At 47.8% G+C, this 57671-nt stretch carries 56 protein-coding genes, 2 rRNA genes and 1 other RNA gene (2 of these 59 only partly in view); 25 read left to right on the top strand and 34 right to left on the bottom strand.

What is annotated here, in order from left to right:
- Nucleotides 1-605, top strand: the 3' portion of a protein-coding gene (gene glnL / locus CEQ32_RS17775) for a nitrogen regulation protein NR(II) (RefSeq protein WP_037423098.1). The gene continues 442 nt to the left of window position 1, outside the view; 605 of the gene's 1047 nt are visible here — the last part of the coding sequence; its start codon lies beyond the left edge, outside the window; the stop codon is at nt 603-605.
- A gap of 37 nt (nt 606-642) precedes the next feature.
- Nucleotides 643-2058, top strand: coding sequence for a nitrogen regulation protein NR(I) (glnG, locus tag CEQ32_RS17770; protein WP_037423096.1), 1416 nt, complete (start codon nt 643-645; stop codon nt 2056-2058).
- A 68-nt stretch (nt 2059-2126) separates the two neighbouring features.
- On the opposite strand, the gene CEQ32_RS17765 is transcribed toward glnG, so the two are convergent.
- From CEQ32_RS17765 to CEQ32_RS17750, 4 genes are all read right to left on the bottom strand, one after another.
- Entirely contained in the window at nt 2127-2684 is a 558-nt protein-coding gene (locus CEQ32_RS17765) for a porin family protein (protein ID WP_037425095.1), read from the bottom strand.
- Nucleotides 2685-2838: 154 nt separating this feature from the next.
- Nucleotides 2839-3249, bottom strand: a complete 411-nt coding sequence (locus tag CEQ32_RS17760; protein ID WP_081990927.1) for a hypothetical protein — start codon at nt 3247-3249, stop codon at nt 2839-2841.
- 47 nt (nt 3250-3296) lie between these two features.
- Nucleotides 3297-4187, bottom strand: a complete 891-nt coding sequence (locus CEQ32_RS17755; RefSeq protein WP_047538636.1) for a cation diffusion facilitator family transporter — start codon at nt 4185-4187, stop codon at nt 3297-3299.
- A gap of 50 nt (nt 4188-4237) precedes the next feature.
- Complete coding sequence (locus CEQ32_RS17750) at nt 4238-4726, bottom strand: Spy/CpxP family protein refolding chaperone (protein WP_050991289.1); 489 nt, start codon at nt 4724-4726, stop codon at nt 4238-4240.
- A gap of 359 nt (nt 4727-5085) precedes the next feature.
- Here CEQ32_RS17750 and CEQ32_RS17745 point away from each other — a divergent pair, with 359 nt between their 5' ends.
- Together CEQ32_RS17745 and CEQ32_RS17740 are read left to right on the top strand one after the other, a co-directional pair.
- Nucleotides 5086-5772 carry a response regulator gene (locus CEQ32_RS17745; RefSeq protein ID WP_037423088.1) on the top strand — a complete coding sequence of 229 codons (687 nt, stop codon included), beginning with the start codon at nt 5086-5088 and terminating at the stop codon, nt 5770-5772.
- Nucleotides 5773-5786: 14 nt separating this feature from the next.
- Nucleotides 5787-7142 (top strand): ATP-binding protein, encoded by a 1356-nt coding sequence (locus CEQ32_RS17740; RefSeq protein ID WP_088586519.1) that lies wholly within the window; start codon nt 5787-5789, stop codon nt 7140-7142.
- Here CEQ32_RS17740 and CEQ32_RS17735 read toward each other — a convergent pair.
- Together CEQ32_RS17735 and CEQ32_RS17730 are read right to left on the bottom strand one after the other, a co-directional pair.
- A complete protein-coding gene (locus CEQ32_RS17735; protein ID WP_001206290.1) occupies nt 7121-8329 on the bottom strand; it encodes an IS4-like element IS10A family transposase in 1209 nt (402 codons plus the stop codon). The genes CEQ32_RS17740 and CEQ32_RS17735 overlap by 22 nt on opposite strands.
- A 202-nt stretch (nt 8330-8531) precedes the next feature.
- The gene (locus CEQ32_RS17730) at nt 8532-10391 is read right to left on the bottom strand and encodes a sigma-54-dependent Fis family transcriptional regulator (protein WP_088587008.1); all 1860 of its coding nucleotides are present in this window, start codon (nt 10389-10391) and stop codon (nt 8532-8534) included.
- A 368-nt stretch (nt 10392-10759) separates the two neighbouring features.
- Here CEQ32_RS17730 and CEQ32_RS17725 point away from each other — a divergent pair, with 368 nt between their 5' ends.
- Entirely contained in the window at nt 10760-12280 is a 1521-nt protein-coding gene (locus CEQ32_RS17725) for an aldehyde dehydrogenase family protein (protein ID WP_037423082.1), read from the top strand.
- A 69-nt stretch (nt 12281-12349) separates the two neighbouring features.
- Here CEQ32_RS17725 and CEQ32_RS17720 read toward each other — a convergent pair whose 3' ends face one another.
- Nucleotides 12350-13111, bottom strand: coding sequence for an SDR family NAD(P)-dependent oxidoreductase (locus CEQ32_RS17720; RefSeq protein WP_088586518.1), 762 nt, complete (start codon nt 13109-13111; stop codon nt 12350-12352).
- 116 nt (nt 13112-13227) lie between these two features.
- Here CEQ32_RS17720 and CEQ32_RS17715 point away from each other — a divergent pair, with 116 nt between their 5' ends.
- Nucleotides 13228-14145 (top strand): LysR family transcriptional regulator, encoded by a 918-nt coding sequence (locus tag CEQ32_RS17715; RefSeq protein WP_088586517.1) that lies wholly within the window; start codon nt 13228-13230, stop codon nt 14143-14145.
- Here the strand turns inward: CEQ32_RS17715 and CEQ32_RS17710 are convergent.
- Both CEQ32_RS17710 and CEQ32_RS17705 read right to left on the bottom strand, forming a co-directional pair.
- Entirely contained in the window at nt 14142-14630 is a 489-nt protein-coding gene (locus CEQ32_RS17710) for a hypothetical protein (protein ID WP_088586516.1), read from the bottom strand. The two genes, CEQ32_RS17715 and CEQ32_RS17710, sit on opposite strands and share 4 nt — an antisense overlap.
- A 28-nt stretch (nt 14631-14658) precedes the next feature.
- Nucleotides 14659-15081: a DUF2809 domain-containing protein gene (locus tag CEQ32_RS17705; protein WP_088586515.1), complete on the bottom strand. Its 423-nt coding sequence runs from the start codon at nt 15079-15081 to the stop codon at nt 14659-14661.
- Nucleotides 15082-15287: 206 nt separating this feature from the next.
- On the opposite strand from CEQ32_RS17705, the gene CEQ32_RS17700 reads away from it, so the two are divergent.
- From CEQ32_RS17700 to CEQ32_RS17675, 6 genes are read left to right on the top strand one after another with little or no spacing between them, the layout of a single operon-like run.
- Nucleotides 15288-15884 (top strand): cytochrome b/b6 domain-containing protein, encoded by a 597-nt coding sequence (locus CEQ32_RS17700; RefSeq protein ID WP_037425122.1) that lies wholly within the window; start codon nt 15288-15290, stop codon nt 15882-15884.
- Between the two features lie 33 nt (nt 15885-15917).
- On the top strand, nt 15918-16349 hold the full coding sequence (locus CEQ32_RS17695; RefSeq protein ID WP_047538656.1) for a DUF1924 domain-containing protein: 432 nt from the start codon (nt 15918-15920) through the stop codon (nt 16347-16349).
- A 47-nt stretch (nt 16350-16396) separates the two neighbouring features.
- Complete coding sequence (locus CEQ32_RS17690; RefSeq protein ID WP_088586514.1) at nt 16397-16960, top strand: diheme cytochrome c; 564 nt, start codon at nt 16397-16399, stop codon at nt 16958-16960.
- Entirely contained in the window at nt 16953-17219 is a 267-nt protein-coding gene (locus CEQ32_RS17685; RefSeq protein WP_037423059.1) for a PepSY domain-containing protein, read from the top strand. Before CEQ32_RS17690 ends, CEQ32_RS17685 begins: the two co-directional genes overlap by 8 nt.
- Nucleotides 17219-17881 carry a response regulator transcription factor gene (locus CEQ32_RS17680; protein ID WP_037423056.1) on the top strand — a complete coding sequence of 221 codons (663 nt, stop codon included), beginning with the start codon at nt 17219-17221 and terminating at the stop codon, nt 17879-17881. Before CEQ32_RS17685 ends, CEQ32_RS17680 begins: the two co-directional genes overlap by 1 nt.
- 2 nt (nt 17882-17883) lie before the next feature.
- Nucleotides 17884-19200 carry a sensor histidine kinase gene (locus tag CEQ32_RS17675; protein WP_088586513.1) on the top strand — a complete coding sequence of 439 codons (1317 nt, stop codon included), beginning with the start codon at nt 17884-17886 and terminating at the stop codon, nt 19198-19200.
- Nucleotides 19201-19237: 37 nt separating this feature from the next.
- On the opposite strand, the gene CEQ32_RS17670 is transcribed toward CEQ32_RS17675, so the two are convergent.
- Nucleotides 19238-19750: a DUF1993 family protein gene (locus CEQ32_RS17670; RefSeq protein ID WP_037423051.1), complete on the bottom strand. Its 513-nt coding sequence runs from the start codon at nt 19748-19750 to the stop codon at nt 19238-19240.
- A gap of 96 nt (nt 19751-19846) precedes the next feature.
- On the opposite strand from CEQ32_RS17670, the gene tnpA reads away from it, so the two are divergent.
- The 3 genes from tnpA to tnpC all read left to right on the top strand — a co-directional run bounded on the left by tnpA (nt 19847) and on the right by tnpC (nt 22142).
- Nucleotides 19847-20131 (top strand): IS66 family insertion sequence element accessory protein TnpA, encoded by a 285-nt coding sequence (tnpA, locus tag CEQ32_RS17665; protein ID WP_088585668.1) that lies wholly within the window; start codon nt 19847-19849, stop codon nt 20129-20131.
- Nucleotides 20132-20133: 2 nt separating this feature from the next.
- Nucleotides 20134-20490 (top strand): IS66 family insertion sequence element accessory protein TnpB, encoded by a 357-nt coding sequence (gene tnpB, locus CEQ32_RS17660; protein WP_057786146.1) that lies wholly within the window; start codon nt 20134-20136, stop codon nt 20488-20490.
- A 92-nt stretch (nt 20491-20582) separates the two neighbouring features.
- The gene (tnpC, locus tag CEQ32_RS17655) at nt 20583-22142 is read left to right on the top strand and encodes an IS66 family transposase (RefSeq protein WP_088585667.1); all 1560 of its coding nucleotides are present in this window, start codon (nt 20583-20585) and stop codon (nt 22140-22142) included.
- 380 nt (nt 22143-22522) lie between these two features.
- Here the strand turns inward: tnpC and rnpB are convergent.
- Together rnpB and rsmI are read right to left on the bottom strand one after the other, a co-directional pair.
- Nucleotides 22523-22876: RNase P RNA component class A (gene rnpB / locus CEQ32_RS17650), an RNA gene on the bottom strand.
- Between the two features lie 75 nt (nt 22877-22951).
- On the bottom strand, nt 22952-23797 hold the full coding sequence (gene rsmI / locus CEQ32_RS17645) for a 16S rRNA (cytidine(1402)-2'-O)-methyltransferase (protein ID WP_037425136.1): 846 nt from the start codon (nt 23795-23797) through the stop codon (nt 22952-22954).
- Between the two features lie 88 nt (nt 23798-23885).
- Here rsmI and CEQ32_RS17640 point away from each other — a divergent pair, with 88 nt between their 5' ends.
- From CEQ32_RS17640 to dolP, 4 genes are all read left to right on the top strand, one after another.
- Nucleotides 23886-25766, top strand: a complete 1881-nt coding sequence (locus tag CEQ32_RS17640; RefSeq protein ID WP_055647093.1) for a penicillin-binding protein activator — start codon at nt 23886-23888, stop codon at nt 25764-25766.
- The gene (locus CEQ32_RS17635) at nt 25763-26089 is read left to right on the top strand and encodes a YraN family protein (RefSeq protein ID WP_047536234.1); all 327 of its coding nucleotides are present in this window, start codon (nt 25763-25765) and stop codon (nt 26087-26089) included. Before CEQ32_RS17640 ends, CEQ32_RS17635 begins: the two co-directional genes overlap by 4 nt.
- Before the next feature lie 106 nt (nt 26090-26195).
- Complete coding sequence (locus CEQ32_RS17630; RefSeq protein ID WP_011070670.1) at nt 26196-26789, top strand: phosphoheptose isomerase; 594 nt, start codon at nt 26196-26198, stop codon at nt 26787-26789.
- Complete coding sequence (gene dolP / locus CEQ32_RS17625; protein WP_037424203.1) at nt 26786-27352, top strand: division/outer membrane stress-associated lipid-binding lipoprotein; 567 nt, start codon at nt 26786-26788, stop codon at nt 27350-27352. Before CEQ32_RS17630 ends, dolP begins: the two co-directional genes overlap by 4 nt.
- An 18-nt stretch (nt 27353-27370) precedes the next feature.
- On the opposite strand, the gene CEQ32_RS17620 is transcribed toward dolP, so the two are convergent.
- Nucleotides 27371-28294, bottom strand: coding sequence for a DMT family transporter (locus CEQ32_RS17620; RefSeq protein ID WP_037424200.1), 924 nt, complete (start codon nt 28292-28294; stop codon nt 27371-27373).
- Nucleotides 28295-28413: 119 nt separating this feature from the next.
- Here CEQ32_RS17620 and CEQ32_RS17615 point away from each other — a divergent pair, with 119 nt between their 5' ends.
- Entirely contained in the window at nt 28414-29286 is an 873-nt protein-coding gene (locus CEQ32_RS17615) for a LysR substrate-binding domain-containing protein (protein ID WP_055647092.1), read from the top strand.
- A 98-nt stretch (nt 29287-29384) separates the two neighbouring features.
- On the opposite strand, the gene trpS is transcribed toward CEQ32_RS17615, so the two are convergent.
- The 3 genes from trpS to rpe are packed head-to-tail and all read right to left on the bottom strand — an operon-like array spanning nt 29385 to nt 31780.
- A complete protein-coding gene (gene trpS, locus CEQ32_RS17610; protein ID WP_011718615.1) occupies nt 29385-30383 on the bottom strand; it encodes a tryptophan--tRNA ligase in 999 nt (332 codons plus the stop codon).
- A gap of 36 nt (nt 30384-30419) precedes the next feature.
- Nucleotides 30420-31103 (bottom strand): phosphoglycolate phosphatase, encoded by a 684-nt coding sequence (locus CEQ32_RS17605; RefSeq protein WP_055647111.1) that lies wholly within the window; start codon nt 31101-31103, stop codon nt 30420-30422.
- On the bottom strand, nt 31103-31780 hold the full coding sequence (rpe, locus tag CEQ32_RS17600) for a ribulose-phosphate 3-epimerase (protein ID WP_037424193.1): 678 nt from the start codon (nt 31778-31780) through the stop codon (nt 31103-31105). Before rpe ends, CEQ32_RS17605 begins: the two co-directional genes overlap by 1 nt.
- Nucleotides 31781-32042: 262 nt before the next feature.
- On the opposite strand from rpe, the gene CEQ32_RS17595 reads away from it, so the two are divergent.
- Both CEQ32_RS17595 and CEQ32_RS17590 read left to right on the top strand, forming a co-directional pair.
- Nucleotides 32043-32408 (top strand): hypothetical protein, encoded by a 366-nt coding sequence (locus CEQ32_RS17595; RefSeq protein WP_037424190.1) that lies wholly within the window; start codon nt 32043-32045, stop codon nt 32406-32408.
- The gene (locus CEQ32_RS17590) at nt 32408-32593 is read left to right on the top strand and encodes a DUF2970 domain-containing protein (RefSeq protein WP_037424187.1); all 186 of its coding nucleotides are present in this window, start codon (nt 32408-32410) and stop codon (nt 32591-32593) included. The genes CEQ32_RS17595 and CEQ32_RS17590 overlap by 1 nt, the downstream gene beginning before the upstream one ends.
- 54 nt (nt 32594-32647) lie before the next feature.
- On the opposite strand, the gene CEQ32_RS17585 is transcribed toward CEQ32_RS17590, so the two are convergent.
- The 9 genes from CEQ32_RS17585 to CEQ32_RS17545 all read right to left on the bottom strand — a co-directional run bounded on the left by CEQ32_RS17585 (nt 32648) and on the right by CEQ32_RS17545 (nt 41643).
- On the bottom strand, nt 32648-33487 hold the full coding sequence (locus tag CEQ32_RS17585; protein ID WP_037425151.1) for a Dam family site-specific DNA-(adenine-N6)-methyltransferase: 840 nt from the start codon (nt 33485-33487) through the stop codon (nt 32648-32650).
- A gap of 48 nt (nt 33488-33535) precedes the next feature.
- Nucleotides 33536-34939 carry an AAA family ATPase gene (locus CEQ32_RS17580; RefSeq protein WP_055647089.1) on the bottom strand — a complete coding sequence of 468 codons (1404 nt, stop codon included), beginning with the start codon at nt 34937-34939 and terminating at the stop codon, nt 33536-33538.
- Nucleotides 34940-34957: 18 nt separating this feature from the next.
- Nucleotides 34958-36037: a 3-dehydroquinate synthase gene (gene aroB / locus CEQ32_RS17575; RefSeq protein WP_088586512.1), complete on the bottom strand. Its 1080-nt coding sequence runs from the start codon at nt 36035-36037 to the stop codon at nt 34958-34960.
- A 5-nt stretch (nt 36038-36042) separates the two neighbouring features.
- Nucleotides 36043-36558, bottom strand: a complete 516-nt coding sequence (aroK, locus tag CEQ32_RS17570) for a shikimate kinase AroK (protein ID WP_037424170.1) — start codon at nt 36556-36558, stop codon at nt 36043-36045.
- A 219-nt stretch (nt 36559-36777) separates the two neighbouring features.
- Nucleotides 36778-38835, bottom strand: a complete 2058-nt coding sequence (locus CEQ32_RS17565) for a type IV pilus secretin PilQ (protein WP_055647088.1) — start codon at nt 38833-38835, stop codon at nt 36778-36780.
- A gap of 21 nt (nt 38836-38856) precedes the next feature.
- The gene (locus tag CEQ32_RS17560) at nt 38857-39372 is read right to left on the bottom strand and encodes a pilus assembly protein PilP (protein WP_037424163.1); all 516 of its coding nucleotides are present in this window, start codon (nt 39370-39372) and stop codon (nt 38857-38859) included.
- Entirely contained in the window at nt 39372-39995 is a 624-nt protein-coding gene (locus CEQ32_RS17555) for a type 4a pilus biogenesis protein PilO (protein ID WP_037424160.1), read from the bottom strand. The genes CEQ32_RS17560 and CEQ32_RS17555 overlap by 1 nt, the downstream gene beginning before the upstream one ends.
- Nucleotides 39992-40576 (bottom strand): PilN domain-containing protein, encoded by a 585-nt coding sequence (locus CEQ32_RS17550; RefSeq protein WP_037425164.1) that lies wholly within the window; start codon nt 40574-40576, stop codon nt 39992-39994. The genes CEQ32_RS17555 and CEQ32_RS17550 overlap by 4 nt, the downstream gene beginning before the upstream one ends.
- On the bottom strand, nt 40564-41643 hold the full coding sequence (locus tag CEQ32_RS17545) for a pilus assembly protein PilM (protein ID WP_037424154.1): 1080 nt from the start codon (nt 41641-41643) through the stop codon (nt 40564-40566). Before CEQ32_RS17545 ends, CEQ32_RS17550 begins: the two co-directional genes overlap by 13 nt.
- Before the next feature lie 189 nt (nt 41644-41832).
- On the opposite strand from CEQ32_RS17545, the gene CEQ32_RS17540 reads away from it, so the two are divergent.
- Nucleotides 41833-44352, top strand: coding sequence for a penicillin-binding protein 1A (locus CEQ32_RS17540; protein WP_037424150.1), 2520 nt, complete (start codon nt 41833-41835; stop codon nt 44350-44352).
- Between the two features lie 75 nt (nt 44353-44427).
- Here CEQ32_RS17540 and argH read toward each other — a convergent pair whose 3' ends face one another.
- The 5 genes from argH to argC form a co-directional block, all read right to left on the bottom strand.
- Nucleotides 44428-45795: an argininosuccinate lyase gene (gene argH, locus CEQ32_RS17535; protein ID WP_055647087.1), complete on the bottom strand. Its 1368-nt coding sequence runs from the start codon at nt 45793-45795 to the stop codon at nt 44428-44430.
- A 92-nt stretch (nt 45796-45887) separates the two neighbouring features.
- Nucleotides 45888-47111 (bottom strand): argininosuccinate synthase, encoded by a 1224-nt coding sequence (locus tag CEQ32_RS17530; RefSeq protein WP_088586511.1) that lies wholly within the window; start codon nt 47109-47111, stop codon nt 45888-45890.
- Nucleotides 47112-47171: 60 nt separating this feature from the next.
- Nucleotides 47172-48077 carry an ornithine carbamoyltransferase gene (locus CEQ32_RS17525; protein ID WP_088586510.1) on the bottom strand — a complete coding sequence of 302 codons (906 nt, stop codon included), beginning with the start codon at nt 48075-48077 and terminating at the stop codon, nt 47172-47174.
- 12 nt (nt 48078-48089) lie between these two features.
- Nucleotides 48090-48872, bottom strand: coding sequence for an acetylglutamate kinase (gene argB, locus CEQ32_RS17520; RefSeq protein WP_055647085.1), 783 nt, complete (start codon nt 48870-48872; stop codon nt 48090-48092).
- A 31-nt stretch (nt 48873-48903) separates the two neighbouring features.
- Nucleotides 48904-49884 (bottom strand): N-acetyl-gamma-glutamyl-phosphate reductase, encoded by a 981-nt coding sequence (gene argC / locus CEQ32_RS17515; RefSeq protein WP_047536213.1) that lies wholly within the window; start codon nt 49882-49884, stop codon nt 48904-48906.
- 618 nt (nt 49885-50502) lie between these two features.
- Between argC and ppc the strand changes: the two genes are divergently transcribed.
- Nucleotides 50503-53172 (top strand): phosphoenolpyruvate carboxylase, encoded by a 2670-nt coding sequence (gene ppc, locus CEQ32_RS17510; protein ID WP_088586509.1) that lies wholly within the window; start codon nt 50503-50505, stop codon nt 53170-53172.
- Nucleotides 53172-53717: a DUF1439 domain-containing protein gene (locus CEQ32_RS17505; protein ID WP_088586508.1), complete on the top strand. Its 546-nt coding sequence runs from the start codon at nt 53172-53174 to the stop codon at nt 53715-53717. Before ppc ends, CEQ32_RS17505 begins: the two co-directional genes overlap by 1 nt.
- A 98-nt stretch (nt 53718-53815) precedes the next feature.
- Here the strand turns inward: CEQ32_RS17505 and CEQ32_RS17500 are convergent, their stop codons facing one another.
- From CEQ32_RS17500 to CEQ32_RS17485, 4 genes are all read right to left on the bottom strand, one after another.
- Complete coding sequence (locus tag CEQ32_RS17500) at nt 53816-55090, bottom strand: CinA family nicotinamide mononucleotide deamidase-related protein (protein ID WP_088586507.1); 1275 nt, start codon at nt 55088-55090, stop codon at nt 53816-53818.
- Between the two features lie 44 nt (nt 55091-55134).
- Nucleotides 55135-56161 (bottom strand): IS630-like element ISSpu8 family transposase gene (locus CEQ32_RS17495; RefSeq protein WP_088585529.1). Its coding sequence is split into 2 segments (ribosomal slippage): nt 55135-55710 and nt 55712-56161, totalling 1026 coding nucleotides; the frame shifts between segments, so codons are not numbered across the junction.
- A 292-nt stretch (nt 56162-56453) separates the two neighbouring features.
- Nucleotides 56454-56569: ribosomal RNA gene (gene rrf / locus CEQ32_RS17490) — 5S ribosomal RNA — on the bottom strand.
- 124 nt (nt 56570-56693) lie between these two features.
- Nucleotides 56694-57671, bottom strand: a 23S ribosomal RNA gene (locus CEQ32_RS17485); it runs 1914 nt beyond the window's last position.

Below are 57671 nucleotides of genomic sequence, written 5' to 3'. Positions count from 1 at the left end.
CAGCGCAATTGCTCTCGCGGGAACTCGACGATCCCGCGCAAAAGGAATTTACCAATCTCATCATCGAACAAGCTGATCGGCTGCGTAGCTTAGTCGACCGACTGCTTGGCCCGCAGCGCCCCACTCAACATAGTCTGCATAACATTCATCAAGTGGTGCAAAAAGTGTACAAGTTGGTGGAAATCGCACTGCCAGCCAATATCCAGTTGAAGCGGGATTATGATCCCTCGATTCCCGATATCGAGATGGACCCAGATCAAATGCAGCAAGCCGTGCTGAATATTTTGCAGAATGCGGTGCAAGCCCTTGAGCATACAGGTGGCGAAATCCTAATCCGCACCCGCACGCAACATCAGGTCACTATCGGTTCGCAGCGCCACAAGCTCGTACTGACCCTGTCCATTATCGACAATGGCCCAGGCATTCCGCCTGAGCTCATGGACACACTTTTTTATCCCATGGTCACCAGCCGTGAGCAAGGTTCTGGGCTGGGTCTATCGATTGCCCACAACATTGCCAGATTACACTCGGGCAGAATTGATTGCGTCTCCAGCCCAGGACACACAGAATTTATTATCTCTCTACCGATTTTAAGCGCAAAATAATTAAGCAAAACAAACGCATACCGTATGAGGAAGCAAAATGCGAATCAGTGAACAAGTGTGGATCCTCGACGATGATAGCTCAATACGTTGGGTGCTCGAAAAAGCGCTCCAAGGCGCTAAACTCAGCACCGCCAGCTTTGCTGCGGCCGAATCACTTTGGCAAGCATTAGAGATTGCCCAACCACGGGTCATCGTCTCGGATATTCGTATGCCGGGCACCGATGGCTTAACTCTGCTTGAAAGACTGCAAATCCACTATCCGCATATTCCCGTTATCATCATGACGGCGCATTCGGACTTAGACAGTGCCGTGAGTGCCTATCAAGCTGGGGCGTTTGAGTATTTGCCAAAACCCTTTGATATTGATGAAGCAATTTCCCTCGTTGAGCGTGCGCTGACCCATGCAACAGAGCAAAGTCCAACGCCAGCGGCGCAGGAAACTCAAGTCAAAACCCCCGAAATTATCGGTGAAGCCCCCGCGATGCAGGAAGTGTTTCGTGCCATTGGTAGGTTGTCGCGCTCTTCAATCAGCGTACTGATCAATGGCCAATCAGGCACAGGTAAAGAGCTAGTCGCAGGCGCACTGCATAAGCACAGTCCGCGTAAAGATAAACCTTTTATCGCCTTGAATATGGCGGCGATTCCCAAGGATTTAATCGAATCAGAACTGTTTGGCCACGAAAAAGGCGCCTTTACTGGTGCGGCTAACGTGCGTCAAGGGCGCTTTGAGCAAGCTAACGGCGGCACCCTGTTTTTAGATGAAATCGGCGATATGCCGCTAGACGTGCAAACCCGTTTGCTACGGGTTCTCGCCGATGGACAGTTTTATCGAGTCGGCGGCCACAGTGCTGTACAAGTGGATGTGCGCATCATTGCTGCCACCCACCAAGATCTTGAGCAATTAGTCCTAAAAGGCGGATTTAGGGAAGACTTATTCCACCGCCTCAATGTGATTCGTATCCATTTGCCACCGCTGTCACAACGCCGTGAGGATATTCCTCAGCTTGCTAGCCACTTTTTAGCCTCCGCCGCCAAGGAGATTGGTGTCGAAGCCAAAATCCTCACCAAGGAGACCGCCGCTAAGCTATCGCAATTGCCATGGCCGGGCAACGTTAGACAACTCGAGAACACTTGTCGCTGGCTCACCGTCATGGCCTCAGGACAAGAAATCCTGCCCCAAGACTTGCCGCCCGAGTTACTTAAGGAACCTACCAGTATTAATCCAATGGCGAAAGGCAGCCAAGATTGGCAATCGGCACTCACCGAGTGGATCGACCAAAAACTGTCTGAGGGAAATAGCGATTTATTAACCGAAGTACAGCCTGCCTTTGAGCGCATATTACTCGAAACCGCATTGAGACATACACAAGGGCATAAACAAGAAGCGGCAAAACGTTTAGGCTGGGGCAGAAATACTTTAACGCGAAAACTGAAAGAATTGTCTATGGATTAACCATCCATTTAAAAGCAAAAAAGGGATAGTGATATCCCTTTTTTATTATTTAGATTAAATCTAAATAATTAGAACTGGTAATGCACACCAATCGCCAGTTGTTTAATATCGGTATCGATATCTTTCACATTTAAATAATTGTGGTCAGCGTCTAAATCACCGCTAGTAACATCGTAACTCAAGCGAACATTTAAATGCTCTGTCACAGCAGCGTTAATACCAACACCGTAGGTCCAGCCATAGCCTGTGAAATCTTCATCAAAACCAAAACCGTCAATATTCATAGCCATAGATGCAACACCGACCTTTGCATAAGCTGAGAACATATCATTGATTTGCATAGTAAACTTAGGGGTAAAAGTAAGTGCACCCGCAGAAATATCGACATCGTTATCGCCTAAATCGCCAGTTGCAAATAAATTCGCCTCTAAACCAAACCATTCGTTAAAGTTGTAACCACCGTATACACCGAAACCTGTCCCTGTTTCTCCATCATCAAGCACATCAACAGTCACGCGATTTAGTGCACCACCCACATAAAAACCTGTGGTGTCAGCTGCCGCTACAGCTTGGCCTGTCACTAATACTGCTAGTAAAGAACCCGCAACTAAAGATAGTTTTTTCATTACATTTCCCTAATGAGTTAACTTAAGTAGTAAACGCCGCGAATAATATAACAAACACAAAATAAGAGTAATAGTTTGTAAAGGTTAAATACACTTTATACAGAAAGCATTCAGCTTTAAATAAAACGAGCATGTATGAGAAGAGACTTAAGCATTAACTAACGACTCGCAATACATTCATAATCGCGAAATAACACCAACGAATAAGGGAACGACGTTTTCGCTCATCGAGGCATTCACTAATCATGACTTTTCCCGATAGTGCACAAATTACCCGGCTGCGCCACATTAATAATGGCCAAACATGTAGTCGATACTCCCGCTGCGCAATATTGAACGGAATAATTCTCGGCCAATAATATAAGGATTGACGCAGGATAAGCTCGCTCCAAACGCCCATAGGAAGATTCACTAGATTATGATCAGAGAGGTTTGAGTCAAGTCCCCCGCTCGCGCTGGGGACATGCTCGGCAATCAACTCAAAGCGAGTCGACAATCGATGATAACGGCAGATGAGCCGCGTATTAGCATCAAACAGGTGAGACTGCCGCTGCATCCATGGCATAACCACTCCTTTGGTATGTCAATAATCGCTTTAGTGTTTTACCGCGGTTATTGAGTCATTGGCTCCACTTGTACGGGATCTTGGTGAATAATCACCTCGGCATCTTCAAAGGCGGCCTTTACCCTAAGCCCTGTGGTATCGGCAATACTGTGGGCCTCGTTTAGGCTTAAATGGCCGTCTAACTCCAAATGGAATTGAATAAAAATGGTTTTACCTGCTTGGCGCGTCCGTAAATCATGAAGCCCTAATACTCTTGGATCTTCCTTAGCAATTTGTTTTATCCGCTGGCGGGTTTCTTCATCTAACTCACGATCTAACAATGCTTGAATCGAGCGGTAACCTAAATCAAAAGCCTGCCGGCCTATGTAACAGGCAATCAGTACTGCAAATAGACCATCCGCCCACCACCAGCCATATTGAGACAATATGAGTGCTAAAAGCACCGCGGCATTGAGAAATAAATCTGACTTATAGTGCAACGAATCGGCTTCCACCACTGTGCTATTCGTTGCCGCTAGCGCCCGTTTTTGCAGCAAAACTAAGGCGAGTGTCAGCACAATTGCGACCACAGAAACCACTACGCCTAAGGTGGCATTTTCAACGGGTGAAGGATTTAGCAAACGTTCGCCGCCATAAAATAGCAATAGAAATGCCGATCCCATAATAAAAGCCGATTGCGCTAGCGAGGCTAATGGCTCAGCTTTACCGTGGCCATATCTGTGGTCATGATCTGCGGGAACGAGAGCATAGCGAATGGCAATAAAATTGATAATCGAGGCGAGTGCATCGGCGAATGAATCCGTCAAGGATGCCAACATACTGGCAGAACCGGAATACAACCAAGCTAACAGTTTGATTGTGATAAGGGTCAAAGCAGTAGCCACGGAAGCGCGGCTAGCTAATTTGACCCAAAAATCGTATTGGGAAGTTTCAGTCATAGGGGTCTATATCGGGAAGCTATGACTCTATTGTATATCAGCTTACAAGCTTAACTGCGAGGTTCTTTAGCAGCTTGTGCTTCAAATCGCGCTTTAAACTTAGCTTGTTGCTCGGGCGTCAGCAGATTGTAAATTTGATTCTGCATCTTCATCCTTTCAATCGCTTGCGTTAGACGTTTTTCCTGCTGAGCACTCAGCAGTGCCTTAGCTTGCGCCTCATCGAAGGTGGCCGAGGTGATCAACCCATGCATTTCAGTTCGGTGCGCTAAACGCTCTTCCTTCGAAGGTCTATCATCACTACGTGCTGCACGTTGCTCAGCAAACAGTTTTTTAATGTCCGCTTTTTGTGCATCAGTTAAGTCTAATCCTTCGAACATTCTATGCATGCCATCATGCTCCATGCGATCGCCACGTTTATGAAACTCACCACGAGAATGATCACAGCCTTGGCTAGGCTCAGCACTCACTGCTGTCGCCAATACTGCGGAGCTTGCTAAGATGGCAAATAGACCTGCTTTTAAAGGAGATAATGTTTTCATCATATTAACCTCAATAATTCAACTTCATGTTGTAAAGATAAGAAATAGTGACGACCCTTTTAAAAGCCGAATCACTTTCGACGATAACAGTCTAAAGCCTCATATGTAAGTGAGGGCGTGACCTGAGTAAATCAGTGTAAAGTTGCGCCAATAACCATACCCGAATCACCTTAAGGAGCAGAAACTCGACTCTGGAACTCGCTTAGGTAAAACAGATTCTCTATTCTTTACTTTGGCTTACATTGCTACACAGCAATTGACATCAAAAGGGGTATACTCAGGCAAAGTACTAAAAGTGCCTGCGATTTACTGAGCCTATGCCGGTCTGCAGCACCCGTTCACCCAGATTAAGGAACACTATGAGTCGGATATTATTAATCGATGATGATCTCGGTTTGTCAGAACTCCTTGGACAATTACTCGAACTTGAAGGGTTTAAACTCACGTTAGCCTACGATGGTAAGCAAGGCTTAGAACTTGCCTTAGCTGCAGATTACGATTTGATCTTACTCGATGTCATGTTGCCTAAATTAAATGGCTTTGAAGTGCTGCGCGCCCTGCGCCAACACAAGCAAACACCGGTGCTGATGCTCACGGCTAGAGGTGATGAGATTGACCGCGTGGTGGGGCTTGAAATCGGTGCCGATGACTATTTGCCTAAACCCTTTAACGACAGGGAGCTTATCGCCCGTATTCGCGCCATCATTCGCCGCTCACACTTAACCGCCCAAGAAATTCATGCAACCCCCGCGCAAGAGTTTGGTGATTTGCGTTTAGATCCCACTCGCCAAGAGGCCTATTGCAATGAGCAACTGATCATCCTCACGGGCACAGAATTTACCCTACTGCACACCTTAGCGCTCCATGCTGGCGAGTTGATGAATAAAGAAGAGCTCAATGAAATTGTGCTGGGTAAAAAATTGATGCCATTCGATCGCAGCCTAGACATGCACCTCTCGAATCTACGTAAAAAACTTCCCGAGCGCAGCGATGGCAGACCCAGGGTGAAAACTATTCGTGGCAAAGGTTATATCTGGTTACCATAACGGCGGGAACAACTGTGCCTAATCGCTTATTTATCAAATTACTGCTCGGATTTTGGCTCTGTAGTTCGTTGATTATTGCCTTAGTCGGGCTGTTGCCTTTGTTGCAACAAAATGACGACCGCGCCCCAATACCGCCCCACCTGCAAAAAGTACTGGCGACCGTAGCGCAGCGCATTCAAGAAAATCCAACTCTGCTTAAGTCCGATTTTCTGCGCCGCTGGGAGAGGCATCGAGATATGGAAGGCAAACCGCTGCGGCTGTATCTCACCAATAGCCAAGGCCAAGTGATTAACACCAATAGAATCAGCCGTGGTGTACGCAGTTTTATGCTGATGGCCGATGAAGAAAAACAGCCAATTAGCCACCAATTTAAAGATGAATTAGTATTTGGCCCACACCAATTTACTCTGGAGGGAGAAACCTATTTTCTCTATGGTCGACTGCCAGATATTCATCCTCGGCCCTGGTTCTTCTTCTTTATCGAAAACAAACTACTCACCCTCAGTTTGGCCATACTGCTGTCGGGATTACTCTGCGCCCTACTCGCTTGGCATTTGGGTAAGCCACTCAGTTCACTCAAGAAAAGTGCAGATGCCCTCGCAGAAGGTGATCTCAGCAATCGGGTGGATAAAGCAACCACCCAACGTAACGATGAAATCGGCCAACTCGCCACTGCATTTAACAGCATGGCGGACTCGATTGAGGCCATGGTCAAAAATCAACAGCGATTAATGGGTGATATTTCCCACGAACTGCGCACCCCACTGACCCGCCTGCAATTGTCACTGGCACTGGCCCGTAAGAAAGGCCAACAAACTACAGAAACCGACCGCATTGCCTACGAGGCCGAGCAATTAGAACAACTGATTGCCGAGCTGCTGGAGCTATCGCGGGTCAAACTTAGCACCAATGAGACTAAGGTACGCCTTGGCTTAGCCGAGTCGCTAAGCCAAGTATTGGACGATGCCGAATTTGAAGCCGATCAGCAGGGCAAAAAGATCACTATCGATATCGATGAAGCCATCGAACTCAGCCATTATCCGAAATCCCTGTCCCGGGCGATAGAAAACCTGCTGCGCAACGCGATTCGTTATGCCCAGAACGATATTCACCTGCGCGCGAGCCAAGCCAGCGGCCAAGTACAGATCACCATTAAAGACGATGGTCCAGGGATAGATCCTGCTGAACTTGAGTCAATTTTTAAACCCTTCTATCGCCCCGATTCGGCAAGGCAGCGGGAAAGCGGTGGCTGGGGCCTAGGACTCGCCATTACCGAAGCGGCCATTAGCGCCCATAAAGGTAAAATCAGAGCCGAGAATCGTCAGCCACACGGCCCTGAAGGATCCCCTCATAAATCAGCCATAGCATAGCCATATTTGAGCAACTGATTGGCGAATAATACCCAGGCCGCCAGCAATTCTTTCTCCGTGATTTGATAATCAGGCCGCCTGAGCACCTCCAATCCCAAGCGAATCGTTGAGAGTACCGTTCGATGCCCAATGGTATTGGCCTGAAAATGCTTATCCCAGCCCTGTTGCTGTGCGTGTAAACCAACTAGCCACAACAGGCATTGAACCATCAACGCTATCAGTAGGATGATGTCGAATCGCTCTGGACTGTTGGTACGACTTTGGCGTAAGCCAAAGCCGTATGCCGGGCTTTTGAGGTCACGAAAGGTTTCCTCTATTTGCATACGTTTGGCGTACAGGTTTACCAGCTGCTTTGGGCTCCGAGATTCTGGTGGTAAATTGCTGGCTAACACCCAAGGCTCTTTCGCCGATGTTGAGTACGTTTTTGCCGATGGATGGTGGCAATTAGTCCTCGTTGAACGCTGATTTGTACGCCCCTTAGGTTTGCTACGATAAAGCGTGAGATGGCAATTGATAGGGTTAGTTTTGGTCAAGGTCTTACAACCCAGGCTCTTCGCTTGACCGTTGGCCAAGTCATGTGTACTGCGAACTGCACGCCAATTTTCAGCGCCAATATCTGCAAATTGAACTGTACCGCGAATACGGCTTAGCCAAAACCAACCATGCGCCTCAACCTCTTTGTACCAAGGCACTTTGAACCCCGCGTCAGTCACGATGAGAGGGGTAACATGCAAAGGTAAAATCTTGGCTAAGTCCGCTAAAAAACCGTTGTGGGAGGCCTTAGAGCATTGTTCTGATAGGGGATAGGACTTCTCATACAGGGTAATAGAGCGGCCATTGAAGGCTATTGAGGCGCGCAGAGCCATGATGCGTTTATGCTCTCGGATGTCTGACCAATCGACGAGCACAATCGGCATAGGGTTACCAGAACAGATGAGGCTGGCATGCCATTGGTAGACAGCTAACCGTTCTTGATGCAGATGCGTGTTGCCGAGCAAACGATCAATGCGCTTGATGTTGTGCTTGGTTCGGGCCGTGGTTGGTAAATTTCGACCTAACTCAGTCAAGGTCAGTGTCTTACATTCAATCAGTGCCTTAGAGGCCAGCATCAAGCTGTTTAATCGTTTTAGGTGAAGTTCTGGGCAGTATTGGTGTAAAGAATGTTGTAGGATATTGGCTTCGCGCATCTTGTTGTCCAAGTGTAGTTTTTAGCGAAACCATTTGATCATGCAACAAGATGCGCTTCCACTCTAATTTGATGATTTATTTGTAAATCATCAGGGGATTCTTCAGCACACGGCCTTGAAGTCAATATCAGTTTACCGACCTAAAAACATAAGCCCCGCTAACACTGTTAGCGGGGCTTATATTATCAACAACCAACTGCCGTTAATTCTTAATCCCTAGCTGTTTTAATTTGCGATACAAGGCATTACGACTAATCCCCAAACGCTTAGCACATTGGCTCACATTGCCCTCGCAGGCGCGGTAAGCCTGCAACACGTTCAGATTTATGGTTCCATGGAGCGAGTCGATGGTGGCGGAGCTAGACTCGGCCAGTTCGTGCGGATGCGCCGTGGTTTCCGTGTCGACAAATTCAGTTAAGGTGTGCGGCTCAAACGCCAGATCCATTAGCTTTTGAGCCAGGTAATCGGGGAGATGATTTATCTCGAGTACAACCTCACCTTCGGCCATTAAACATGCCACCTGCATTAGGTTATCCAGCTCCCGTAGATTGCCGGGCCAATCGTAACGCATTAGCTGCGCTAATAATTCAGCACACAAGGTTTGTGGGCCGCTGCGGTGACGGCGGTGTAATTTATGGATGATGCGCTCAATATCCTGCCGCTCACGCAGCGCAGGCAAGCGCACCTGCAATCCATTCAGGCGATAAAACAAGTCCTGACGGAACAGCCCTTGCGACACCAGCGACTCTAAATCCATATGGGTCGCGGCGATGATCTGAATATCGACCTTAACACTTTGATTACTGCCGACGGGAACGACCTCGCGCTCCTGCAACACCCGGAGTAACCGGCTCTGCGCCGCCAGCGGCATCTCACCAATTTCATCGAGGAACAAAAAGCCACCGTGGGCTTGGCGGATCTTACCGATAAAACCAGTTCGATTAGCGCCAGTAAAAGCCCCCGCCTGATAACCAAATAACTCAGACTCAACTAACTCCGCAGGCAAGGCGGCGCAGTTCACCGCCACCAAGGGCTGCGCGCGGCGGGCACTCTGGGCGTGGAGCTTTTTCACAAATTGCTCCTTGCCGACACCCGTTTCGCCAAGCACCAGTAGGGGGATCTGCTTAGTAATCACCTTATTCGCTTGCTGCCAGGCCCGCTCCAATAGCGGATCGCGAAACCTTACCCCCAATTGACTCTGCGGCTTATCTTGAATCGTCTTCGCACTTTTGGTCTGCGTAACACCCAACGCCTGAGTCTGTAAGTGCAGGGCCAAATCCCGATTAAAGCCCCCCGCACGCGTCCAGCTATCCCCAAAATGCAGCTCGAGGCTATCGCCCAGCTTGGCTTGACTCAGCAATTGTTTTGCCATGGGATTACAACCCACAATTCGCCCATCACTGTCAGCGATCACTATGCCTTGCCAGCCAGAACTTAATAAACTCGGTTCAGCGGCTAAATCAATCCGATAGTGACTATCGGGCAGATGGCACAACAACGCAGTCTCAACCTGCTGCGCCAGACTCGACACTAACATTAAGGTCTGCTGTGAATGCCGCTGTTGCTCACTGGTGATATCGAGCACTCCGAGCATCTCGCCTTGGGGTGAAAAAATAGGGCAAGCAGTGCAACTCATAAAACGATTTTGGCGGATAAAATGCTGCTCACCGACCACTGACACCGCCTGTTTGGCCATGAGCGCCGTACCTATGGCATTGGTGCCTTTATACTGTTCAAGCCAGTTAACCCCAATATCAAGCGCTACATCCGCTAACTTACTGGAATAACGACTCACGCCCCAATGTTTCAGCACATAACCGTCAGCATCGGAGAGCAATAATCGACTATTGGAGTGTGCCATCAGTTGATTAAACAGCGGTAAGGCATGGGATTGTACTAATTCGATGAGCTGCTGATATTGCTCATGTTTATGTTTGAGCTCTGCGCGCGTGAGCCTGAGATCCTCACCAGCATGAAACTCTGATAAGCCAGCACCTAAGCTGCGCTGCCATGAATCGGCTAACCATGCCTGTGTGGTTGGAAAATGCGGTTTTACTGTCATAGCCATGCTCCCCGAGCGCTGCTCCATTTCGGCACACCCATGGTGTGTCGTTGGATGACAAAATGACCACAGGGCAACTTTCCATCCTTGAATGCCCTATTGATTTGGATCTGCAAAATTAGCTTTTCATCATACTGTTAGCTCAACAAGTGTACAACTCCTGCCAGTTTGGCACTGTCCTTGCGATATCCGTTTATACGCAGTACTCAAGTGTTGCGTAAGAGAACACCAACTTAATCAACAACTTTGTCAATCAATCCGATTGGCAAAGGATAAAAATAACAACAGTGCTCAAACCTATTTCAACAAGACCCATGCTGAGACGCTACACATTTAGCGTTTTCGGCAGCCACAGAAGGAATAACACTATGATTTATGCTCAACCCGGAACTCCTGGTGCCATCGTTAACTTTAAAGAAAAATACGCCAACTTTATCGGTGGCAAATGGGTCGCCCCAGTCAACGGCGAATACTTCGATAATCGCTCCCCCGTCAATGGTCAAAACTTCTGTAAAATTCCCCGCTCCGACTACCGCGATATCGAACTGGCGCTCGATGCGGCCCATGCCGCTAAGGATGCCTGGGGCAAAACCTCAGTCACCGAGCGTGCGAATTTACTGCTGCGTATCGCCGATCGCGTTGAGCAAAATCTCGAATACTTAGCCGTTGCCGAAACCTGGGAAAACGGCAAAGCGGTGCGTGAAACTCTCAACGCCGACTTGCCTCTGTTTGTAGACCATTTCCGTTACTTCGCTGGCTGCATTCGAGCACAGGAAGGCAGCGCCGCCGATATTGATGGCAACACCGTCAGCTATCACTTCCCTGAACCTTTAGGTGTCGTCGGGCAAATCATTCCGTGGAACTTCCCGCTGTTGATGGCGGCATGGAAAATCGCCCCCGCACTCGCCGCAGGCAACTGCGTGGTACTCAAACCCGCCGAGCAAACGCCGGTATCTATTCTTGTGCTACTCGAACTGATTGAAGATCTGCTGCCGCCCGGCATCCTTAACGTTGTCAACGGTTTTGGCGCCGAAGCGGGCCAAGCCCTCGCCACCAGCAAACGTATCGCTAAACTGGCCTTTACTGGCTCCACCGAAGTGGGTTACCACATCTTAAAATGTGCCGCCGAATCACTGATCCCATCGACAGTAGAACTCGGCGGTAAATCGCCTAACCTGTATTTCGCCGATGTGATGGACCACGAAGACGAGTATTTAGATAAGGCCGTCGAAGGCATGTTGCTGGCCTTCTTCAACCAAGGTGAAGTCTGTACTTGCCCATCAAGAGTGTTAATCCAAGAGTCGATTTACGATCGCTTTATCGAAAAAGTGCTCGCCCGTGCGCAAACCATCAAGCAGGGCAACCCGCTGGATACCGCCACCCAAGTGGGCGCACAGGCCTCCCAAGAACAGTTCGATAAAATCTTAAGTTACCTTGCCATTGGTAAAGATGAAGGCGCGCAGGTGCTCTTAGGTGGCTCGCTCTGCCAGCTTGAGGGCGAGCAAAGCAAAGGCTATTACATCAGCCCAACGATTATGAAAGGCCATAATAAGATGCGGATTTTCCAAGAGGAAATCTTCGGTCCGGTTATTTCGGTCACCACCTTCAAGGATGAAGCCGAAGCCTTAGCAATTGCCAACGATACCGAATATGGCCTAGGCGCAGGCGTGTGGACTCGGGATATGAACCGTGCCCAACGTATGGGCAGAGGCATTCAAGCGGGTCGCGTTTGGATTAACTGCTACCACGCCTATCCTGCCCACGCGGCCTTTGGCGGTTATAAGAAGTCAGGCATCGGCCGTGAAACCCACAAGATGATGCTCAATCACTATCAAAACACCAAAAACCTCTTGGTGAGTTACGATATCAATCCGCTCGGGTTCTTCTAACCGAGCAGAAACCTTGCCTTGATAACAAGAAAGGGCCATTGGCCCTTTCTTTATTTTTATCGGGTAGAACTATAAGAACATACCGCCAGATGCCTCGATACGTTGTGCGTTTATCCACGCCGCAGCGGGTGACAACAAGACACTGATTGCACCGCCAATATCCTCGGGTAACCCCACCCGCCCCAACGCCGTTTGCTGCGCTAAAAACTCATTCATCTGTGGATTATCCCGCGCCGCACCGCCGCCAAAGTCCGTTTCGATTGCACCGGGAGCCAGCACATTAACGCGAATGCCCCGTGGACCAAGCTCCTTCGCCCAGTATTTGGTCATGGTTTCGACCGCGCCTTTCATGGTGGCGTAAGCACCAAATCCCGGAACAGCAAAGCGCGTTAACCCCGTAGAGACATTGATAATACTGCCGTTATCGGCAAGCAGAGGCAGCAGCACCTGAGTTAAGAAGAAAGGCCCTTTAACATGAATATTCATCAAGGTATCGAACTGCTCCACACTGGTTTCAGCCATGGGAACATGGATACCAATCCCAGCATTATTAACTAGATAGTTAAAACTATCCCGCTGCCAAGTCTGTTCGAGTGCGGTTTTAACGCGTTGAGAAAAATCACTAAAGGACTGGCTATTACCCACATCTAACGGTAACGCGACAGCCTTGCGTCCGTGCCATTCAATTTCCGCTACCACCTCGGCGGCCGCAGCGGCATTACTTTGGTAAGTTAGAATAATATCAACACCTTGTGCGGCTATGGTCAGGGCCGCATTTTTACCTAAGCCACGGCTTGCACCAGTGATCAGCGCGATGGGAGTTGTGTTCATTGTGTATCCTCTTCATTCATCTATGTTAATGCCGCCGCACACAGCTTATTACTTGCACAAAGAGGGATAAACACACTATAAATGGCAAGACTGTTAGCTATTAGAGAACAATTGCGATGCAAGATAGACTACAAGCCATGCAAATTTTTATGCGGGTGGCTGAATTAGAGAGTTTTACGCAAGCCAGTATCAGCCTAGGTCTGTCGAAAACCCATGTGTCGAATGTGGTAGCTCAGTTCGAAGCCGCGCTAGGTGCACGCTTACTACAACGAACCACCCGAACGGTGCGCCTCACTCAAGATGGCATAAGTTGTTATGAGCGCTGTAAAAACTTGCTCACCGACTATCAAGAACTAGAAAGCCTTTTCCAGTTGCAAGCGGCGCAAGTTTCGGGTCGCTTAAGAGTCGACATGTCCACAGGGATTGCACGTAACTTAGTGCTTCCCCATCTTCCTGACTTTATTGAACAATATCCCCAAATTGAGTTGGAGCTAAGCAGTACCGACCGTAAAGTCGATATCGTTGCCGAGGGTTTTGACTGCGTGATCCGCGTTGGCAGCGTGCAGCAAGAAGGTGTTATCGCTAAAAAGATTGGCCACTTTAAGATGCTTAACTGCGCAAGCCCAAGCTATATCGCAAAATACGGCAAACCATCGAATATAGAAGAGCTTAGCCAAGGGCATAAGCTCATCCATTACGTTGGCCAGTTAGGCGGTAGCGATTCAGGATTTGAGTATCTAAGCCAAGATAATCACGAACTATGCGCCCTGGCCTTACCTAAGCTAATCACAGTCAATAATGCCGATGCCTACAGCGCGGCCTGTCTGGCGGGTTTAGGGATTATTCAAGCGCCGAATATTGGGGTGGCAAAATATCTCCAAACTGGCGAACTGATAGAGATCTTGCCAGATTACCCTGCACCCTCAATGCCAGTGAGCTTGCTCTATCCCCATAGACGCCATCTTTCTAAACGCCTTCAGGTATTTATGGCTTGGTTAACCGAGTTGCTGACGCCTTTTTTAGTATCGCGTTAACGGTCAGTCTCGATATTCGCTAACCACTGCGACAGTTCTGCCATCGAGCTTGCCGTGCGGGGATCACTCTCGGGCTCGGTTACTGGATTAAATTCGAGACGCGGACCGCCGAACCGACCGAAACGGCTCGACAGAATATGCAAATCCCAAACTAACTGATCGTAGTAATGTAGCCGCAGGCCATTATCCGCAACAGGCCAATGGGCATAGAGTAAAAACGAATGATAGCTCTGCGAGAGGGAGCGACTCGCCACTAATTTAAAGGACGCATCGAGCAGGCTGCACTCGGTCGATTCTTCAAAGGGGCAATCGTAGGAGGTCAGCAGTAGATAGCCTTGGGTGCCATTGGGTAAAGTGCAGCGGTACTGGGCCTCAAGCTGCCTTCCCGCAATATTGACCCCAGTAGCTTGCTGATTGAAATACAAAGGCTGAGTGATCGCCTCGGTATCAGATGCTCGCAGTGTGAAGGCTGTTATCGGCTGCATGCGGTATCCTTCCTTTGCCGTGAAATGGCTAATTTCGCTTCCAATACAGGCCCATCAATATCAGGTATCCCACAAAGTAAGCCAGCAAATCGAGTGGATCGAAATGGCTACCAATCACGATTCGCGCCAAGCGATTACCGCCAAGACCCAACTTGTCCACTAAGCCCCAATACTGACCAAATTCGATAGCGAAGGCAAACAGCAGCACAGCCAATGCCAACCATGGCGTGTGCCAAAAGCGATTGATTGATTCCCCTTTTGCATTCACCACAGGCACTAGCGTGCGCGCCATGCAAAACAATAGGATCACCACTAACACGTCACCAACAAAACCGCGAATAAATCCCGAAGGCACAAAACGGGCGATCAACACTTCGATGATAAATAACAGCACCGCATAAATTAAAAAAGATTTTCGATCGGGCTGACGGCTAAAAAGATGGATAGGCATAAACAGGTTGCTCCCTTACCTTTCGAAGATGAAGCGGCAAAATCTAGCTTAATACCAATACCTTAACAAGCTTAGTTCGATGGATTTCTCACTTATTTACCCCGTTAGCTCATCAGAACACCGGCAAGCTCACTCCGCAAAATTTAAGCGCCGTTTAAGTTTGGCTTTAGTAGCCTGCAAGCACACCACCTTAGGAGCAACAGATCATGTCCTCAAATATGCAGCAAAACATCAACGTCTGGGATCCCTTGATCCGTATCTTCCACTGGTCATTGGTGGGCTTTTTTACCTTAGCCTACCTCACCGAAGGCGAAGACGAATGGATGAACATCCACAGTTACGCCGGCTACAGCATCTTAACCCTGCTGGTATTTCGCCTGTTGTGGGGCGTGATTGGCACTCACCATGCGCGTTTTATCAACTTTGTCACCCGTCCGAACATCGCTTGGACTTACCTGAAGGAACTCTTCACGGGCAAGGCTAAGGATTACATCGGCCACAATCCCGCAGGCGCACTGATGATAGTCGCCCTAATCCTCAGCATAGGGTTCACTGGCTTCTCCGGCATGGCACTTTATGCCACCGATGGCCAAGGTCCACTGGCCACAAGCTTTTTCGCTACTTGGCCCGAGGGCACACTGAAGGAAGTACATGAGTTTTTCGCCAACTTCAGCCTGTTTCTAATAGCGACCCATATCGGCGGCGTGATTGTCAGCAGCCTGCTGCATAAGGAAAACCTCGTCAGAGCCATGCTGACAGGTAAAAAGCAGCGCCCGCTGATCCAACAAGATGAACATCAATAACCGCCGCAACTCGACCGTTCAAAGGAGTCAGAAATGAACTACGTGAATAAACACAGCATCGGACTAGCAATCACTGCGCTACTGCTCAGCAGTGTTAATGTCAGTGCCGCCAATACCAAGGTCGCCAGCTTGCCACTCAGTGCCGAGCGAATTGGCTTACAACTGCAACAATATCAAGCACAAGGTGCAGGCCCCTTTAGCGCCGATGCAGGACAAGCACTGTGGCTACAGCAGAGTGAGGATCGCAGCTGTGCCAGCTGTCACACCGCCAAAGTGACAGACCCAGGTATGCATCAAAATACCCGAAAACCCATTGAGGCCATGGCGCCGTCGCTCACCAGTAACCGTTTAACCGATGCGGCCAAGATTGAGAAATGGTTTAACCGCAACTGTAACTGGACCTTTAAACGCGAGTGCACGCCTCAAGAAAAAGGCGACGTACTGCTGTGGCTAAGTTTGCAATAAAGGCGTTATCCACATCCATTTTAGTAAGCAAAACGTAAGGAAATACCATGACTAAACAAGCCCATCCCCTAAGCTGGATTGCTGGCTCCACACTTACTGCCCTCGCCCTGGCGATAGGCGTCGTAGGGCTCAGCTTAACCTTTACCAGCACGGGTTATGCCGACGATGGTCGCGCGCTGAATCAAGCCATCCCACAAAATGCAGAGTATTCGGCAGAATGCGGTAGTTGCCATATGGCGTATCCCGCAAATTTACTGCCCGCAGACAAGTGGCAGGCAATTACCAACAACCTAAGCAATCACTTTGGTGATGATGCCAGCCTGACGCCTGAAGCAACAGCTAGAATTGAGCAATATCTCGTTCAACATGCCGCGCAAAATGGTAAGGTGATGAAAAATAGCAAACCTTTAATTGCTGATATGGGGCCACAAAAAATTACCGAGCAGGCATTTTTTATCCGTAAGCACGATGAGATCCCAAGGCGCATGGTGCAAGATAACCCCAAAGTCGGCTCATTCAGCCAATGTAGCAATTGCCACAACCTCGCAGAGAAGGGCATATTCGATGAAGATACCGTTAATATTCCTGGCTTTGGCCGCTGGGATGATTAACAGCCCAAGCTGTCTAGCCCATGATGACGACCTCTCTAACAAAGTGGTCGAATGGGTGAAGGAGGGTAAAGTATTACCCTTCGACACCATCATGCAACGCTATGAATCACGGCTAAAGGGACGTTTGCTCGACCTTGAAGTCGAGCAAAAACACGGGCGCATCATCTATGAACTCGAAATCCTGCGCGACGATGGCATTGTCTATGAGATTAAGATCGATGCCAAAACGGGTGAATGGCTTAAGGAAAAGGTCGACTAATGCGCTTACTCTTGATTGAAGATGATGCCGACTTAGTAGCTCGCCTCATTCCCGCCCTTAACAAGGCGGGCTATACCGTTGAACATGCCAATAACGGCATCGATGGCGCCTTTCTCGGTGAGGAAGAAGCCTTCGAAGCGGTGATCCTCGATTTAGGCTTGCCCGGTAAGCCGGGCTTAAGCGTACTGAGCCAATGGCGCCAAAAGGGTTTGCTGATGCCTGTGTTAATTCTTACGGCACGCGATGCTTGGCACGAACGCGTCGATGGCCTTAAGGCCGGCGCCGACGATTATCTCGGTAAACCTTTCCATGTTGAGGAGCTGCTCGCCAGATTAGAAGCGCTGATCCGCCGACACTTTGGCCGCGCCGACAACCTGCTGCAACATGCTGGCGTCTCCCTCGATGTGGATAAACAAGCAGTGACCAATGCCGAAGGGGAAGTTATCGAGCTGACTAAGATTGAGTATCGCCTGTTGCATTATTTAATGGCCAACCCGACTAAGATTGTGTCCAAATCCGAGCTGAGCGAGCGTATTTACGAAGAGGAACAAATCAAAGACAGCAATGTAATTGAAGTGTACGTCAACCGACTCCGCCAACGCTTAGGCAAAGATTATATCGAGACGCGGCGCGGCCAAGGTTATCGACTCAAGGATGCATAAGCGTGTATTCACTCAAAGCCTATCTCACTAGAAACCTGCTTATCACCCTCACCTGTGCCATGGCACTATTGCTGTATTTGCTATTTCAAGGCATTCAAATCTTAACCCAAGACTTTGTTGCCTCGCGCCTGCAACACGATGCCGATAGCCTGATCTCCGCCCTCGAACCGCAAGCCGATGGCACTTGGTCGCTGAGTACAGACAGGCTCCCCAATGTGTATCACAGGGTCAACTCAGGTCATTACTTTGCGATTAACATCGGTGAGCAGCTATTACGCTCGCGCTCGCTGTTTGATCATGCCGTTTCACTCCCCAATCTTAAAATTGGCGAGCAACAACAAGCCACTCAATACGTTGGCCAAGAACACTGGCTGATGTTCAGCCAAACCATAGTCAAGAATGGGCAAACCATCACCCTCTGGGTGACCGAAGACATTAGCTCGCTCGAGCAAACCCAATTACGCTTTTTAGGCTTTGCCACGGTAGTGGTACTGCTGACCATTATGATCCTGCTATTTGCCCAACATCTGTTGCTCAAACGGGGCTTTAAACCGCTAGAGCAAATGCCAGATGCTATCAGGCAACTGCGGCTCCAAGGTCAAGAAATCGATACCCAGCACACGCCAACAGAGATTAGCCCTTTGATTGAGGAAATCGAACGCCTCATCAATCAACTCGGCCAAAGGGTACAACGCTCACGCAATGCCTTGGGTAATCTTGCCCACGAAATGAAACGTCCTCTGCAAGGGCTACAATCCTACCTCGATAGCCTAGCGCCAGAGCAAAGACGCGAAGGCAGCAAGGTGCTCGCAGATCTGCACCATATTATTGAGCGAGAGCTTAAGCGCACTAAAATCGTCGGGCTCTCCACTCCGGGGCGTTTCACCGTGCTCAATGACGATCTGCCGCCACTCATCCAAGTGATGCAGCGCATCTATCCAGAGCGTCAAATTGATTATCGGTTTGATAAAGCACTGGTGATTCCCTTTGACCGAGACGACTTGCTCGAACTGCTTGGCAATCTGCTCGATAACGCCTGCAAGCATGCGCGTCGACAGATACAGCTTTGTATTGAACAGACAAATACCAGCAATCGAGCGTATCTGATTGAGGTCAGCGACGATGGCGAAGGTGTATCGGATAGCGATTTAACGGTGATTACTGAGCGAGGGATTCGGCTCGATGAGAGCGTTCAAGGCCACGGTTTAGGCCTGTCGATTTGCAAAGATATTGTCGAGAGTTATCAGGGAGAACTTAGCTTTACGCATTCAACACTTGGCGGGTTAAAAGTTAGCGTGATATTACCTCAGCCGCATTAAACGCACAGCAAAGCAAATGCTCGCTGTGCGATGGGAATTACGACTTATAAGGCATAGGGCCGAGATAATCTTTCTTACCCACATCCACACCGTTATGGCGCAGAATCGCATAGGCCGTCGTCACATGGAAATATAAGTTTGGGATAGCATGTTCAATCGCAAACTCATATCCCGTTAAATACTTACCTTCCCAACGTGGTTGAGAAACGTGAATTGTCGCCGCATCGGCAAAATCTGCCTCGGTAAATTGGGCTAAGTACTCGATAACAGAAGCAATACGCGCTTGCAGCTCTGGCAGAGTCGTTTCAGTATCATCATGCTTAGGTACGGTATCTAAATTCCCCGTGAGACGCGCGACCCCAATCTTGGCGGTATCACAGGCAATCTGGATCTGACGGATCAGATTAAATTGATCGGGTGCTAAGCGGGAATTCAATAATACCGCCATATCCACCTTCTTCAAGTTGGCAAAAATCTCACCCTTTTCCAGAATAAGACTCAAGTTTTTCAGCATCTTGCTAAATTGAACAGCCGTTAAATCATAAAGCATGACATAAACTCCGTAAGCGTAACGCCAACCACACATTCCAATCCTAACTGATCAACTTTACCCTGTCTGCCATTATCAACTGCCAGGGTAATCATCATGCACCGTACCAAAGAACAATGGCTGGCCTTGTTTGCCGAGCAAGCCCAAAGTGGTCTCACCCAAACTGAATTTGCAAAACGTCAGGGCATCATTCCTACATATTTTAGTTATCGCAAGCGTCAGTTGTTGGCGTTTCAGGATGATGACGGTGGCTTTGTTGAGCTGACGCCACAGGGTTTGCAGCTGAATCAATCCATTTTGCTACGCAAGCGCGATATCGAATTGCAGTTTCCAGCCGGCACCGATGCACAGTGGTTAGCAGCCTTGCTAAGAGCGCTCTGACCATGAAAATGTTCCTCGATGTGCCTAAGGTCTATTTGCATAAACAGCCGGTCGACTTTCGTAAATCCATTAATGGCTTATCGTTGCTGGTCGAGCAAGAGATGCAGCTCTCGCCATTTAGCGGCGCACTGTTTGTGTTTTGTAATCAGCAGCGTACCCGGTTAAAAGTACTGTACTGGGATAGCACCGGGTTTTGCCTGTGGTACAAACGGCTTGAAAAAGACAAGTTCCGCTGGCCACGGCAGATGCCTGGCAAAATACTGTCTATTAGCGAGCAGCAATGGCATTGGCTGTTGCAAGGTGTCGATATCCAAAAAATCACCGCCCATCAGCCACTGCATTACCAGAGTGTGGGCTGATATGACGATCGGCTATAAATCCTTATGATCGCATCCAAAACAATCTAAATTTTACCAAGCACTTAGCTAAATTGGCCGTTACAATAGCGGCCATGAAAAAGACACCTCAATCCTTACCTGATGACGTTGCACTGCTCAAGAAAATGCTGCTTGAGCAGACGCAAAAGCTTGAGCGCAAACTGGCGCAAAAAGATAAACGCATCGCCAAATTAGAGCGGGTTAACCAGCAACTGTCGGACAAGTTGCAGCAGTTGCTGGAGCGTTACAACCTGAAGAAGTACCAGAAATTTAGCCCCAGCAGTGAAACCTATGAAGGTGAAGGCGAGGTGTTAAATGAGGCCGAACAGCTTATTGAAGACGAGTCAGTAGCGACAGAGCCAGATACTCAGACGACCGAGAGCGCTAAGAAAGCTGCTAAGCCACGCCGCCCACGGATTGCCCCTGAGCTGCCGCGCGTTGATGTTATCCATGACATTGACGATAAAACCTGTGCTTGCTGTGGCCATGCGCTACATCAAATGGGTGAGGAAGTCAGTGAGCAAATCGAGTTCGTACCGGCACAAATCCGGGTGCTCAGAAACGTGCGGCTGAAATACAGCTGCCGGCAGTGTGAAACCACGGACACCAAGGTCGACATTAAAATTGCCGATGTGCCACCGGCGGTTATCCCTAAGAGCATGACCACACCGAGTCTGCTTGCCCAAATCATCAGCAGCAAAATGCACTATGGCTTACCGCTTTATCGTCAGGAGCAGTTGTTTAATCAGGCCGGTATTGAGCTTAGCCGTCAAACGATGAGCCGCTGGCTGATAAGCTGTGCAGAGAAACTGAAACCGTTACTGGCGTTAATGAAAGCTGAGCTTCTGAAACAGCCCGTGCTGTGGGCAGATGAAACCACGGTTAATGTGCTGGATGTTGAGAAAAGCACCTGTTATATGTGGGTATATGGCTGTGGCTTAGAAAAAAGTACCGGCCCCAAGCTCGTGCTGTTTGATTATCAGGATAGTCGCAGCAGTAAACATCCCACCGACTTCCTGGCGGGGTTTAACGGTTATCTGCAGGTCGACGGTTATGCCGGATATGAGAAAACCCACGCAACCTTAGTCGGCTGCTGGGCGCATGCCAGACGCAAGTTCGTCGAAGCCCAAAAAGCGCAGGGCAAAGGCAAAACGGGTAAGGCCGATGTGGCCCTTAACCATATCCAGAAACTCTATGCGCTGGAGAGTAAATTAAAAACTGCGCCGCCTGATAAGAAATATGAAGCCAGGCAAACGCTAGCCAAGCCGTTGCTCGCGCAATTCAAAAGCTGGTTGGATAAATCAAGCGAGAGTGTCACGAAAGAAAGTTTACTGGGAGCGGCTATTACGTATAGCCTGAATCAGTGGCCCAAGCTTGTCCGCTATCTGGATGATGGCTGTCTGAATATCGACAACAATCGTGCGGAGCGCGCCATCAAACCGTTCGTGATTGGTCGCAAGGCGTGGTTGTTCGCTAATACCAAGACGGGAGCACAAGCCAGTGCGGCACTGTACAGCCTGGTCGAGACCTCAAAAATCAACGGACTGGAGCCGTATGATTACCTATGCCGCTTATTAACCGAGCTACCCAAAGCCAACACCCAAGAGAAACTACAGCAACTCCTGCCTTACTGATCACCAGCCACACCGCAAGGTGTGGTTGGCGTTACGCTTACTAAACTCCTGTGATAAACGCCACCAGATTGCAGCACTAGAGACTATATTGGGGCAAAAAGGATGATTTCAACAGAGTTAAAATTTCAGCTTTGCTAGGGCGTGTTGACGTTTCGAGATTAAATTTTGTTCGTTCTGGCAAGCTCGTGCTCGCGAAACGAGGAATGATGTGTAGTTATTCTACTCAAATGACGAGCGGCTCTTATGACAGAAAGTAACATAAAAACAATTTCTTAGCATTTATCCAGAAGCTTAACTATCAATCTTCTTTATGCATCAATTAATCGTATTGCCTGAAAAATAAAAGGCCTCGCATTGCTGCGAGGCCTTTTACTTTAAAGAGGTTGAGTTGGCCGATAAGCCGGGTCCTGTCGTGGACAGTCATTCATCTAGGCCTGCAATCGCTCACAGGCTCAAGCGACCTACCCGGTTCCAACGCGAGCCACGCCATACGGAACCCTATTTGGTCTTGCTTCGGGTGGAGTTTACCTTGCTACGGACTATTGCTAGCCGCACGGTGCGCTCTTACCGCACCCTTTCACCCTTACCACCTTAGCCGAGGCTATGATGGCGGTCTCCTCTCTGTTGCACTTGTCGTCGGTTCACACCGCCCAGGCGTTACCTGGCACCCCGCTCTTTGAAGCCCGGACTTTCCTCCCCGTTCTTGCGAACGCGGCGACTGTCTGGCCAACTCGGCGCGGATTATAGCCTAAGCAATCTGCGCGTACCACTGTTAATCCAGCTGGTGTGCTCCTATCGGTTAGATTTGCTTATAAATCAGACTCTAAACCGAACTTATACAGAGCATTCTTTTTAAGACCGTGAATTTGCGCGGCAATGGCAGCGGCCTTTTTAAGCGGCAATTCTTCACAGAGTAACTTGAGTGTGTTGATGGCAACGGTTGGGATAGCTTCATCATCCTCGGCCGCGCGGTGACCGTGCACCATCAGCACTATCTCGCCTTTTTGCTGGTTAAGATCGCTGCTGACGGTAGCCAATACCTCAGCCACTGGGCCGCTAAGGAAGGTCTCGAAGGTTTTAGTCACTTCACGCGCCATCACCACTTGCCGCTCGCCGCCTAACACTTCAACCATAGTCGTTAGGCTATGTTCGATACGGTGGGGAGATTCATAAAAAATCAGCGTGCGCGGATCTTCCTTAAGTTCAAGCAACTTATCGGCGCGAGCTTTTTCTTTCGAAGGTAAAAAGCCTTCAAAGGAAAAACGATCCGACGGCAAACCTGAGGCACTTAACGCCGTAATCGCCGCACAGGGGCCAGGCAGGGGGATCACCTTAAACCCAGATTGGCGCACATGGGAGACCAAGTGATAGCCGGGGTCTGATATCAGCGGCGTGCCCGCATCGGAAATTAGCGCAATCGACTGCCCTGCGGCTAGCTGATCCACAATCCACTGGGCGCGAGCACGCTCATTATGGTCGTGCAGTGCGATGGTTTTAGTTGAAATGCCAAAATGACTCAATAACTTGCCGCTATGGCGGGTGTCTTCACAGGCAATTAATGCAACCTGGCTGAGCACGTCAATAGCACGTGGGCTCATGTCCCCCAAATTACCAATAGGAGTGGGAACGATGTAGAGTGCGACGCTTTGGTCCATATATACCTCTGTAATGACAGTGCCAAGACTTTCGTCAAGCGCAAGAGAAGGTTAAACTAGAGGCAGCATCTTACCAGAGTGAAGCCCAGTGTTAAAAAGCCTGAATACAACTAAGTTAGTTTCCGTGGCCATTTTATCCGCAGTATTGGCGGGTTGCGGCAGTCAAGCGCCCAGCAGCTCTACCAGTACAGCGCCCACCGTGGCCACCTCATTAGCCTCTGCTCCATTGGCGCCAAATGTGTATTTAGCACAGGCCGCTAATAGCAAAGATCCTCAGCAACGTGATACTTACCTGCTGCTGGCGGCACATGCGCATATTAATGCGAACGACTATGCGGCGGCGCAAAAGCTGCTCAAGTCGATGCTGCCAAGCCTGACTCAGGTCCCGACGCTAGTGGCTGAACATAAATACCTGACTGCGCGGGTGCTAGAGCATACATCGACGCCGCTTGATGCTCTGAAAACGCTAACTTACCCAAGCACTTGGGTATTACCCGGCTGGCAAATGGCAGCCTATCATCAATTAAGAGCGCATTTATTCCAACAGAATAAACAGCCTATCGAACAGGTGCGCGAATTAAGTTTATTGACCACCTATTTACCTCCCGCCGAGGCGAATGAAGTCAATAATCAGATCTGGCAAGTGTTGCAACCGATGCACGAGCAAACCTTGCTCGCATTCACCAAAGATGCCAAAAGCCCTGTTTTTGCAGGTTGGTTACAACTGGCGTATATCGCTAAGCATTATGCGGTCGATCCCAACCAACTGGTCCGTTATTTAGGCGACTGGCAAAAACAAAACCCTTATCATCCTGCGGCGGCGAAGTTGCCCGCGGATTTAGATCAAGCGTTAAACGCCAAACCTTATACCCCAAAAAATATCGCTGTACTCTTGCCGCTCACAGGCCAGCGCGCCAGTGCCGCCAATGCGATTCGCCAAGGCATTTTGGCCAGTTATTTAGCCAAACCGAATGAGCAAGTCTCGGTGAATTTTTACGATACCGCTAACGATGCCGTTTCCGCCTATCAGCAAGCGGTAAATGCAGGCGCTGAGTTTATTATTGGCCCGCTACTGCCAAATGAAATCGATCAATTATTGGCATTAAACACTGGTACTGCGGCAACCAACACCACTGGCACGCCAGCAGCGCCTGTTGCGGCAAGCGCGCCGATCCCGCAACTGTTTTTAAATCAAACAGACAAGTTTGTCGCTGATGCTAATAAGTTTTACTTTGCATTATCGCCAGCACAAGAAGCAGCCGATGCTGCAATACGCATGTATCAAGATGGCGTAACTATGCCACTGCTACTCGCCAGCAACGACGCCATCGGCAAACGTATGGCCGAGAGCTTTATTCAAGCCTGGAAAAAGAAAAGCGATACGCCCATCGAAGTCTATTACTACGACAGTGGCGATAAGATGAAAACGACTGTGCAAGATGCGCTCGGCGTTCGCGATAGCCAAGCCCGCATTGCGCGCATCAAAGAACTACTGGGCAATTCAGTACAGGCCGATTTCCGCTCGCGCCAAGATATAGATGCGATTTATATGATCTCGACGCCGCAGGAGTTAACCCTGCTCAAGGCCTTTATCGATGTCACCTTTAGCGTCTTTACTCAGCCCGTGCCGTTGTACACCTCGAGCCGTAGCCGTATCGATAATGAATCGAGCCAAACTGCGCAGGATTTAAATAACCTCACTCTCAGTGACGCACCTTGGTTGATGCAAAATGGCGAAGAAAACCTGATGGTTAATACCTTATGGCCCGGCTGGAACAACGGCCAAAAACGCTTATTTGTGATGGGTTATGATGCGATGGATTTAATCAGCAAACTCGCACAAATGCGCTCATTTACCGGTTACCAGTTCAATGGTCGTAGCGGCGTGTTATCGGTCAATCCCGATGGCGTAATTAACCGCCAATTAAGCTGGGGACGCTATCAAAGAGGCAGTTTCCGCCAACTATGACACTCGGACAGCAGGCAGAGTCGCTCGCCCAAGGTTACCTTGAACAGCAAGGTTTAATCTTTGTTGAGCGCAATGTCCGCTATCCCTTTGGTGAAATAGACTTAATCATGCGCCACAAAAACTACTGGGTATTTGTTGAAGTAAAATACCGCTCAGCAAATCAATTTGGTGGAGCAATACAAGCACTTAGCAAAGCACAAATCGGCAGGATCCGCATGGCGGCCAGTCATTATTTACAGAGCCATAAATTGGATGTACCCTGCCGATTCGACGTTGTCGCCATCGAAGATACGCAGATCCAATGGCTGGTCGATGCCTTTTAAACGAGGCTCTCGACTCAGCTAATCGAATAATTTTTAACGCTTATGCCTCAACTCCACCGTGGAAATATGGCATCATAGCCACACTTTATCCTGAAAGGATGTATCCATGTTAGAACGCATTAAAGACAGCTTTACTGAATCTATCCAGACTAAAATCGATGCAGCCGAAGCACTGCCAGAATCCATCGCCAAAGCGGCGGAGATGATGGTGCAATGTCTTTTGGGTGGCAATAAAATTCTTGCCTGCGGTAACGGTGGTAGTGCCGGTGATGCTCAGCACTTCTCGGCCGAGCTATTAAACCGCTATGAGATTGAACGTCCACCACTGCCAGCCATTGCCCTGTCGACGGACACATCGACTATCACGGCAATTGCTAACGATTACAGCTACGATGAGATTTTCTCAAAGCAAATCTTAGCTTTAGGCCAACCAGGCGACATCTTGTTAGCCATTTCCACCAGCGGTAACTCTGGTAACGTGATTAAAGCGATGGAAGCGGCACTGAGTCGCGATATGACTATCGTAGCCTTAACCGGTAAAGACGGCGGCGCGATGGCGGGATTACTCAGCGTGGGTGACGTCGAAATTCGCGTTCCTTCGAACGTGACGGCACGTATTCAAGAAGTGCACTTACTGGTGATCCATTGCCTGTGTGACAATATCGACCGCACACTCTTCCCACAGGACGAACAGCAATGAGATATGCTGCCCCACTGTTAATGGTTTGCATGCTACTGCAAGGTTGCGCCGGTGCCGTTATGGTGGGCGCAGTCAGCGGCGCCATGATGGCTAACGATGAGCGTTCGGTAAAAACGCAGCTCGATGATACTAATACTGATTTTAAGATCACCAGTGCGCTACTAGAGCATGAAGATCTTAAGAAACAAACCAATATCACGGGTGTATCGGTAAACGGTAATGTGCTGATGATAGGCCAAGCCCCCAACTCGATGTTGAGGGATAAAGCGGTTAAGGTCGTACAAGACCTTAAGCTGGGCGGTAAAATCCACAACCAGATCCGCATCGGTAATCCAACGTCTTTCACGACTCGCAGTAACGACACTTGGGTAACAACCAAAGTGAAGGGACGTATGCTCAACGAGAAAGAATTGGATGTGACCCGAATTAAAGTGATCACTGAAAATGGTGAAGTCTTCCTGCTAGGGCTGATCCACCGCTCACAGGCAGAGCTTGCTGTTGACATTGCCCGTCATACTGCTGGTGTACGCAAAGTCGTTAAGGTTTTCGAATATATCGAATAACCGATTGAGCCTAAACACTTAAAGTTTAGGCTCGCCTTTTACCACGGTGTCAATTCCTAAAGACTTCACCTGTATGTTATCCATCATCTTGGGTGACTTCTCCACCAACGCTCCTATCCAAGGTAAAAACAGCGAAGGCAGCACAATCAAAGCGGCACCCAGCCAACTTAAGCTATCCAGCCATTCATCAAACAACAGCCAGCCTAAGAAAACGATAAATAACAAACCAGTATATTCGGCAATCGCAATATCACTCGCCTGTGCTTTACGGTAAGCCAGTACACAAAACCAATGATAAATCAGTAAAAAGGCATTACTAAGTAGTGCAACCGCGAGCAATTCCCAGCTCAGCCCCTCCAATCCCTGAAAGGCTGCAATAACTAAAGTCGCAGGAATCCCCAGCAAGTTATAGAGCATTAAGGTTAATACCGGATGCTCAGTATTAGGCACTTTTTTAAGCATCAACTGATTGATAGCAAAAGTAAATGCTGAAAATAACACCGCTAATCCAAACCAGTTCATCTCGCTCGGCCTGAGGATAATTAAGATCCCCACAAAGCCTAACGCTGTGCATATAACCTGCCCAGTGGTAATCCGCTCCTTTAAAAACCAGTATCCCATCAAAATAATCATCAGGGGGGCAGAATAAAACAGGGAACTGACTGTAGCTAAAGGCAATGCCATCAAACCAATAATTAAAAAAAGCGCGCCAACCGAGCCTATGTTGGCACGCCAAAGGTGAACCGAAATATATTCCGTCTGCGGTCTCTGCGAGTACAACCAAATCGGGGTTAACATGAGTACTGAAGTGATTTGTCTCACGAGTAGAAAAGTGGCTGCATTAGCATCTTCTGGCAACCATTTGATCGATACATCGTAAAAAGCACTAAATAGATTACCCACTATCAATAAAATCAAACCGATAACAACAGGGCGCTGCATTTTAACTATCCGTAAATCTCAATGCTGGCATGATAATCCCCGCAAAACTTAAGCTGAAATGATGCTTTCTCATGCTGGATGAATTAAATTCATACTAAATCGTTTAGACGTTGAAAATCATGAGAAAGCTTCCCCCCTTACGCGCACTACAAGTGTTTGAAACCGCCGCGAGGCAACAGCATTTTTCCAAGGCTGCCGCCGAGCTTTGCATTACCCAAAGCGCGGTTTCACACCAAGTGCGTGTATTGGAGGAGTACTTTGGTGAACAACTTTTTGATCGTCAGGGACGTAAACTACAGCTCACGCCCAAAGGCCAGAGCTTATTTATTGAGTTAGAAAGAATTTTTAATGAGTTAAGCGATCTTAATCTCAAAATCCGCGACACCCCAAATCAACAACTCTGTTTGGCGGTATACAGCTCATTTGCGGTGAAATGGTTGATCCCAAGGTTAGCGGATTTTCGGCGCCAATATCCCAGCGTTAAAATTCGCCTCGAGATGATCACTCAAGACCCCGATCTCAGCACCAGCACGGCCGATATCTTTATAGCAGGCAAACTCAATCAACGGGGTTATTGGCAACAATTACTGCACAAGGAACGCCTGATCCCCGTATGTAGCCCTAGCCTTTATCCTAAATGGCGCGAGATTAACTTGGGCAATTTTCAGCAACAAGCATTACTGATTGTGGATGAAGGCCCACTTGGACTCGATTGGCATAAGTGGTCATCGGCCCATAAAATCCCCCTGAATAACGAACAACAGCATATTTTTAGCCACATAGTGATGGCAATTGAGGCGGCGATTGCCGGACAAGGTATCGCCCTCGCCCCTGATTTTATGGTGGCCGGTGATATCAGTACTGGACGACTGGTAGCGGTAAATCTACCCGATGTTCATACGGGTTTTGAATTTTGTTTTTTATGCAAACAGCGACGCCTAAATGAACCCGCCATTGCAGCATTTTCTTCTTGGTTAAAATCGCAGGCCTAAACGCTTAGCTACAGCCCAATGAATAACAGACATAAAAAAGCCGACCTAAGAATGGGTCGGCTTAATCGAGTGTTATGTAATGCGCTTTTTAGGTCAAATTACACTAACAAACCAATCTTCTCGTACACCTTTTTCAGCGTCACTTCGGCGCGAGCCTGGGCATTTTCGGCGCCCGCTCTCATCACTTGGTCGAGGTAAGCACGGTCGGCACGCAGCGCACGGTAACGCTCTTGCAGCGGCTCTAACATGCCCACGACCGCTTCACCCGCGGCACCTTTTAAGTGGCCATACATCTTGCCTTCAAACTCGGCTTCGAGGCTGGCAATGCTCTGGCCTGTGATACCCGACATTAAGCTCAACAGGTTAGATACACCAGGCTTGTTTTCCATATCGAAACGCACGACTGGCGGCTCATCACTGTCGGTCATGGCTTTTTTCAGCTTTTTCATGACCGCTTTAGGATCTTCAAGCAAACCAATTACGTTGTTACGGTTGTCGTCCGACTTAGACATCTTCTTCAGCGGATCCTGAAGCGACATCACCTTAGCGCCATGCTCAGGAATAAAAGGCTCAGGAATGGTAAATGTCTCGCCGTAAGCGTTGTTAAAGCGAGTGGCGATATCACGTGTTAACTCAAGATGTTGCTTCTGATCTTGACCAACTGGAATTTCATTCGCTTGATACAGCAGAATATCCGCCGCCATCAGTACAGGATAACCAAACAGACCGACGTTAATATTGTTGGCGTGCTTTTGTGACTTATCCTTAAACTGCGTCATACGGCTCAGCTCACCCATTTGGGTATAGCAATTTAACGCCCAACCCAGCTGAGTGTGCTGCGGCACTTGAGATTGGATAAATACCGTGCTCTTTTTAGGGTCGACGCCGCAGGCTAAATACAGTGCAAGTGTATCTAAGCAGGCTTCACGCAATGCTTGAGGGTCTTGGCGCACGGTAATGGCATGCAAGTCCACCACGCAATAAAGGCAGTCGTGGCTATCTTGCATGGCAACCCATTGACGCAATGCACCCATGTAGTTACCTATGGTTAATTCGCCGGACGGCTGTGCACCGCTGAGTACTATGGGTTTGGTCATTACGTCATTGCTCCAAATAAAGATAAAAAGATTCGATTAAACTGCCTGGCCGACATTTAGCCAGCTAAGGATCTCGGCAAACTGCTCGCACACCGCGTCAGGGCCAGTGAGCCCAATATCTTCACCGTAGTTGTAGCCATAGGTCAAGCCGATTGATGCAACACCTGCTGCTTTCGCCGCTAAAATGTCATTTTTAGAATCGCCTACCATCAACAACTCACTTTTATCGAGTTGCCATTGCGCTAATAAATGCTCTAGCGGTAATGGATCCGGCTTCATCTTCGCCAGCGAATCGCCGCCAAGCACTAAGCTAAAGAAATCATTAATCTTAAAGGCCTCAAGCAGCGGCAAAGTAAAGCGGTAGGGTTTGTTTGTCACCACTGCCAGCTTAAATCCAGCGTCAAACAGAGTTTGTAGCACTTGGTGCACATCGGCATAAAGTGCACTGTGCTTCTCAAGATTTTCTTGATAGTGATGCATAAAAATCGGCATAGCCGCATCTAATGCCGTTTGCTCAACGTCTACGCCTAAAGCGTGGCTCATGGCACGGCGCATAAGCATTTCAGCCCCATTACCCACCCAAGTTCTCACCTGTGCCTCGGTACACGTTGCCAAACCTAACTCGGCGAGTGCCGCCTGTGTCGCGACCGCAAGATCGGGCACACTGTCAATCAGTGTGCCGTCGAGATCAAAGGCAATCGCCTTAATCTGTTTCCGCATCATTTGGCCTCAACTTTTGCTAACTCGGCACGCATTTCATCGACAACGGCTTTATAGTCTGGTTGACTAAAAATAGCCGACCCAGCGACAAACATATCGGCACCTGCGGCAGCAATTTCGGCAATGTTATCCACTTTTACGCCACCATCGACCTCTAAGCGAATATCAAAACCGCTCGCATCGATACGCTCACGCACTTGGCGTAATTTATCTAAGGTCGAAGGAATAAAGGATTGGCCACCAAAGCCTGGGTTGACCGACATCAGCAGGATCACATCTAACTTATCCATCACATGGTCAAGATAATGCAGCGGTGTTGCAGGGTTAAACACTAAACCTGCCTTACAACCGGACTCTTTAATCAGTTGCAAAGTACGGTCGATATGCTCAGAGGCTTCGGGATGGAAAGTAATAATAGAAGCGCCAGCCTTAGCAAAATCAGGCACGATGCGATCAACAGGCTTAACCATTAAATGCACGTCGATCTCCGCCGTAATGCCATAGTCGCGTAACGCTTTACACACCATAGGACCAATGGTTAAGTTCGGCACATAGTGGTTATCCATCACATCAAAATGCACTACGTCAGCCCCTGCATCTAACACGGCTTTAACGTCATCCCCTAAACGGGCGAAATCGGCGGATAAAATCGATGGAGCAATTAAAAATGGGCGCATAGGACACTCGCTGCTATTGAACAAAAAGTGCCTTATTTTACCCTTAGCTAGACCATGCCTCTATAGCAAATGCCACATTTATCGCGATTGAGGCCAGATGGAAGCTCAATTCCAGTACTCACAACCTACGGTAAGTCCAAGGAGAAGCTGAAGCGTTAGAAAGATTTTAGTGAAGATTGATAAATTATTGTTCATAAACTAAGCGAGTTTGTTATACTCGGGCAGCTAGCGTGGATCATTTAATGATTTCAAGGGAAGTATCATGAAAGGGCGGTTAACACAGTTTTCACACATTTTAGGCTCGGTGACCTTTAAGTCGTCGATGATGTTGGCATTTACCGCAGTGGTAGTCGCCTCCTTAGCCTTTGGTGTCGAAAAACTGACCGCAAGTAACGATACCTCCGCCTGCGCTTGCAGTAGTGATACTCGTTACAACAATAGCTTACCTAGCAGCCATCCGAATAACCGTTGTGCTGAACAGGCGCAAACTTTAAGTTGGAAGACCTGGCTTACTGGCAAAAATCGCTCTAGCCAGTTCCATTTTGTCGACTTGCTTGAACTGCTCCATGGTCATCAAGATAAACCTATCGATGACATGAAACCTGCCAATTCACAACAGTCCTATTGATGCTAAGCCGGATCTGGCAAGTCTTTCACAGTACGATAGCCGCCTTCTTTGGGGTGCAGTCAGATAAAAATCGCCAAAAAGACTTCCAGACCAATTCACCATTACCGTACATTTTGATGGGAATCGTGTTAGCGATAGCCTTAGTTGCAAGCCTTATTTTGCTGGTTAGCCAAGTCGTTAGCTAACTCGCGCGAGATCAACAATCTGCTAGACCAAAGTAATCAACTAGACCACAGTAATCACTCATCCTGCGGATCGTAAGTCTCATCGTATAAAGCAATCAACTCGTCAACTTTATTGCGGCCACTACCATTTTGGCTAATGTTGCGTTGCACTTGGATCTTAGCGAGATGCGCACCGCGATACAGTTCGCGCGTCAGCGGAATATCATGGTTGCTAATCACAACAGGAATGCGCTGTTCAAGAGCCATATGCCGCGAATAACGCGCGAGCAACGCCTGATCATCTAAGCTAAAGCCTGCACCGACATAGGTAGTAAAACTCGCCGTGGAGGATAATGGCGCATAGGGTGGATCACAATAAATCACATCACCAATTCGGATTTGTTCAAAGGCTTTTTCATAGCCAATGCACCTAAATTCGGCGCGTTGCGCTTTCTTTGAAAAGGCCAAAATTTCCTTTTCGGGGAAATAAGGCTTCTTGTAGGAGCCAAAGGGTACATTAAAGCCGCCTTTGCGGTTATAACGGCACAAGCCATTAAAACCATGACGATTCAAGTACAGAAAATAAACCGAACGCAGGAAAGGATCGCGAGATTTATTAAAGTCTGTACGCACGCGATAGTAGGCTTCCTTCTGATTCATCTCATCAACAAATAGCTTCTTAGCAGCCGCAATGTACTCCAAGGGCCTTTCTTTGACTATGTTGTAGAGATTTATCAGGTCTTGATTGATATCGCAGAGTAAATAGCTGGGGTAGTCAGTATTTAAAAATACCGAACCTGCGCCAACAAAGGGCTCAACTAAACGTTCACCCATGGGTAAATAGTTCGAGAGCTCATCCACCAATTTAAATTTTCCGCCAGCCCATTTCAGGAAGGCTCTATGTTTTTTGATCATTTAACTTGATGAATGCCGACAAAAATAAAGGCCATGATTGTACTCTGTTTATTCTGAAATTTCACCGCTTGGAAGCGCATCTTGTAATTGATAACCACCGAGCTCAGCCCATTTTTTTATCATGGGTTGACTCAAACGATATTGTTTGACCAATTCTGCGGCAGCCTGTTGCGCCGATTGACTGTCGCTAAACTGCCCCACCAGCACCACCCAAAATTGTTTGTATTTAGCGACTCGAATATCCGGCACAGAATGCAGTTTTTTCAACAGCGACTCGACTGTGTCACGCTGGGAGACTGTAGCTATTTGGATGGTATAACCGGACGTTGGCCGAGTTTTTACATTAGTTATTGATGCAGCCGTGATGTTCTTCGCTGGATGAACGTTATCGTTCTTAGCGATATCTTCATGTGATGTATTGTTACTAGCAGTCACAACATTGTTTTCGGCCTTACTTGTGGCTTCATCAATCGGTTGTGTTATGGCGGACTCATTCTCGGCTGGAGTCTCACCATGAAATCCCGCCAAAGGATCAGCTTGCTGCGCCGCTTGCAATAATAAAGACTGTGCTAACGACTCCTCACGTTGTTTAAAATAGGGCGTTAATATCCGTTGACCATGGGCTAAAAACTCGTCGGAATCCAATGCGGGATAAGTGACCACGTCAAGCACGGGCTCATCGGAAAAGGGTTGAGCCAATCCAAACCAAATCAAAATGGTAATCAACAAACTGCAAAGTCCAATCAACGCTAGCTTATATTGTACCCAGGCTGACTTCTTCTCACTCTGGCCATGTAGCGCCAGTTCCAGCAAGGTAACGACTTCCTGAGGAGTACCCGTTTGTTTTTCAAGTTGTGCGCGAACAATGTCTCTTGGAGTAAATGGATTTTGGTCACTGTATCGCAGCAAGGTTTGATACAGTGCTTCCCGCTCAGGCAAACTTAGCGGTTCAATACTAATAGGCAGGATCTGCCGCCGGAGAGAATCGGGTAATTGTGGCAATAAATCGGCTAAAAATGCTGGAGGAACCGTTAAGGTCACAGCTATCCGCTGTCCCGCACACTGAATTTGATTGAGTATGATGCATTCTGCCCATAGCTCTTTTGAGAGCAAATGAGCATCATCGATAATGATATGTAACGGTTTACTTTGATTTTGAGCTACACGCAGAATGGTTTCGGCGAGGGGGATCTCATCATCAAAAATGGGGGATGACATCAACTGCACTAAAATCTTGCGACGAATCTCAGCGTTATCGGCATGCATAGGGCAGATAACCAGCGCCGCATTTGAATCATCAAAATCGGTAGCTAATGCAGTGAGCAGCGTTGTCTTGCCCGAACCTTGGCCGCCAACAAGCACCAGCAATTGGTCGCTATAACTGGCAACATGATGCAATCTTTGTATGAGGGCTTCCTGTGAGGGAAGCAAGACTTGCCCCTGAAATGTCACTCATCCACCACACAAGGTTTATGCGCAGCAGATAACCTGTTCTAGGGTAGATTCAGAGACTTGACTAAATACTTCTGCTCGACCAATGGCCGTTGGAAGTACCAGCCGGATCTGACCGCCTAACACTTTCTTATCGCGACGCATATGTTGAATAAAACTGTCGAAATCCATTGATTCCGGCGCTTTTACAGGAAGATCGAAGGCTTGAAACAATTGCACAATACGACGGACAATTGACTCATCAACCAATCCTAAAGACTTAGCGGTTTGAGCAGCAAGGACTGTGCCAGCCGCAACGGCCTCACCGTGCAACCAGTTACCATAGCCCATCTCAGCTTCAATAGCATGACCAAAGGTATGCCCAAGATTCAAAAGCGCGCGCACGCCCTGCTCTGTTTCATCTTGGCTGACCACATCAGCTTTAATTTCGCAGCAGCGGGAAATCACATAGACTAAGGCTTGAGTGTCTAAGCTTTTTAGTGCTTGAACATTATCCTCAAGCCATTGAAAAAACTCAGCATCCCACATAATGCCATATTTAATAACTTCCGCCATCCCCGCAGCAAACTCACGCGCCGGCAAGGTCTTTAAACAGTCAGTATCAATAATGACAATTTGTGGCTGATAAAAAGCCCCTATCATATTTTTACCCAAAGGATGATTGACCGCCGTTTTGCCGCCAACCGAAGAATCCACTTGGGATAAAAGCGTTGTAGGGATTTGAATAAAATCGATACCACGTTGATAACATGCCGAGGCAAACCCCGTCATATCACCAATCACCCCTCCACCGAGGGCCACCAACACAGAATCTCGGGCATAATTACGTTGCAGTAGAGCCGAAAAAATAACATCTAAATGCGTTAAATCTTTAAATTGTTCGCCATCGGGAAGGATGACACTAGATACCTCACTAAACGAAGCCATCGTGTCTTGAACCTGGTTTAGATACAAGGGCGCGACGGTTTCATTGGTGACGATAAGGATACGTTTTTTCAGCAGATAGCGAGACAAAGTCTCGCTATCACTCATCAAACTCTGGCCAATGTAAATGGGGTAACTACGTTCACCTAAATTAACCTGAATTTGTTGTGTCATTCTGCCTAGAAACCTAATTTCTCAACGATTTGATTCGCAACAACCTTTGCACTTTGATCATCAGTTTTAACGATCACATCAGCAATTTCTTCGTACAGAGGGTTACGGATTTCTGCGAGGCTCTCTAATACTTCTCGCGGATCATCTACTTGCAGTAATGGGCGACGCTTGTCTCTTTGAGTTCGCGCAACCTGTTTGTCGATAGTGGTTTCGAGATAAACCACAATACCGCGAGCAGATAAATGATTACGGATATCTTTGCTCTGAACTGAACCACCACCAGTGGCAAGGACAATACCCTGTTTTTCAGACAGATCAGCAATAACCTGAGCCTCACGACGGCGGAAACCTTCTTCGCCTTCTACATCAAACACCCAAGCAATATCAGCGCCAGTGCGTTGCTCAATCTCTTGATCTGAATCGTGGAATTCTAAATGCAGCATTTGCGCCAGATGGCGACCAATTGTGCTTTTACCTGCGCCCATTGGGCCTACCAGAAAAATATTACGTTTTTCAGCCATTTCTTGTACGTCTGAATCTTAATGAAAAGTATGCCTATATCGACTCATGATCAAGCCGACCTACTGTATGTTACCTTGCTCTTATGAGACTTGACCGAGGATTATCTCAGTTTAATGTCTAGTCTGGCAAGTGATGCTCGCTATTTATGGTAAGAATTGTATTTTATAAATAATAAAGCCAGCAAGTGGTGCTGGCTTTATCCGAACGACTACATAGAGTTAGAGTTTCTCATTCACAATTTTAGGTGTTACAAAAATCAATAGCTCTTGGCGCTCATTCTTGTCGGTACTGTTACGGAATAAGAAACCGACCAAAGGAATGTCTCCCAAAATAGGTACCTTGCTAACCCGGCTAATCAAATTCTGCTGGTAGATACCACCTAATACAATGGTTTCGCCATTGTCGACAAGTACTTGAGTACCAATACGCTGTGTATCAATCGCTACTGCTGGACCTGTCGGCGTATCCACCGTTTTGCCCTGTGAGTCCTGCGTAATCTCAAGATCCAGAATCACACGATTGTCCGGTGTAATTTGTGGTGTCACCCTTAGTGACAACACCGCCTTTTTAAAGGTCACCGAGGTCGCACCGCTTGACGTGGATTGTACGTAGGGAATTTCAACACCCTGCTCAATATACGCCGATTTTTGGTTAGAGGTCGTGATACGAGGGCTCGCGATAATCTCACCTTTGTTTTCTTGCTCTAGTGCACTGAGCTCTAGATCCAAGATAGTACCGTCAGCGAGCTTAGCCACATGGAAGGCGATGCTAGTTGGGTTAGTGACGGCCGCAGGCAAGTTCACATTCAAACGATTATCTAAACTTGGTATCGTACCATTGGCAATATCGCCGGCCCCTTCTAGAGAACCAGAGGTCCCTTTATCACCCTGCTGATCAGTCACTCCCCAGCGGATACCCAAATCTTCAGACACGTCATCCTTTACGGTAACCATACGCGATTCAATCAACACTTGGCGGATCGGAATATCAAGCACCTCAACCAAACGATGAATGTTTTCGATGATTTCAGCGGTATCTTTGACGAGTACCGTATTGGTACGCTCATCAACGGCCACAGAACCGCGAGGAGACAATAAACTTGAGTCAGTGCCTTTTAATAGCTCAGCAATGTCGGTCGCTTTGGCATAGTTAATCTGCAGATACTCAGAATAAAGCGGCGCAAGCTCTTTAACTTCCTGTTTACTTTTGAGATTTTGACTTTCGCGAATCGCAAGTTCTTCACTCGGCGCCACCATCAAAATATTACCTTCGATGCGTTTATCGAGTCCTTTGGTTTGCAAAATCAAATCCAGTGCTTGGTCCCAAGGTACATCGTCAAGCCTAAGAGTAATATCTCCCTCAACAGTATCACTGGTCACTAAGTTAAAGTTGTTATAGTCAGCAATAATCTGTAATACGGTACGAACAGAAATATTCTGGAAGTTTAATGAAAGGGTCTTACCGTTATATTTCTTAATATCTTTAGTCGCTACAGTACGTTCAACCTTGTTAATCGACAACCTAAAGAGGTTATCTTCCTGCTTATAATTGAACTCATAATTACCCGATACATCAACTATGATGCGAGTCGTTAAGTCATCTTTAAAGGTTTCAAAGTTTTTAACTGGCGTAGAAAAATCCTGTACATCCATCACATACAACAAGTCATTGTTGATGTCAGTGTTGTAAAGCTGAACCTCAAGTTTGGCACCAATTTGCTCAACGTTGGCCGCAACAGAGCGGCTATTTAGGTAGACTAATAAATCGCCACCGCCATTTTCATTACGTCGAAAATCAATATTTTTAATACTATTTACAAATGGGCTATTTGCTGTTGCCTGAGAATTCACAACCTCATCATTAATGGTTAAGCGATAAGAATTACCAACTACGCTACCTTGATAAGGTTTGACTTTGGATAAACCTAAAGTCACTGTTAAACGCGCATCTTGCTGCGAGGTCACTAGATCTTTAACACCGACCTGATTAATCGGTAAGCGATCTTTAGAAAGACCAGAAATACTACCATCAAAGGTCAATACCAGCTCAGCAGGCGATGCATTTGAATCAATTTGTGGAGCCGAAATCGCATCCTCAAATATTAACTCAACCTCTAACTGATGATCGACTAAAGCATGGTATTTCACATCCATTAGCCGATTTGCCGCAAAGCTCGATGGCAAAAATCCAAATAGTAATGCGATCCCAATAACAGACTTAACTAAGCCTGAAGATAAAAACGATAACGGGATTTTTATCGCGGCAGAAGATTTCATTGTTCCCTCATCCTTCGCTTGTTATTTTCCAGAAAGTTCGATGTTGTTTGTGCGCTCTGACCAACAACCCGTACCATCTGGAATTAATTCTACAACTTCCACATTCTGTGGAGTCACTTTCGCTATACGTCCGTTAAACAACCCTAGATACTCACCCACGCCCATCCGATATACACTGCCATCATTCGTTTCAATCAGCGCCCAAGTTACATTAGCTTCACTTAACGTACCGCGCATTTTTAGGTTGTCTAAAGCATAAGTTTCTAAACGGCCCTTACGACGTTTTAAATCCGGTTGTAAGCAGTTTTTACTGGTATCAACGACTTCTTCGGTTAATTCGCGAGAAGGCGGAACAAAGGGACTACGCATTAACTCAGCCTGGTAGGCAAAATGCTCAAACTTAGGCGGTTCTTTTAAGGGTGGAATATGCGCCACATGCTGTGCTTTAGTTGTAGTAACAAATAGCTCTAAATCACTACGATCGCCAACACACCCCATTAAAAAAAGACTCATCCCTAACAGAGGTAAGAGTTTCATTATTTCTTCCCCTTGTTAGCAGGCTTTTCGGGGGGTAACTCTGCCCCTTCTTTAAAGCGATAGGTTTTAGCAAGAATGTCCATGGTTAAAGTACCGCTATCATCACGTTTGATCGTAAAATCATGCAAACTAACAATACGAGGTAACTTAGCAACACCACTCACCATATTGCCAATCTGGTGATAATCACCAGTGACTGACATCTTAATTGGAAATTCGATATAAAAATCTCGCTGAATTTCAGCTTCCCAATTTAAACTTTTAATCCGTAAACCAGCATCCGTTGCTGCAAAGGTTAAGTCATCAAGCAAACCGGGCATCTCGTTTTCTGAAGGTAACATTTTCAGCAATTCGGCAAATTGCCCTTCCATTACGGCAAGTTGTTCACGATAGAGCTTTAAATTAGCGGCCAGTTGATATTTGTTTTGAAAATCTTCTCTTAGCTGTAACTCTTTGTTTTGTTCATTATTAATCACATCGATTGCATCAGACAACACCACAAAATATCCCGCTGCAAATACGCAAAGAGCTAGCAAAATAGCGAAAAATACTTTTACTTGTTTTGGCCAACTTCCGATATTTTCAAAATCGATATCATTAAACTGACTGAGATCGAGCTTCATTTACTCGCTCCTTTTGCCGCTTTTACGGGCTCTTCAGCAATGGCTCCTTTGATGCTCACCCTTAAACTAAAGCTCTGCAATTGTCTTAACTCATCATCTTGGGTAACGATCGATTGCATATTGGGATCGGTTAACCACTCAGACGCTTTTACCTTACGCATCATATTTGCTACGTTATTATTCGACTCACTGCGACCTTCAATGAGCAACAAACTGCCTTTTTTCTCAAGACTCGATAGATAAATTCCTGGCGGAACAATACGCACTAGCTCGTCTAATACGTGTGTCGGCAAATTACGGGATTGCTGAAGATTTAAAATAATTTCAGTTCGACGCTCAATATCTTTTTTACGTTCAGTGATCTTTTTAATCTCGGCAATTTGAGCATCGAGCTGCTGAATTTCTGACTGTAAATAAGCATTTCTTGCTCGCTGCTCATCAGTCATCATCTCGAGTAAAGCCAGCGCTGCATAGACTAAGATTGCTGAGCCCAAAAATACCGCAGCCAATATGCCGATATAATCGCGTTTCTGCTTTTCTCTCGCTTCTTCACGCCAAGGAAGCAGGTTTATGTTCGCCATTGACCGTAGCTCCTCAGGGCTAAGCCACAAGCAACCATATATTTGCTAATGCTAGGTTGCAGTATATTTTTAACGGATTCATCCGCGTGCAGGCATCCTTGGAAAGGGTCGGCAATTATGGTGTGAACACCTAACTCATTGGTCAATAAGTTAGCCATGCCTTCTAGTTTAGATGTGCCACCACATAAGACGAGATAGTCGACTTTATCTTTGCCGCTTGAAGTACAATAAATTTGCAGCGTTCGCTTAATTTGCTGCAGTAATTGCGTTTGGAAGGGAGATAACACTTCAAACATATAATTACGCGGTAAATCACCCTCGATTTTTGCTTTTTCTGCCTGCTCATAAGACATGCCATAAAAAGAGAGAATCGACTGAGTAAATAACTCACCACCAAAGGCTTGTTCACGGATAAATGTAGTTTCGCCAGACTCGACAACGCAGAAAGTAGTCATATTCGCGCCGATATCGACCATGGCAACCGCTTTCTGGCGAGCCCCTTCAGGTAATTGGCCTAGGACTAACTCAACCGCTCGACCTAAGGCATAGCCTTCAACGTCAACGACTTTAGTCTCTAGCTCGACTTCATCAAGCGCATCAACTCTGGCATCGATATTGTCAGTACGGCAAGCACTGAGTAATACATCGACCTTAGAAGGATCGGTACTGTTGACGTTTAAGGTTTCAAAATCAATGCTGACTTCATCAAGGGAATAGGGGATTAAGTTATCAGCCTCAATCTCAATTTGCGCTTCCATTTCCTCTTCGCTAAGCGAGGCATCCATATAGATGACCTTAGTCATTACAGCAGAACCAGAAACCGCAACCGCAGCATATTTAACCGATTTAGGCAAAGCACGCTTTACCTGTTTGAGGCATTCAACAACGGCATCGGTATCACGAATATCATGATCGTTAATAGCACCCTTTTTTACGGGAACCGCTACGTGACTTAATATTTTGTATCCATCAGCAGTCTTACTCAGCAAAATGGCCTTTACTTCATGGGAACCAATATCAATTCCGACCATTTGCGGAGCCTGACGCTTCCATAAATTTGAAAGCATAATCCGTTGTCACTTTATTATTTATATTTCAGTATGAGAGATTAGCACAAAATCAACCCGTTATACGTATTTGTATAGAATGTTTCAAGATTTTACAAACGCTATTTTAGGGCCGTCACGTTTTTGCTTCACCCAAACGTTCGCGCCTTATATACTGTCGCACTTAACTGAACATTAGGATCAATTTAGGTGAAGTGGTTAAAACGTATTGTTATAGCTCTATTCAGTCTAGCCCTTTTGGGCGTAGGCGCCATTGTTGCAGCATACTTTTATGTTTTGCCGGATCTGCCGGATGTTTCGACACTAAAAAATGTGCAATTACAAACACCTTTGCGCATTTACAGTAGTGATGGCAAACTCATATCTCAGTTTGGTGAAAAACGACGTATTCCCTTAAAACTGGAAGAAGTCCCTAAACCGCTGTTACAAGCCTTCCTTGCCACCGAAGATGCGCGCTTTTATGAGCATGGTGGTATCGATCCTGTCGGGGTAATCCGCGCAGCAATCGTCATGTTAACAACCGGCGAAAAAAAGCAAGGAGCAAGTACTATCACCATGCAGGTGGCACGTAACTTCTTCCTAACCCGCGACAAAACCATTATTCGTAAGGTGAAGGAAATTTTTATTTCCTACCATATCGAGCAGTTGTTAACGAAAGATGAGATTTTAGAGCTGTACGTTAACCGTATCTATTTAGGCCAAAGAGCCTATGGCGTTGGCGCAGCCGCTCAAGTGTATTTTGGCAAAAACGTCCAAGATCTGACTCTGTCTGAAATGAGTATGATTGCTGGCTTGCCAAAGGCCCCCTCAACGCTTAACCCCATTACTTCACCTTCCCGTGCTCTCGCTCGTCGCAACGTGGTGTTGATGCGGATGAATGAAGTGGGGTATATCAGCAAAACGGAGTACCAAACCGCACTCCAGGAGCCACTCGTAGCCAAATATCATGGTGCCGAAATCGATCTCTATGCCCCTTATATTTCTGAAATGGCCCGGGATTACATGGTGCAAAAATATGGTGAAGAAGAAGCCTATACCAATGGCTATAACGTCTACACCACGATTTCATCCGATCTCCAGCTGTTAGCGCAGCAAGCATTACGCAATAATGTTTATGCCTATGATGAACGTCATGGCTACCGCGGTCCTGCTGCTGTTTTGTGGACAGGCGCTAAGCCTGATAATGCACAAATCAAAGCTGAACTGGCTAAAGTCACACCCGTCCAAGAGTTACAACCTGCCGCAGTATTAAGCATTGATGGACAGCAAGCCAGTGTATTAACCGCTAAAGGTGAAACCAAAGTCATCAAATGGGATGGCTTGAAATGGGCGCGTAAATTTATTAACGATAAACGCCAAGGTGCGGTACCTAAATCGGCTTCAGACATGCTGACAGTAGGCGAACGTATTTGGATCCGCGACAATGGCCAGTACTTACAATTATCGCAAGTCCCCGAAGTAGCGAGTGCCACAGTGTCACTCGATCCGGAAAATGGCGCTATCCGTACTTTAGTGGGTGGTTACAGCTTTAGCCAAAGCCAATACAACCGGGTGACTCAGGCTAAACGCCAATTAGGTTCGAATATTAAACCTTTCATCTATGCTGCGGCATTAGAAAAAGGCTTTACGCTCGCGACTCTAATTAATAACGCACCGATTAATAAACCCGATATTAGCCAAGGTACTGCGTGGCGGCCGAAAAACTCGCCCGATATCTATGGTGGCCCAACGCGTTTACGTGTGGGCTTAGCGCAATCGATCAACGTCATGTCTGTTCGTGCCATGCGCCATATTGGTTTAGATGCAGCTATTGCCGAGTTAACTAAGTTCGGTTTTGACCCTAACGACTTACCACGAAACGAGTCCTTAGCCCTCGGTTCACCTTCGGTAACGCCCTTACAAGTCGCAGCGGCTTTCAACGTGTTTGCAAATGGTGGCTTCTTGGTTGAACCTTTCTATATTGAGCGGGTAGAAGACTCCTTCGGCAATGTGATTGAAAAAGCCAATCCAACCTTAGCTTGTAAGCCAAGTGGTAATCTAACCCAACCGAGTAGCGACCCAATGGGCTTTAGTGAGCCAACGGCTCAAACCGATGAGCCTGTTGCCCATTGCTTTGAACAAACTGGCCGTTACGCACCGCAAATTATCTCTGAACAAACGGCATTCCTGATCACCGAAGCGCTGAAGAGCGTGATCTGGGGGGGTGGCGATTGGAGTAAAGGCACTGGTTGGCAAGGTACAGCTTGGCGTGCGGCGCAATTAATTAAACGCCATGATATTGCAGGTAAAACGGGGACAACCAACGAATCTCGCGACACGTGGTTCAGTGGTTTTGGCCCGACGCTGACAAGCACCTTCTGGGTGGGATTTGACGATCATGGTCGCCAGTTAGGTAGAACCGCTTGGAACGCTAATGGTGAAAAAGATCAGATCACTGGGACCGAAGCCGGTGCTAAGACCGCAGGGCCTGGCTGGAACGAATTTATGAATAACGTGCTTAAAGGCGTTCCAGAAACCACGGCGATTCCACCAGAGGGAATCGTCTCGGTGCGGATCGACCTTGCAACAGGCAAGCTCACTCGTAAAACTGATTACACCAGCGATTTTGAATACTTTATCTCCGGTACTGAACCGAAGGAATATATCAGTGAAAGCCAAGATGAAAATAATCTCTTCATCGATGCGCCAGCGGATGACTTGTTCCAATAGCCGTAAATAGCAATAAAAAAACGCGACCTTGAGTCGCGTTTTTTTATTGCTCGCCTAAGATTAACCTACTTTGCATTAACCCGCTTTTTTAGTCGCAATCGCTTGCTTAACCTGAGTCAACGCTGTGCCGCCGAGGACATCACGTTTTGCCAAACAGGCTTCGATGGTAAGGTTGGGATACACATCATCTTCGATGATATCGGCAAAGGTTTTAAACTCGGCCAGCGTAAAACCTTCTAACGGGATCTTCTTAGCGATCGCCGCAACCACGGCCACACCGACGACATGGTGCGCTTCACGGAACGGCATGCCCTTAGACACCAGATAATCCGCCAATTCGGTCGCGTTGGCATAACCTTGCTGCGCGGCTAACAGCGCATTCGGGCGATTCACCACTAAGCCAGATAATACCAGCGCCGCCATATCTAAGCAGATTGCCCAGCTGTCGACCACGTCGAACAAGCCTTCTTTGTCTTCCTGCATGTCTTTGTTGTAGGCCAGAGGCAGGGCTTTCATGGTGGTGAGAATACCCACTAAACTGCCGTACACACGACCCGTTTTACCGCGGATCAGCTCCAGCGCATCGGGGTTTTTCTTTTGTGGCATCAAGGACGAGCCTGAGGTCACTTCATCACTCAAGGAGATAAAGCCCGCTTCACCCGTATTGAAGAAAATCAAATCTTCGGCCATGCGGCTTAGGTGCATCATGCTGATTGAGGCGGCTCCGCACAGCTCAACCACATGGTCGCGATCCGACACGCTATCCAAACTGTTTAAGGTTGGCGAAGCAAAGTTCAGTGCTGCTGCAAGCGCATATCTATCCATTTGATAGGCTGTGCCCGCCAATGCACCCGAACCGAGCGGACAGGTATTGGCGCGCTTTAAGGCATCGGTTAAGCGGCTAAGATCACGCTCAATCATTTCCACATAGGCTAAACACCAATGGCCGAAGGTCACAGGTTGAGCACGTTGCAAGTGAGTATAGCCTGGCATTACAGCATCAAATTCACGCTCAGCAAGCGCGATAAGTTCGCTGCGTAAGGTTTGTAGGCGAGCCACTAATGCCGCACCTTCGGATTGGCACCAGAGTTTTAAGTCGGTCGCGACTTGGTCGTTACGGCTACGGCCCGTATGGAGTTTTTTTCCCAGATCGCCGACTTTGGCGATCAACGCAGATTCCACGAAACTGTGAATATCTTCCGCGCCCGAGGCGAGAATAATCGCAGGATCGCCCTTCACTTCCACCAGCAGCTCGTTCAACGCTTTCTTCAAGTCGCTGCATTCAGTGGCAGTGATAATGCCGACGCTAGCAATTGCATCGGCCCAAGCGATAGAGCCGACTACATCCTGCTCAAACAAACGATAATCCACCGGCAGTGAATCGTTGAATAATTTAAATAGCGCGCTGGTTTCGCCCTGAAATCTTCCACCCCATAAAGCCATGCTCAATCCCCTCGGTCACTGCTTTGAATACGTTAAAGCCATTAAAACTTAAGATATAAAAAAGGGCGCTAGGCGCCCTTTAAGTCTGCCTATTACTTAGCGTTGAGCGCGCGGATGCGGCTCGCTAACGAGTACAGACGGATAAAGCCTTCAGCGTGTTTTTGGTCATACACTTGGTCTTCACCGAAGGTCGCAAACGCTTCAGAGTACAAGCTGTTTGGCGAACGTTTCTTAACGGCAATCGCGTGACCTTTGTAGAGTTTCACCACAACTTCACCGTTGACAGACTCGGCTAAGGACTCAGATGCCGCCAGCAGCGACTTACACAGAGGTGTAAACCAACGACCGTCGTACACTAAGTGTGCCATTTGGGCACCCACTTGCTCGCGCCAAGTACGGCTGGTTTTATCCAGCACTAACTCTTCAATCGCGCGCAGCGCGGCAAACATCACTGTGCCGCCTGGGGTTTCGTAGCAACCACGAGACTTCATGCCCACTAAACGGTTTTCGGTGATATCGATACGACCCACGCCATGTGGTGCAGCGATGGCGTTCAGCTTCATCAGTGCAGCGTAAGGCGTTAAAGCTTCACCATTTACTTTAGTCACACGGCCATGTTCAACTTCGAGTGACACATATTCTGCTTCGTTTGGCGCATCTTCCGGATCGGCAGTCAGCGTCCACACACCTTTGCTGGGCTCGTTCCATGGATCTTCCAACTCGCCACCTTCGTGGGAAATGTGGAATGCGTTGGCATCACGGCTGTAGATCTTAGTGGCAGAAGCTGAAGTCTTAATATTACGCTCAGCTAAGTAAGCCAATAGATCTTCACGGCTCTGCATGGTCCATTCACGCCATGGTGCAATCACTTTTAAATCAGGCGCTAATGCCGCAAAGCAACCTTCGAAACGCACTTGGTCGTTACCCTTACCGGTACAACCGTGACACAGGGCATCTGCACCCACTTTACGCGCCACTTCAACCTGCGCCTTCGCGATGATTGGACGCGCCATTGAAGTACCTAACAAGTAAGTCCCTTCGTAAATCGCCCCCGTTGCCATGGTTGGGTAGATGTAATCTTTAACGAATTCTTCTTTCAGATCGACGATATGGCATTCAGACGCGCCTGAGGCTAATGCCTTTTCAGTCAGACCCACTAACTCTTCTTCACCCTGACCAACGTCAGCGCAAAAGGCGATGATTTCACAGTTGTCGTAGGTTTCTTTTAACCAAGGAATAATGGCCGAAGTATCTAGACCACCCGAATAGGCTAAAACGACTTTTTTCACGCCAGTATTTTTGTTCTCGATAGACATCTTAAATTCCTATAACTCGTTTCTCACCTTGGAGAAAGTAGGCTGCTAAACAGGGTTAAATTAACTAAATAGGGTTACCAGTACTGCATTTTGGGCGTGCATCCGATTCTCAGCTTGTTGCAGGATCAAGGAGCCTTCGCCATCCATTACCTCATCGGTCACTTCAACACCGCGGTGAGCGGGTAAACAGTGCATAAAGAAGTGAGCACCCGCTTTCGCCATCAAGGCCTTATTGACCTGATAAGGTGCAAACTTATCCTTAATTTCCGCTAACGGTGTTGGATCACCCATAGAAATCCAAGTATCAGTATAGATAGCATCGTGACCTTCAATCGCATCAATATCTGAAGTCAGTACAACCTTGCCGCCATATCGGCTCGCGAGCTCTTGCACTTCGGCCACAACGTAGCCATCAGGAAAGTGACCCGCAGGGCAGATCACTGTCATGGTGGCACCGAGAATGGCCGCACAATACATCAATGAGTTAGTAACGTTATTACCATCACCCACATACGCTAACTTAGCATCACGGATATTTTCAAAATGCTCGGCCAAGGTTAAAAAATCGGCTAAAGCTTGGCAAGGATGGTACAAATCCGAAAGAGCATTAATCACGGGCACACTACCAAACTCAGCTAATTGTTCGATAGTCGTGTGGGAGAACGTTCTCGCCACAATAGCATCGGCCCAACAGGACAGGTTAGAAGCAAAGTCAGCGACCGACTCCCGCTTACCTAAGGCACCATTTTGCTGGTCTAGGTATAAACAGTGGCCGCCAAGCTTGTTAATACCGATATCGAAGCTAACACGAGTACGCAGAGATGGCTTTTCAAATAACATCACCACACTCTTACCATCCAGTGCATGACGATACTCAGCGGGATTCGCTTTAATCGTCTTTGCCAAGGTAATCAGATCCAGCAACTGCTGCTGGGTTAACTCTTTTATCGATAGTAAATGCTTCATAACCTACTCCGCTTATGGTTGGATTTGTGTGCCCACGGCCTCACCTTTTGCTAATGCGACTAATTGGCTTGCATCACGCCATGAGGCCACTTGAACCGCCTGCCCCATCCACTGCGCCACTTCGAGCGCAGCTTCTACTTTTACTTTCATTCCCTTTTCGATCACACCTTGCTTCACCAAATCCGCAATCTGCTTACCATTCAGTGAAGGGATTAATTGACCTTTACCATCGAGTACGCCAGACACATCCGATAACAGCACCAACTTGCCACCGACCAATTTAGCTAATACCGTCGCCGCTTGGTCAGCGTTCACGTTCAGCATTTGGCCATCGTCCATCATGGCAATTGAGCTACAAATCGGCATCCAGCCTTGGGACAAAATAAACTTAAGGTAAGTGGCGTCCTTAGGAGAAACCTCGCCCACTAACCCTAAACGCTCATCTTTAATCTTGGCCGATACCGTGTTGCCATCGGCTAAGCTCATGCCCACACTCACAATCCCAGCTTTTGTCGCTGCGCCTTGGAGGATCTTGTTTGATGTGCCAGCCAGTGCACCGGCAATAATCGGCATTTGCTCAGGCGGGGTCACCCGCAGGCCTTCTAACTTGACGGTTTCCATGCCGTTTGCGGCTAATTGCTCATCGACCAAACAGCCACCACCATGCACCATCAGCACCTGCTGACCATTTGCGATCATTGCTGCGGCGGTATCCATTAAACGCGCCATCCCCATTTCACACTGCAGCAGGGCGCCGCCGACTTTAAGAACTAATACTGAGTTGTTGGTAGACATCTTGACGACTCTCTTAAATAAGGATGAACGGTTAAAGGTTAAAGTGAATCTTTATGCATTGCAGGGCTTGGCTCGCCGCGCCTTTCATCAAATTGTCGATGGCACTGGCAACCACTAAGTAGCCACTGTTCTCATCAAACTTCCAACCTAAGTGGCAATTCGGAGTCAGCACTACATCATCCACTTTCGGGAACTGGTTCTGTTTCACCGTCACCAGCGGAGCTTGGTCATAAACACTGTATGCCGCAGCCACATCGGCAGTGGTGGTGCCTGGTTTTAGCTGTACCGTGATGGTTGCTAAAATGCCGCGCTTGAAGTTGCCAAGGTGCGGCGTGAAGATCACCTCTTGCCCCAATTGAGTGGCAATTTCGGGTTGATGTCTGTGGCCTAATACGCCGTATGGTGTGAGGCTCACTTCGCAAAAACTGGTATGCAGCTGTGCCTTACGGCCCGCGCCCGTCACACCGCTGACCGCATTGATCACCGGATAGGCGGAGGTCAGTAAATTCTTTAATGGTTTCAAAGCGGTTAATGATGCTGTTGGGTAACAACCTGGCACAGCAATCATCTTAGTTGCGGCGACTTCTTTGGCATTCCACTCGGCAAGACCATAAACAGCCTTGGCTAGCACCTCGGGATATTCGTGCTCAAAACCGTACCACTTAGGGTACTGCGCCACATCACTGAAACGATAGGCACCGCTTAAGTCAAACACGGCTAAACCTTGGTTGTAGAACCAAGCCGCTAAATGCAAACTCACCGAGTGCTCGGTCGCCAACACCACTGCATCCGCCTCGGCGACGATCTTAGTCTTCGCTTCTTCAGTCAATGGTGACAGAGCTAAGTCAATGTGGCTGTAGACAGGGTACAAATCTGCTAAAGCTCTACCTTTATCTAAACTATTTTCAGAGACATACAGGCCTTGAATTGATAATTCAGACTCCGCATGGACTAAAGCAGTGAGTTGTGCACCTGTGTAACCACTGGCGCCGATAATGGCGATATTTTTCATATGTATTTTTATAAACCAAATCAAAGAGACTTAAAGAATAGATGAATAGCGTATACGCAACAGCGCATATCTATGATGACAGGACTATCGTCGTGGGAAATCGTAATGGCTCGTTATTTTATTCACTGACGGCTTAACGCTATACATCATGATATTTACTCTACAGGTCACAATGGGTGACTCATCTCAACTGCAGGCTAGACTACCACAAAGATCTATTTATGCAATATATGTGAATATATATTTTTATTAAATTTTATCTTTAATCTGCGTTCAAGCACGTTTAGCAAATAACACAATACCTCACTAACTTCTTTATAACTCAGTTATCTATGGATGAAAGACTGAAAAATCAGTCCTTTTTATTAACACCTGATATACATGTACGCAAAGCCAAAATAATGCAGTTCATATTCACTTTGGCTAAACATAATAAAATATTGCGTTAGCTCGCATTTATATTGAATATTCCTCAACAATTATCGTGATTAGTTGCATATAAGATAAGCCAGTCGTATAAGTTATAAGTTCTGCTGTTGACCATTGCCCTCAGTGGTAGGTATTGTGCTAGCGGGCTAATACAAAGCGGATTTTGATGTTTTTCTATTCGGAGTAACTATGGCAGGTAATGTGGCAGACAATGTGACCGACATGTATGCGTCGTTAAGATCAAACGTGAGTATGTTAGGGCAGATCCTTGGCGATACAATGCGCACCCACCTCGGTGATTCTTTCCTCGAGAAGGTTGAGCAAATTCGTAAACTTGCAAAAGATTCCCGCCGTGGCGATGAGGCGGCACGGGAGCAAATGCTAGAACTGCTGACCGCACTCCCCGATGAAGAGTTAGTGCCTTTTGCCAAAGCCTTCAACCAATTCCTCAACCTAGCAAACTTATCCGAACAATTTCATACTATTAGCCGTAACTGTGATGAGCTGGTTTGTGTACCGGATCCGGTCGAACAGTTGCTTGGCCGTATGCTTAATGGCCGTATCGATCAAACTAAGATGTTGGATTGCTTAAAGACGCTTGATATCGACTTAGTCCTCACCGCACATCCAACGGAAATCTCTCGCCGCACACTGATCCAAAAATATGCGGCGATTGTGGATTGCCTCGCCGAGCAAGAAAACGATCAATTATCCGATAGAGAACGTCGCCAAATTAATCTGCGTCTGCGTCAGTTAATTGCTCAGATCTGGCACACCAATGAAATTCGCCGTGAGCGCCCAACGCCAGTGGATGAAGCCCGCTGGGGATTATCGACGATTGAAGAATCTCTCTGGCACGCCGTCCCCGACTTTTTAAGGCAGCTCAACGATCAAGTACAAGAGCGCACTGGCCAGCAATTGCCTATCGATATTGCACCGGTGCGCTTCTCAAGCTGGATGGGTGGTGATCGCGACGGTAACCCCTTTGTGACCGCCAAAGTTACCCAAGAAGTGTTAGACCGTAATCGCCATGCTGCGGCACGTTTATTCCTCAAGGATATAGTGTTGCTAGTGGGTGAACTGTCAATGGAAGAAGCCAATGATGAATTAAAGGCTTATACCAACAATAGCTGCGAACCCTATCGTTTTGTGCTGCGCTCATTAAGACAAAAACTGCGTGACACCATAGATTACTTAAATGCCCGCATTGAGGGCCACAATCCTGAAGTGGATAAGTCGACGCTGATTTGGCAAGAAAGCGATCTTAAAGCGCCGCTAGAGATGCTGTATAAGAGTTTATGTGACTGCGGCATGCGTTTGATTGCTAACGGTTTACTACTCGACATTTTACGCCGCCTCGCTTGTTTTGGTATTCATATGCTTAGGCTCGACATTCGCCAAGACGCCGGCCGTCACTGCGATGTACTTGCAGAATTAACCCGTTATCTAGGTATGGGTGACTTTAATCATTGGGATGAAACCGAAAAACAAGCCTTCTTACTGCGTGAACTCAGTAACCGTCGTCCGCTGATCCCGAGCAACTGGCAACCTTCCGCCGATGTAGCCGAAGTGCTTAACACTTGCCGCTTAATTGCTAAACATCCTGCTAAGGCGTTGGGCTCCTATGTGATCTCGATGGCGAGCAAGCCTTCAGATGTGTTAACCGTATTATTACTGCTCAAAGAAACTGGCTGCACGCATCCAATGCGGGTTGTGCCGCTATTTGAAACCTTAAGCGACTTAAATAACGCCGCCGAGTGCATTACCGCACTGCTCGATATCGACTGGTACCGTGGTTATACCAAAGGCATGCAAGAGGTGATGATCGGCTACTCCGACTCAGCCAAAGATGCGGGTGTAATGGCAGCCGCTTGGGCACAATATCGCGCGCAGGAGCAGTTAGTCGCCGTCTGTAAACAGGCTGGCGTTAAGCTGACGCTGTTCCATGGTCGTGGAGGCAGTATTGGTCGTGGCGGCGGCCCTGCTCACAAAGCGATTCTGTCACAACCACCCGGCTCTGTTGATGGCCGTATTCGCGTCACCGAGCAAGGTGAGATGATCCGCTTTAAGTTCGGCCTGCCTAAATTGGCGGTGCAAAGCTTAGCCCTGTACACCTCTGCGGTGTTAGAAGCGACCTTGCTTCCGCCGCCCGAACCTAAGCAGGAATGGCGCAATTGTATGGAGCGTATTGCTCAGGAGTCAGTGAGTGCTTACCGCGGTATTGTTCGTGAAGAGCAGGATTTTGTGCCTTATTTCCGCGCAGCCACTCCGGAGGTTGAACTAGGCAAATTACCATTAGGTAGTCGCCCTGCAAAACGCCGTGTCGATGGCGGTATCGAGAGTTTACGTGCCATTCCTTGGATTTTCGCTTGGTCTCAAAACCGCTTAATGTTGCCAGCATGGCTCGGCGCAGGTGAAGCATTACAGGCTGCCTGCCAACGTGGCGAAATGGGTTTGCTACAGGATATGGATCGTGAATGGCCCTTCTTTAGCACGCGGATTTCAATGCTAGAAATGGTGTACGCCAAGGCGGAACCTAACTTAGCGCGTTACTATGAAACCTGCTTAGTACCGCCCAATCTCCACCACTTAGGCGAAACTTTACGCCAGCGTTTAGATCTCGGCATTAAAGTGGTGCTGGAGCTGACTAAATCGGATACCTTAATGGCGCATACACCGTGGAATCGCGAATCAGTCAAACTGCGCAATCCCTATATCGATCCATTAAACTTCCTGCAGACCGAGTTATTAGCTCGTACTCGCAAGGAAACAACCGAAGCTCCCGCTTCCGAACACGTGCAACTCGCCTTAATGCTGACGATTGCCGGTGTCGCGGCGGGCATGAGAAACACAGGTTAATGAAAAAACTCACGCTTAGCCTTTGCTTGGGATTATCTGTACTGCTTGGCGGCTGCGTCACGCAGTACAGTATTAGCGAGCATGAAATGGAGCAGTATCTCAGCAAAGAGATCCATTTTGAGGTGAAACAAGGTAATCAACTCGTGGGCGCGCAAGTGCGCATTAACGACATCAGTGTCAGACTCGGTGAAAAGCCTGACACTATGAGCGTAAGTGCAACCACTCAGGTGTCCATCACTAACCCTATTTATCCGTTGAAGGCGCAACTTTCAACCACCTTTGAGGCTAAGCCTTGGTATGACAGTGCCACCCACAGCGTCTACCTACGCCAGCTTGAATTGGTGAAAGTCGAGTCAACACCCAAGGATATCGAGAAAGCCATCAGTAGCGCGACACCACAAGTGATGGGCTACTTAAGGCATTTCCTCGAGAATCAGCCCGTTTATGTGCTCGATACGAAGGATAGTAACCAAGCGCTGATGGCCAAGATGACCGAGAGCATTCAAGTCGTCCCAGGCAAATTAGTCCTTAAGTTCATTAAATAACGGCTTGCGTTGCAAACCATTCACCATAAAAAATGCTCCCTCGGGAGCATTTTTGTTAATCCTGCTAGACTGACTAAAACCCGTCAGTCAGCAAACAGTTACTTGCTGAAACGCCCTATCGACTGGTAATCCACAATCACAGCTTCGGTGAGTAACTCACGTCTTAGCATATCGTAGGCTACCGCCGCACTTAAGCTACGCACTAAATCCCGCGAACGTCGCGGCAGTTTTATCATTTGGCTGTAGACGCCACTACGGGTTGCCAAGGCAATTGCCACCGTACCAACGGGCTTTTCTTCGGTTCCGCCATCAGGTCCCGCTATCCCACTGGTCGCTAAGGCAAAATCACTGTCTAAAATAGCACGCGCGCCCTTGGCCATTTCTTCAACCGTTGGAATAGAGACTGCGCCGTGATCGTCTAAGGTCGCAGGGTTAACTCCTAACACTCGCACCTTAGACTCATTACTGTAAGTCACCAGACCGTGTTGCAAATAGGAAGAGCTGCCTGGGAAATCCACTAACTGACTGGTAATCATCCCACCCGTACAAGACTCGGCAACGCTCAAGGTCAAGCCAGAATTCAGTAACTTCGCATGGATTTCCTCGGCAAGCGTCGCTTTATCTTCGGCGACGACCGCAGTCCCCAGCACCATTTTGATGTGCCCAGTCACCCGTGGCAGCAAAGCAATCGCCTTCTCGCCGCGGGCAAAGATCTTAATCTCAATATGTGGCATTGAGGAGCGATAGCCAATGGTAATTCCCTCAGGCAACTCCAATGGCTCGATTTTGTCGGCAAGGGAAGACTCGCCATGACCTATGGTCAGCAACTTCTTCAGCGCCACCTTAGCGTCGAGGTCAAACTCTGCACGGATAAAAGGAATAAACTGTTCCTTCACCATATGCTTGAGTTCAAATGGCACACCAGGAGTGAAGAACAACCAGGCTCGATTCAACTTCACTCTAAATCCACAAGCCGTGCCAACGGGGTTATCCACCATCACCGCAGACTCAGGCAGCATTGCCTGCTTTAAATTACTCACTGGCATCTCGCGATTATTGCGCGTAAACCAATCTTCTAAACGTTGACGCCACTCACGATTCTCAACCAGAGGCTCGCCTTTAGCCTTAGCCATTGCCTCGGCAGACATATCATCACTGGTCGGCCCCAAGCCGCCATTCACTAAAATCACATCGGCATGCAAACTACGCTCTTGGAAAACCGCAATTAAGTCCTCGAGACGATCCCCGACTGTAACGCGCCTCTGGATCTCAATGCCATGCTCCATCATAGTGCTGGCAAACCAAGCAGCGTTAGTATCAACAATCTGACCCGACAGCACCTCTTCCCCAGTACAAATCATCTCTAACTTCATCATAGATCCTTAGCTACCCCAATAAGTTATACCAATTCCATTAACTAACTGGTCAAAATTGTCCATGGTCTAGTACACAATTCTATCACTCTTGCTTTCTTCTCAATGAAGGTATTCCATGCGATAGAGCACTGTTCGACAATATCGTCATAACCACTAAAACAACGATTGGCCAACACATTTTGACGCAGCCATTGCCATACCTGCTCTATTGGATTCAACTCCGGTGAATAAGGTGGCAACTTGAGAAGCGTCAGATTATCAAAGTCATCGGCCAAATCCTGTTGATGCCAGCCTGCGCCGTCCATGATGACCAGCGCATGGCGCCCAAATGCGGTGGCGGCTGAAATCAGTTTTAAATGCTCGTTCATATATTCGCTATTGGCATGCGGGGCAATAATCGCTTGTGTCGCCCCCGTTGCCGGACACACGGCGCCATATAGATACGCTGATTCAAATTGTTGCTGCTTGACGGCCCGTGGACGGGTCCCTTTCTCAGCCCAAATACGGGTGGTGGTATTCTGTTGGCCAAAGCGGGCTTCATCTTGAAACCAAACGTCAATGCGATCGAGTGCAACGTGCCCAGGTGTGTTAAGGATCGTTGCCATCCGGAAGTTTTTTAAAAGCCTCTTGTATAGCCTCAGATTGTTTCGGGTGGCGAGAGCGAGTGGTAATCCATGAGAAGCCAAGTTGATGCAGCAAGCGGTAGATATTTGCTTGCTTGAACGTCACACCAAATTCAGACTGAATAAATAGGCCGACATCCTTGGCCATCAACCTGCCACCTTGTTCAGATAGACTTCTGTGCTGTACGAACGCTTTAAGCTTAGCTTGTTGTGCGATGGACAGTGTCGCAGGACGGCCCGGATTGGGCGCATCGTCAAGGCCAGTCAGCCCATGGGTTAAATAGGCGGTGACCCAGCGATTGACACTGGTTCTACTGACCTTAAGCATGCTTGCGATGGCGGTACGAGAATGACCTTCAGTGAAATGGAGTAAGGCAAGATAGCGCATACGTTTGCGTGCACTTTTCTCCGATTTTACTAAGGCTGCGATGTGGGGATTATTCATATTTTGTATGATTAAAAACTGATGACCAATTAGATCACATAATTAATATAATTGGTATTACTGCATAAGGTAAGTAACCTCTGAAGTAATAGCAAGAGTTGACCTTTGGGAGATATGGTTCAGTAGTGTGAAGAAAATAAGGTAGTCAGTCGCGATTTAGCGCACATCAGGGGTGTGTGAGCGAAAGAGGCTGAAAATTGGAATGAGTGATTTCAAAATCACAATCTAAAGATGGCAAACGCGAAAAACAAAAAAGCCAGCTTATTCAGCTGGCTTCATTGTTTAGTTAGGCGCTTGGCGATGACCTACTCTCACATGGGGAGACCCCACACTACCATCGGCGCGATTGCGTTTCACTTCTGAGTTCGGGATGGGATCAGGTGGGACCACAATGCTATTGTCACCAAGCAAATTTGGTATCTACTCCCCATCTTATGTGGGCAGTAAATGAATTCGGAAAGCTGGATTGAGTACCACTTCTTAAGTGTTTCTATTCGTCTAAGTGCTACTTAGCAAAACCCATCTGGGTTGTATGGTTAAGCCTCTCGAGTCATTAGTATCAGTTAGCTCAACGCCTCACAACGCTTACACACCTGACCTATCAACGTCCTAGTCTCGAACGGCTCTTTAGTGGACTTAAAGTCCAAGGGATGACTCATCTTGGGGCTCGCTTCCCGCTTAGATGCTTTCAGCGGTTATCGATTCCGAACATAGCTACCGGGCAATGCCATTGGCATGACAACCCGAACACCAGCGGTTCGTTCACTCCGGTCCTCTCGTACTAGGAGCAACTCCCCTCAATCATCCAACGCCCACGGCAGATAGGGACCGAACTGTCTCACGACGTTCTGAACCCAGCTCGCGTACCACTTTAAATGGCGAACAGCCATACCCTTGGGACCGACTTCAGCCCCAGGATGTGATGAGCCGACATCGAGGTGCCAAACACCGCCGTCGATATGAACTCTTGGGCGGTATCAGCCTGTTATCCCCGGAGTACCTTTTATCCGTTGAGCGATGGCCCTTCCATTCAGAACCACCGGATCACTATGACCTACTTTCGTACCTGCTCGACGTGTCTGTCTCGCAGTTAAGCTGGCTTATGCCATTGCACTAACCGTACGATGTCCGACCGTACTTAGCCAACCTTCGTGCTCCTCCGTTACTCTTTGGGAGGAGACCGCCCCAGTCAAACTACCCACCAGGCACTGTCCTTACCCCAGATAATGGGGCCAAGTTAGAACATCAACACTACAAGGGTGGTATTTCAAGGACGACTCCATCAGAACTAGCGTTCCAACTTCATAGTCTCCCACCTATCCTACACATGTAGGGTCAATGTTCAGTGCCAAGCTATAGTAAAGGTTCACGGGGTCTTTCCGTCTAGCCGCGGGTATACGGCATCTTCACCGCAATTTCAACTTCACTGAGTCTCGGCTGGAGACAGCGTGGCCATCATTACGCCATTCGTGCAGGTCGGAACTTACCCGACAAGGAATTTCGCTACCTT

It is taken from the genome of Shewanella sp. FDAARGOS_354, assembly GCF_002209245.2.
GTDB lineage: Bacteria > Pseudomonadota > Gammaproteobacteria > Enterobacterales > Shewanellaceae > Shewanella > Shewanella xiamenensis.
Note: the sequence above shows the minus strand (reverse complement) of the source record. Positions and strands in the feature narration are given on the sequence as shown.

Coding starts and splice junctions, on each gene's coding strand:
- glnG (WP_037423096.1), top strand. CDS start 643: ATGCGAATCAGTGAACAAGTGTGGATCCTCGACGATGATAGCTCAATA.
- CEQ32_RS17765 (WP_037425095.1), bottom strand. CDS start 2,684: ATGAAAAAACTATCTTTAGTTGCGGGTTCTTTACTAGCAGTATTAGTG.
- CEQ32_RS17760 (WP_081990927.1), bottom strand. CDS start 3,249: ATGCCATGGATGCAGCGGCAGTCTCACCTGTTTGATGCTAATACGCGG.
- CEQ32_RS17755 (WP_047538636.1), bottom strand. CDS start 4,187: ATGACTGAAACTTCCCAATACGATTTTTGGGTCAAATTAGCTAGCCGC.
- CEQ32_RS17750 (WP_050991289.1), bottom strand. CDS start 4,726: ATGAAAACATTATCTCCTTTAAAAGCAGGTCTATTTGCCATCTTAGCA.
- CEQ32_RS17745 (WP_037423088.1), top strand. CDS start 5,086: ATGAGTCGGATATTATTAATCGATGATGATCTCGGTTTGTCAGAACTC.
- CEQ32_RS17735 (WP_001206290.1), bottom strand. CDS start 8,329: ATGCGCGAAGCCAATATCCTACAACATTCTTTACACCAATACTGCCCA.
- CEQ32_RS17730 (WP_088587008.1), bottom strand. CDS start 10,391: ATGACAGTAAAACCGCATTTTCCAACCACACAGGCATGGTTAGCCGAT.
- CEQ32_RS17725 (WP_037423082.1), top strand. CDS start 10,760: ATGATTTATGCTCAACCCGGAACTCCTGGTGCCATCGTTAACTTTAAA.
- CEQ32_RS17720 (WP_088586518.1), bottom strand. CDS start 13,111: ATGAACACAACTCCCATCGCGCTGATCACTGGTGCAAGCCGTGGCTTA.
- CEQ32_RS17715 (WP_088586517.1), top strand. CDS start 13,228: ATGCAAGATAGACTACAAGCCATGCAAATTTTTATGCGGGTGGCTGAA.
- CEQ32_RS17710 (WP_088586516.1), bottom strand. CDS start 14,630: ATGCAGCCGATAACAGCCTTCACACTGCGAGCATCTGATACCGAGGCG.
- CEQ32_RS17705 (WP_088586515.1), bottom strand. CDS start 15,081: ATGCCTATCCATCTTTTTAGCCGTCAGCCCGATCGAAAATCTTTTTTA.
- CEQ32_RS17700 (WP_037425122.1), top strand. CDS start 15,288: ATGTCCTCAAATATGCAGCAAAACATCAACGTCTGGGATCCCTTGATC.
- CEQ32_RS17695 (WP_047538656.1), top strand. CDS start 15,918: ATGAACTACGTGAATAAACACAGCATCGGACTAGCAATCACTGCGCTA.
- CEQ32_RS17690 (WP_088586514.1), top strand. CDS start 16,397: ATGACTAAACAAGCCCATCCCCTAAGCTGGATTGCTGGCTCCACACTT.
- CEQ32_RS17685 (WP_037423059.1), top strand. CDS start 16,953: ATGATTAACAGCCCAAGCTGTCTAGCCCATGATGACGACCTCTCTAAC.
- CEQ32_RS17680 (WP_037423056.1), top strand. CDS start 17,219: ATGCGCTTACTCTTGATTGAAGATGATGCCGACTTAGTAGCTCGCCTC.
- CEQ32_RS17670 (WP_037423051.1), bottom strand. CDS start 19,750: ATGCTTTATGATTTAACGGCTGTTCAATTTAGCAAGATGCTGAAAAAC.
- tnpA (WP_088585668.1), top strand. CDS start 19,847: ATGCACCGTACCAAAGAACAATGGCTGGCCTTGTTTGCCGAGCAAGCC.
- tnpB (WP_057786146.1), top strand. CDS start 20,134: ATGAAAATGTTCCTCGATGTGCCTAAGGTCTATTTGCATAAACAGCCG.
- tnpC (WP_088585667.1), top strand. CDS start 20,583: ATGAAAAAGACACCTCAATCCTTACCTGATGACGTTGCACTGCTCAAG.
- rsmI (WP_037425136.1), bottom strand. CDS start 23,797: ATGGACCAAAGCGTCGCACTCTACATCGTTCCCACTCCTATTGGTAAT.
- CEQ32_RS17635 (WP_047536234.1), top strand. CDS start 25,763: ATGACACTCGGACAGCAGGCAGAGTCGCTCGCCCAAGGTTACCTTGAA.
- CEQ32_RS17630 (WP_011070670.1), top strand. CDS start 26,196: ATGTTAGAACGCATTAAAGACAGCTTTACTGAATCTATCCAGACTAAA.
- dolP (WP_037424203.1), top strand. CDS start 26,786: ATGAGATATGCTGCCCCACTGTTAATGGTTTGCATGCTACTGCAAGGT.
- CEQ32_RS17620 (WP_037424200.1), bottom strand. CDS start 28,294: ATGCAGCGCCCTGTTGTTATCGGTTTGATTTTATTGATAGTGGGTAAT.
- CEQ32_RS17615 (WP_055647092.1), top strand. CDS start 28,414: ATGAGAAAGCTTCCCCCCTTACGCGCACTACAAGTGTTTGAAACCGCC.
- trpS (WP_011718615.1), bottom strand. CDS start 30,383: ATGACCAAACCCATAGTACTCAGCGGTGCACAGCCGTCCGGCGAATTA.
- CEQ32_RS17605 (WP_055647111.1), bottom strand. CDS start 31,103: ATGCGGAAACAGATTAAGGCGATTGCCTTTGATCTCGACGGCACACTG.
- rpe (WP_037424193.1), bottom strand. CDS start 31,780: ATGCGCCCATTTTTAATTGCTCCATCGATTTTATCCGCCGATTTCGCC.
- CEQ32_RS17595 (WP_037424190.1), top strand. CDS start 32,043: ATGAAAGGGCGGTTAACACAGTTTTCACACATTTTAGGCTCGGTGACC.
- CEQ32_RS17590 (WP_037424187.1), top strand. CDS start 32,408: ATGCTAAGCCGGATCTGGCAAGTCTTTCACAGTACGATAGCCGCCTTC.
- CEQ32_RS17585 (WP_037425151.1), bottom strand. CDS start 33,487: ATGATCAAAAAACATAGAGCCTTCCTGAAATGGGCTGGCGGAAAATTT.
- aroB (WP_088586512.1), bottom strand. CDS start 36,037: ATGACACAACAAATTCAGGTTAATTTAGGTGAACGTAGTTACCCCATT.
- aroK (WP_037424170.1), bottom strand. CDS start 36,558: ATGGCTGAAAAACGTAATATTTTTCTGGTAGGCCCAATGGGCGCAGGT.
- CEQ32_RS17565 (WP_055647088.1), bottom strand. CDS start 38,835: ATGAAATCTTCTGCCGCGATAAAAATCCCGTTATCGTTTTTATCTTCA.
- CEQ32_RS17560 (WP_037424163.1), bottom strand. CDS start 39,372: ATGAAACTCTTACCTCTGTTAGGGATGAGTCTTTTTTTAATGGGGTGT.
- CEQ32_RS17555 (WP_037424160.1), bottom strand. CDS start 39,995: ATGAAGCTCGATCTCAGTCAGTTTAATGATATCGATTTTGAAAATATC.
- CEQ32_RS17550 (WP_037425164.1), bottom strand. CDS start 40,576: ATGGCGAACATAAACCTGCTTCCTTGGCGTGAAGAAGCGAGAGAAAAG.
- CEQ32_RS17545 (WP_037424154.1), bottom strand. CDS start 41,643: ATGCTTTCAAATTTATGGAAGCGTCAGGCTCCGCAAATGGTCGGAATT.
- argH (WP_055647087.1), bottom strand. CDS start 45,795: ATGGCTTTATGGGGTGGAAGATTTCAGGGCGAAACCAGCGCGCTATTT.
- CEQ32_RS17530 (WP_088586511.1), bottom strand. CDS start 47,111: ATGTCTATCGAGAACAAAAATACTGGCGTGAAAAAAGTCGTTTTAGCC.
- CEQ32_RS17525 (WP_088586510.1), bottom strand. CDS start 48,077: ATGAAGCATTTACTATCGATAAAAGAGTTAACCCAGCAGCAGTTGCTG.
- argB (WP_055647085.1), bottom strand. CDS start 48,872: ATGTCTACCAACAACTCAGTATTAGTTCTTAAAGTCGGCGGCGCCCTG.
- argC (WP_047536213.1), bottom strand. CDS start 49,884: ATGAAAAATATCGCCATTATCGGCGCCAGTGGTTACACAGGTGCACAA.
- ppc (WP_088586509.1), top strand. CDS start 50,503: ATGGCAGGTAATGTGGCAGACAATGTGACCGACATGTATGCGTCGTTA.
- CEQ32_RS17505 (WP_088586508.1), top strand. CDS start 53,172: ATGAAAAAACTCACGCTTAGCCTTTGCTTGGGATTATCTGTACTGCTT.
- CEQ32_RS17500 (WP_088586507.1), bottom strand. CDS start 55,090: ATGAAGTTAGAGATGATTTGTACTGGGGAAGAGGTGCTGTCGGGTCAG.